A 52,640-nucleotide genomic window follows, 5' to 3' on the forward strand; every position below is an offset into this window, starting at 1 on the left:
GCGCTTGCCGAAGACGATCAGTTCCGGCAGGGCGTTGCCGCCCAGCCGGTTGCCGCCGTGGACGGAGACGCAGGCGCACTCGCCGGCGGCGTAGAGGCCGTTGACGCAGCTCTCTCCGTTCTCGTCGACCTCGATGCCGCCCATCGCGTAGTGTTGGCCGGGCTTGACCGGCATCGGCTCGACGAGCCCGTCGACGCCCTCGAAGTCCTCCGCCAGGTGCAGAATGTTCTCGAGGCGGTCCATGATGCGCTCCTCGCCGAGGTGACGCATATCGAGGTGGACGTACTCGTCGTCGACGCCGCGGCCCTCGTTGACCTCTGTCAGTTCGGCGCGGGCGACGACGTCCCGCGAGGCGAGCTCGCCGGAGTTATTCGCGTAGCCGTGCTCGAACATGAACCGCTCACCCTCGTTGTTGTAGAGAATGCCGCCTTCACCGCGGACACCCTCGCTTATGAGCACACCCGTGGAGGGCAGTGAGGTCGGGTGGAACTGAATGAACTCCATGTCCTCGAGCGGTGCGCCGGCGCGATACGCCATCGCGTGGCCGTCACCGGTACAGGAGACGGCGTTGGTGGTGTGATCGAACGCCTGCCCGGGACCGCCGGTCGCGAGGACGACCCCGCCGTTGGCCTTGAAGCCCTCGATCGTGCCGGACTGGACGTCGTAGGCGACGACGCCGTGACACTCGCGGTCGTTCGGATCCGGTTCGTCCGTCGTCGCAAGATCCATCACGTACCACTCGTCGTAGACCTGGATGCCGCGTTTGACGACCTGCTCGTACATCGTGTGCAGCAGGTGATGTCCCGTCTCGGCACCGGCGTAGGTGGTCCGCGGATACGAGAGTCCGCCGAACGGTCGCTGAGAGACCCGACCGTCGTCCTCGCGGGAGAACGGCATCCCCCAGTGCTCGAGGTTGATGGTCTCCTCGGGAGAGTTCTGAGCGAGGGCCTCGACTGCCGGGGCGTCGGCCAGGTAGTCCGAGCCCTTCATCGTGTCGTAGGCGTGGAGTTCCCAGTCGTCGCCCTCCTGAAGCGCGGCGTTGATTCCGCCCTCCGCAGCACCGGTGTGGCTACGGACGGGGTGGAGCTTCGAGACCATCGCCACGTCGGCTCCCGCTTCGTGCGCTGCGATCGCGGCTCGGAGGCCGGCGCCGCCTGCGCCGACCACGATAACGTCGTGTTCGTACATGGATTACCAGAACTTCAGGTTCTTCTTGACTGCCTCCCGCTTGAGCTCCTGAATGTGCTCGGTGAGCGGAATGTCTTTCGGACACACCTCGGTACAGGAGAACTGGGTCTGGCACCGCCAGACGCCGTGTTCCTGCTCGAGAATGCGGAGTCGGTGCTCTTTGATCTGCTCGTCCTCGCGGTCGTCCATCGCGAACTTGTAGGCCTTGTTGATCGCCGCGGGGCCCAGGTACTCGTTGTCGCCGGCCGCGATGTTACACGAAGACATGCACGCGCCACACCAGATACACCGCGAGGACATTTTGATCTTCTCGCGGTTTTCGGGGCTCTGGCGCTGCTCTTCGAGCGCGCTCGTCTCGGGCGTATCCTCGTCCTGAAAGTACGGCTCGACCGTGTGCATCTGGTCGTAGAAGTGATCCATGTCGACGACCAGGTCCTTGACGACCTCCTGGTGGGGGAGCGGTTCGATGCGAACCGGCTGCTCGAGGTCGGAGATCTGGGTCTTACAGCCCAGTCGCTGCCTCCCGTTGACGAAGAAGGCGTCGGAGCCGCAGACGGCCTGCCGACAGGAGTGTCGGAACGTCAGCGACGAATCGTACTCGTCGCGGGCGTACATGACCGCGTCGAGGACGGTCATCCCCTTCTCGAAGGGGATGTGGAAGTCGTCGAATCGGGGTTCCTGTTTCCCCTCGACTTCGGGGTCGTAGCGGAACACCTTGATGAGGACCGTCGCTCCCTCGAGTTCGGCCTCCTTTTCGGCGTGTTCGTCGACCATCCCGTCGTCTTTGTCGTCGAGTCGCCGCTCCTGGGGCGACTCCGCGCCTTTCATCTCCGGGTCTTCCGGTGCTTCCTGGCTCTCGGGTTCGGCCTGTTGCGTGCTCATATTAGATCATCCCTCTCATTGCGAGTGCGACGTAAACTCCCTGCGCGACGAGCGCGACGCCGGCGATGACCAGCACCGCCAGCACGACCTTCTTCTGGGTCCCCTCGAGGCCCTGATTGACCAGCGCGTTGTAGACGCCGTTGACGCCGTGGAACGCGGCGGTGATCAGGAACAGCACCATCGTGAGGAAGTAGCCGACGTTTTGCATTCGGGCCTCGGTGCCCAAGAACGTTACTTCGTACGCGTGGTTGACGAAGTGCAGGAGGAAGAAGTGGAAGGCGAGAACGACGACGAGAAACGCCGCCGTGATCCGCTGGAGGAACCAGGCGGTGCCGCCGGGCGTAAAGGAGGAGTACCGTTCCGCCATTAGATTGCCACCTCCGTGAGGAACGTGGGAACGCTGGCGACGGTGATCGCACCCGTCAACACCAGCGAGGCGTAGAAACTCTTGTCCTGGGAGTCGAGTCCGATGCCGAGATCGACCATCAGCAGGCGGAGGCCGTTCAGAATGTGGAAGACGGCCACCGCGAGCAGGCCGATCTCGAGCAGACGGACGAGAAACAGGCCCTCGAGCCCCTGCAGCGTCGCGGTGTACACGTTAACCGCCTCTCCGTCGACCATCGTCGTTTCGCCCTGTGCGCCACCGATAGAGGTACTCAGCACGGCGATGTGGGTGAACAGGTAGCCAATTAGCACCCATCCGGTGAACTTGTGGAAGATCCACGCCCACATGCCGGCCGAGAACTCCTTCCAGCGACCGAAGTCCTCGATGAGACCGCGATTGTAAGACTGACTCATACGCTCATGTGGTGCGTTAGACCGCGGGGGTATAGAAGTTACTTCTTGGATCCCGAGCCTGCCACAGAAACCGGCAAACCAGTGTCTAAGAAGTAGTCACTCCGATATTTTCTGGCCGACGCATCAATCTGGCGGTCAGATAGGGGGTGTTGTGACGTGAGTACCGGGAGTGACTACTTCGACCAGCTCCCGACCTGCCCGAAGTGCGGTCGGATCCTTGGCGAGCCGACGCGACTCGAACACGACCCGACCCGTCGTGAGTGTCCACACTGTCGCCTGATCTTCGACGCTCACGAGGTGTTTCGCTGTGTCTGAAGCGGTCTGGAAAGAGCGTCTCGACGAGGCGGTGGTGCGTCTCGGGCCCGAAGTAACCGCGGACATCTGTACCGAGCGATACGACGTCGACGATCGCGATGACCTCGAGGAACTGACCAACGCCGCACTGCGAGAAGCGTTCGACGCCGGCTTCGGCTCGATCTCGATCGAGGACCTCGATGCAGCGGCGGAGCAGCTGGAGGTAACTACGTAATCATGAGTGACAACAACGACTACAGCGACGAGCGCAGCATTGACGACGATCTCGAGTTTGAGCGAGCCCAGGAACTCGCACTCAAGCGCCTGGTGACCGGGCTTGTCCCCGAAGAGGACACGCTCAACATGGGCCCGGTTGAATCCGTCGCCCGGATCGTCGACCGAATCGACAAGATCGCAGAGGAGAACGAACGGCTACGCGAACGGGTCGGGAAGCTCGAGGCCGAACTCAACCCGAACCCCGATTCGAAGCCCTACAAGGAACTCAGCCGGGACGAGAAGGTCCAGAAACTCCGTGAGTACCTCGTGACCATGGCATCGTCCCGCCATAGCGGGAAGTTCGCGATGGAGTACAACAACGTCGTCGCGCTGTTCGACGGCCAGCCGTCACCAGGACACGCCTACGACTTGATGGAGATCGCCGGGAACGCTGACGGCTTCGCGTTCAAGGAGTTCGATGACCGGACAAACCAACTTCGTGTGAATCTGGACGATGTGAACGACGAGACGCTCTTTCACGCCGCGAACAACGGAGTCAGCGAGGTGGAGGGCTAAGATGTGTTTCTTCCAGCCCCCAGTCCCACCGCCGTTTCATTCTTTCCTACTTTAGTTGTCTATCTATCTGTATATATCGGTTCGGTAGCTGCGGGTATACCGTCTCAACGCCGTCTCAACCGGCGTTGAAAGCGGCGAACGGACACCGGTCCCGTTGTTCGCGGCGTGAAAGGACCGGTCAAACACCAACGATCACGAAAACGGACAATGCACTCACTCACACAGACATGCGATGCACGGAACGCTCTCCTTTCGCGACTTGAGGAGAGTAACAACAAACGAACGGAACTGATCGACGCGGTCACGGAAGCGATGGACGTCGACCGAGAGGTCGTTGAGGACATCGCCGACCAGCTCGAGGCCCATGGCGAGATCTACGTCGTTAACGGAGTAGTCAAGAAAACATGAGCGTCTCGAAACAGGCGGCGCTCTCGGACCGGCCGCGGTATCCGAACATCGCTACGGATATGGGCGAGGATCCTGCCCGGTTCCTCTCCTCATCTGAGCACTACCTCCCGGTGGCTCGGATTCGTGGGATCCAGGACCAGGGCCTACTCTCGGCGTACCGGGCCGTGGAGATCCGCGAGTTCGGTGGCCGGAACATCGTCCTGGAGGCGATCGATGAACGCGAATGCGAACTGGGGACGGAGGGATCGCAATGAGTAACCAGACGGACGCCTCGTCGAAGGAGATCTACGACTCGGTCCTTGGCTACGTCGAGCACAACACCGGGGGTCCTCAACCGCCGCTGATCCACGAGGCACCGGTCGTCGCGAGCGTCTTGTGGAGCTACCCGGACGAGCATCCGTCCCGGGTCCGGTCGGCGATCGCGGCAGCTACGTCCCGGGGCGACCTCGTCCGAGTCACCGACGACTCAGGTGACCACGAGCGGACCTACCTCGGAATCGACGACCCGGACGACCTCGAGCGCAAGATACGGGAGTATCACAACCGATCTGAACGGACGACACGCAACGGAGCGCTCTGTCTTAACATCGCGAATCGGCGCGTCGACGACCTTCGGGGTGAGGACGATGAGTGACGATAGCGCACACTACTCAGGCGGTACTGAACGGTACAAAAAAGAGGCGAGCCGAATTTTGGTTTTAGTTCACAGTGAGAGCGACCACTCGTGTCCACAGTTCCCACATTGGAAGTCCGCTGTCGTCACCCCATCGACAACATACTTTGTGAGCAGTTCTCCCAATCCATTCTCGCATTCTGGGCAACAAGCATTCATCCCCATCTCTGTTAGTGACGGGCTGATATTATGCTCAGTTCCCAATCACATAGGCATCCAAAATAATGGACGATCTAATTGGACTGGGTGGTCACTACAGCCGGCTACTGATCACGTCACCTCACAGTCTGGGAACTCTACGCGAAGTGAAGGGGGTGACGACTCGTGACGACCGGCTACGTAGTCAACCTCGACAACGGCCATAACGGCTACTGCGTCGAGAGTCTCATCGGCTTCACGTACTGCGGACGAACGTTTGACCCTGAGGACTTAGATCGTGAACTCTACGCGGTCAACCGAGGACACGACCATCCGCACAACACGCTCTGTTTCGACTGCTCGAAGTCTGATTCGCGAACAGTCCGCGGCGCTGTGCGAGGTGAGAAAGCGTGAGCGTCTTCGAAGACAACCACGAGCTCTGGCGAAACGCCCTCGAGCACGACGGCGTCAATACGATCACCGGACCGATGTCGGTCGAGACGCTCCCTGAGGCACGCGACCGCTTCGAGCAGCTGGGCAACGAGCGCAGCGACGGCGTCCTCGTTATCTCAACCGGCATGGCCCGCGAGCTCCCGCGGGGCTGGGTCGAGATCACGGGCCCGGCGGTTCCGTCGAGTCACAAAGAGTTCCGGCCGTTCGACGACATGATCACGATCACCGAGCGGGTCGACGGCCGCGAGACGTTGATCTGCCGGTCGGACGCGGTCCGCCTGGACATGAAGATCCTCGAGCCGGACGGCGTCGTCGCGATCGACTTCAAAGATACCGAACACCATGCCTGAACAACTCCCCTCGGAAGTCGCCGACGAACCGCCCGCTGCTCGACTCGTCTACCTCGCTCTCGAGGGAAGCGTCCTCGACCAGCACGACCTTGCCGACCGGACTGGGCTTACAACCCGCCGGATCCGCGAGGTTGCGAGCACGCTCGATGAGAAGGACATGATCGCGTCGTATCGTCACCCGTCGGATGCCCGCCGAAACATCTACTTCGACCCCGAGGCGTTCGACGCGATCGCGGCGCATCAGCAGTACACAGCCAAACAATCGGAAAAGTAACGTTCGTTGTCCACTCTTTAAGCGCGACAATCTCCATACCGAATAGTAACCCGTTTCTCCTGGGGTCGTTGGTAGCGGCCCGGGAGTCCCAGAGCTATGTCTGTCCACACATCCACCCCACCCCAGAGCGTCGAGTGCGGACAGTGCGGCGATCAGTTCCAGCTCCCCGCCACTTCGGGCTCGTTCTGTTCGCCGGAATGCCACAACGATCACCGCCGTCAGAAGCGCGCAGATGACTTCTTCGAGACGCTCGAGCACGATCATCGCTTCTGCTCGACGTGTGGCCGACAGGTCAAGACCATCGAAAAGCCCCCGGAGCTCAACTCCGCAGGGAAGTCGATCACCGACGCGGCGATCGGGTGGCAGCATCGAACCGAGCACGGCAGCCTCGGGCAGCTGTCCACCAACGTCCAGGACGACGACGATGACGATGAGCCCGATGTCCCCGATCTCGACTTCGAGGGCGGCCATGATCCGGTCTACGTCTTCGAACACGGCGGCGATACCTACAACGTAGGCACCTACCGCGACTTCCGGAACCCGCTCGAGCCGTCGATCCGGGCGGACGACCCCGTCAAGATGGGCACAGTCTGTTGCTGCGGCCAGACCGATCACAAGCACGAGAACGAGACGCTCCGAACTCGCTTCCCGTTCACGGTGGCCCACTACCTGGCCGTCGCGACGGTCACACTCCGAGCTGAGGACAAGACCGACGTCCGCGTCGATCGGGAGCAACTGTTCGAGGCTGTACTCGAGGGTACGGCGACTCGGGAGGCGCTGACGCAAGCGGTGGTCATCTCATGACGGTCCAGCCGATCTCCGAAGGGCAGCCTGTCGAGATCTGCTTCGCCGGCCGCGACGTCCAGGGCGTCGTCAACGAGGTCCGATGGACGCCGACCTGGGCGAACCAGCGCTCGGAGATCGTCGTCGACGCCGACGGCACCACGATCTCGACCGGCCGAGCGAACGTCCGACCTCGATAACGTCCCCGATGTGGCACGCGGCGCTGAAGGGGAATGCATCGAGCCCGGACGGGGCCGCGCGATCGAACCACTGTACGACTGATCGTCGTCAGGTAGCAGGTACGAGATTCCACACAATCCCACTGCCGTCCGGTACCGCGTCGAATGTGGCCGGACCGCTCCCGGGACCCCGAGGACAACTCGGGAACGGGAGAGCCACGGTCGGCCTCGCAGCGAACCCATGCTGTGACCGGCGCTTTTCCATACAGTCAAACCAATGGCAACTTTCGATACCGATTCCACGATAGCCAGTGCACTGCTCTGGGCTCTCGCCGGCGCGTGCTGGGGGGCCTTCAACTACATCAAGAACCGCCACAAGAAAGGCGAGCCGTTCGACGCCGTTCACTTCGGGACGACCGTCGCAGAGTTCACTGCGGCGGGACTGGTCCTGCCGTTCGTCGGCGCAGAGCTCTCGATAGAGAACCTTGAGCAGTATGCGCTCGTCGTTGGTCCGTATCTCGACACCGCAGTAAACACTGCCGTCGACACGCGACGTCGGCCCCAAGACGCACAGTGACAGTGACAATGCAGACATCACCACACCGCGAATCGAGTGAATGGAAGAGCCCACAGAGAGGAGACAGGGACTCCTCCCTGCGAGCGATTGGCAATCCACTTGTCACGATAAAAGCGTGGCGGTGCAACGTCCACACCCTCCCATGAATGTCGGCAGGAACAAAGGGACTGATCCGACTCGCGACGGGTTGTCTCCTCGCACTGGGGTATCCCGGCCTCATCATTGTGATGGCTGGTCAGGACGCACCTCTGACGGCAGCGGCGATCCTGGGCTACCTCGGGATCACTGCGCTCGTCCTCAAGGAGCTCGACCCGAACGACGCCATCGAGGCGTGGCGGGGTAAGTAATCATGTTCGAGTTCCTCGCTGAGTTCTGGGCCTATCTCCAGCTCGATAACAATCTCGCGTGGTTCGTCGTCGGGTGTGGCTATTTCGTCGTCGCACTGGTCGCCGCGCTCTCACGTCTCGAGTATCCCTGGTGGTTTGTCGTCCTCTACCTGGGCGTCGCCGGCACGATCGGCCTCAAGATCACCCAGCCGTTCCTCCTGTCGGACGCGTCATCCCCGTACGCCGATATGCTCCTCATCATCATGGCCGTGTTACTTGGCTTGACCCTCTTCGTGATCATCACCCACTACGCACGATATCGCGAGGAGTACGACGACCTCCGGGCGTCCTTCCAGGACGAGCCGGGAAACGGCAACGGCAACAACAGCAACGACCCGAGACAGCCATAGCGGTCTCGATGGACGACCCCGAGCGCGGAGAAGACGCCAAGTCCCTCACCGAGGACGGCTGTTACATCCTCTGGGACGGCACACCCGAGGGCTGGCTCCGCTGTCGGGACGCGCCGATACTCGAGGACTGGCGGTAGCGACTTTTCAACACAACATCGACCATGAACGATACTGAACAGTGCGGGGAAACGAAAGGTAACGGCAAGCCCTGCGAATACGGGGCGAAGTTCGCTGACGGGAAATGCGGAATTCACTCGTCGATCAACGGCGACACGCAAGGCCGTCCGACGAAGTTCACGGACGAACGGGCCCGGTTGGCGATCGAAGCTGCTCGCGAGGGGAAGAGCAAAGCCGGCTGCGAACGGGCGGCCGGTATCGGTCAAGGGACGGTAAACGACTGGCTCGAGCAGAGTTACACATTCGAGACAGAGGACGGCCAACTCGCCAGTTTTTCCCAAGCTTTCGCGCAGGCGCGCGCAGAGGGTGAGAGCATGTATATCGATGACGGCCGGTCGGAAGACGGTGACACATCGTTCGCGAAGTTCATGCTCTCGAGTTCGTACGGTTATCAAGAGTCCAAGAAACAAGAGACAGAGCTCACCGGAGAGGGTGGTGGCCCGATCGAGATCTCGTTCACCGAGGAGGTCGTCGAAACGCCTTGGAGTGAAGACGACGACGAATGAGCACCACCACCGCACGCGAGACCGTCTCCTACCAGTGGACGGACTACCAGGCGCACGTCCGCGATCTCCTCGAGGAAAGCGATAACGACGTTGTCGTCCTCCGAATCGGCTACGGTGGCGGTAAGTCTCGGTGTGGTGCCCAGTGGGTCCACCGCGGGGGGATGAAGGACACTGAGGGCATCGGCGAGAGCCTGGTGATGGCTCAGGACTACGAGAAGGGCAAGTCCACCACCTACAGCGTCTTTTTCAAAACACTACCCGGAGAGGACACGAACCCGTTCAAGGACGGCGATCCGGAGAACTCGCCGATCGTCGACGACTACAACGCCAACGACAAGCGCGTCGTCTACGTGACCGGTCACACCGTCTGGCTCGGTGGTGCCGACAAGTGGTCGCGGTTCGCCGGTGGAGAGTTCGCCCGGATCTGGTGTGACGAGGTCGCCCACTACCCACCGAAGACAGACCTCTACGACCTCCACCGGATGCTCACCACGCGCCAGCGAACCGATGTCGGACCGAACACGACTCTCTGGACGTCGACGGGCAACGGATTCAACCAGTACTACGACATCACCGAGCGCCAGATCCAGCCAGACGGGGACGGTGGCGAGGAGCTGCTCCCGTGGCGCGATCGCCTCGAGGTCGTCGTCGCCAGCACGGAGCACAACACGCTGCTCCCGAAGGACGGCCTCGAGAAGATCAAACGCCAGTTCAAGGGGACCGCGAGAGAAGAGCAGGGGCTCCACGGAGGCTTTGCGGCCGCCGAGGGCCTCGTCTACGACCAGTTTTCGCGGAACCTCCACGTTCGTCCCCGAGACGATATCGAGATCCGCGACGACTGGCGGATGTACGGATACGACTATGGCTGGAAAGACCCGCGCGTCTTGATCGAGTACGGCAAAACCCACGCCGATCAGTACGTTGCGTGGGACGCCTATCACGTCTCGGGCAAGCCCGTCGATCACGCGATCGAGTGGCTGAGAGACAACGATAAGCCCGTTGGGCCGATCTACTGCGATCATGACCCCGAGCATATAGACAAGTTCCGGCAGGCGGGCTACCCGGCCGAGGCGGCGACGAAGGATATAGACGAAGGGATCGACGAGGTCCAGGCCGTCCTCGAGATGGATGACGAGGGCCGACCGGGCCTTCTCATCGTCGACGGGCTCACCGAACTCATTCAGGAGTTCCAGAGCTACAAGGAGGACGATGTCGGCACGTCGCGGGCCGAGGATCACTGCCTCGACGTTACCCGCTACAGCGTGATGGGCGATCGATACGTCGAGGACGATTCCTACGACCTCACGGGGACGTGGTGATTTCAAATATGAGCAGTAACACTGACGCGAACCGGACAGCCAATGCGGCGGACGACATGTCCCTCCGATGGGGGCTGTTGAACGAGCTTGGCGAGGATCGGGGCGACCAGGACACGTACGACGTCTTCAACTGGGATCGGAATCCAGATATCGACGATTACTACGCGTCGTTCTTACGCTCCCGGTATGGAGGTCCGGTAGTCAGGGCACCGGTCGAAACGTCTTGGCGCGACCCCCCGACGGTCACGGACGAACAGGATACCGACACGGATACCGAAACCGAGTTCGAGTCGGGCGTCGAGTCACTCGAGAACACGCATCGGATTTGGAACTACGGCAAGCGAGTTGACGTCTTAGCCGGTATCGGGGAGTACGGCGTCCTGATCCTCGAGCTCGACGACATCGACGGGCCGGATGGATTCAAGCAGCCAGCGACGGAGGCCAACGAACTGACCGGGTTGCGACCGTTCTCGCAGAAATCGATCATCGACATCAAGAAAGGCGGGCCGGGGAGTGGTCGCTGGGGCGAGCCGATCGGATATAAAATCGACCTGACCGACGAGGACGACGAGGAGGACGACGTCGCCACTACGATTTTCCAGAGTGAAGACTCGGAAGACACAACGGACCCTGATGAAATGTGGGTCCATCACTCGAGGGTAATTCACGTCCCGAGTGACGGTCTCCTCGACGACGAGATCCGGGGTCAGCCCCGCCAAGAGGGGGTCTGGAACACGCTCACGGACATTGAGAAGACGATGGGGAGTGCGGCCGAACTCGCCTATCGAGCGTCGGCGTGGGGTCTCGCCATCAACATGGCGAAGGACGTCAACCTCCCGGATGGCGGCGATCAGCAGCGCGAACACGTCAACCGCTGGTATCACGGCCTCGAGCCGATCCTCCGAACCCAGGGGGCCGAGAATATCAAGAACCTCGGCGGCGTGGACATCGACCCGTCGACGATCGTCGAGCCGAATATCGAGGCCCTAGCAGCCCGGACGGGAATCCCGCAGAAAATCCTCAAGGGTAACGAAAGCGGGGAGACGGCGGGATCACAGGACCTCCGGGAGTTCTATGGCAAGATCCAGGAGCGTCGCGAGCAGTTCGTGACCCCGCAGATCGTCCGCGCGGTCCTCCAGCGCTTGATCGACCTCGGCGTCCTTTCTGCTCCGGCGGGTGGTGATTTCGAGATCGAATGGCCGCCGGTCGCCGAACAGGACGAAGAGGAACAGTCGACGATACATCTCAACCGCGCAAAAGTCGCGAACAATCTCCAGACAGCCGTTCCCGGCTACGGTGGCGAGGAGTGGACCGAGTACGTTGAAGAGGGGACGTTCCCCGATCTCGACCCGCAGGATATCGCCCCGATGGACCCCGCTGAGAACGCCGGAGCTCCGCCGGCAGCGAACCAACCGCCGGCCCAACCTCCGCTCCCAGATGGCGGCGAAGACGAAGAGGACGACGATGAATGAGCTCCCGACAGGAGCCCACATCTACGAAGGGTCTTAGAGAAGATTTCCGAACGGACCTCACAGTCCGATTCCGGGCGTTGAAATCTGCTATTCGCACAACAGTCGGATATGAGAACGATGCGCTCCAACTCAAACAGTCAGACGACTCGAGTGGGAGTGAGTTGTTCGCAGCTGCGGACGATATCTCACCTTCAGATGGGTTTCAGTTCACGACGCAAGCAGAGGCCCAAGACGAGTTCATGGGCTGGCTCGACGAGCAGACCGATCGCGGTATTCTCGAGACGATCGAGCGCGAGCGTATCCGCGGAGGAGAGCACTACACGGCCCGGTATGTTCGATCGGCCTATTCCCGCGGGATCGATCATGCCGATGCCCAGCTCAACGCCGAGGGCGTCACGGTCACGGATGAAACGCTTCAGCAGACGTTCAACCGTGGGATTCACGCCGAACAGTTGCAGGACCTCTACACTCGTTCGTTCGACAATCTCGAGACCGTCACGACGGACATGCAAACGGCGGTCCGGCGCAAGCTCGGGACCGGACTCTCGCAGGGCTGGAATCCGCAGAAAACGGCACGGGAGCTTAACGACCGTGTCGACTCGATCGGAATCACAGACGCAGAACGACTAGCGAGAACTGAGACACTCCACTCGCATAATCAGTCTGCCCTCAATAGATATACCGAACACGGGGTTCAAGAGGTCGATATTCTGGGACATAACCCGTGTGACATCTGCAAACCGATTGTCAATGGCGGGCCATACCCGATCGATGAGATCCCACGGGGCGGCCCTCCCTTCCACCCGAACTGCATGGGTTCTGTCTATCCGGTAGTGGAGTGACTGAGGGTGCAGACGGTTACAGGCCCGATGACCGCGCGAGCGCGAGGTCCTGCCGGTCACTTACACATCCATGACCCAAGCACTATGAGAAACATCACCGTACCGGCACTCACACACGAGCTGAGTGCCGACGCAGACGAGCCGTTCGACCCCGACGGGGGGCCGTGGACAAGTTCGGGGATCGCCGTCTCTCCAGGGGACGTCCTCCACATGGACGACGGTACGCCCGTCCTCATGACCGAGGAGGAACTCCACAAGGCCGCGGCGTCGCAGGCCGACGAGCCCCTCTCGGTCGACCACCCAACCGACGAGAACGGGGAGTACATATACCCGCCACCGTCGGACAACTCGCCAGGAAAAGTCACCGCGGCGGGATACGTCGACGGCGGTCCGAACAAACGCGGCGTGGGCTACGAAACGTCGGTCCACGACCCCGAGATCGCCCGAGGACTCCATGCCGAGAACTACGAGGTCTCGGTCCATCCTCGCTTTGATTTGGGCGAGGCCGATCCCGATACAGGGGCTTACATCGCCAAGAACATCGAGTTTCGCGATCTCTCAATCGTCACGAAAGGCGACTCGCCAAGTAACACGGCGAACTGGGGGGCCTCGGCGGAACTGGCGGCCTGGGCCAACCAGACGGACATCGGAGCGGAGATCGCCGCATCCGAATCGGCTGACGGGGCTGGTGACCGCGAGAGTCTCGTCAGCAGCGCAGTCAATGGCACGCTCCGGGCACTCGGCCTGGTGCCGGAGGATGTGGACACAGCAGACCTCGCGGCGGACGGAGAACAGGGACTGGGATCTGACGAGTCGGCGGATACCGACACGGACACGACCAATTCTGGCGACGACAACCAGGACACAACCATGAGCAACAGAGATCAACAGATCAAGACGCTCGTCGATAATCACGGCTTCGAGGCAGACGCTCTCGAGGCGATGGGCGACGACCAGATCGCGACGATGCACAACGGCCTCATCGGCGGGGACGACCCGGACGGCGAGGACGAAACCGAACAGACTGACACGGAGACCGACGACCGCGAAAACGTCGTCGAGCTCGATATCGGCGACCACGACTCGGTCGACGACTACATCGCCAAGCAGGCGGAGGCGGCCGTCGCCTCGGCCCAGGAAGAGACCGAACGCGAGGAACTCATCGCGACGATCTCCTCGAAGACGGACAAAGACACGGAGGCACTCTCGGAGTGGCCGATCGATGCACTCGAGGACAAGGCTTCGGACCTCTCCTCGGCGGCTCAGCTTCCGGGCAGCACGGGACGGCACACGAGCACGGTCGTTGCCTCGCATTCGGGCGGGGACGAAGACGCCAGCGCCTACGGAACCGGTGTGGAGGGTAACTAACGATGGCTAACAGTATTTTCGCGAAGCTTCTGGGTCAGGGAGACTATCTCGAATACCCGGCAGCTACGGGCGCGGCGATCGAACCGGGAATGGGCCTCGAGCGCATCACTGAAAGCGGCGAGACGGTCGTCCAGCCAGTCTCGACGGCGGATGCCAATTCGACGCTCATCGCTCGCGAGCAGCGCAACCCGCCTCGGATGGGCGACGGTAATCCCGTCGACCAAGCCTACAGCGGCGGCGACAACGTCGAATCGCGGTCCTTCCAGGAAGCGGAGGAAGCACGACTTCGACTCGCTGCGGGTACTGATCTCGCGACGGCCGCGAACGCGAACGTCTCGGCGCACGATGAGCTCGGATGGAACAGTGACGGCACGCTCGTCAAGGGCGGGTCGAACCCGAAGTACGAGGCACTCGAAGCAGTCGACAACTCGGCCGCTGCCTCGGGAGAGCATGCACTGATTCTCGTCAAGCAGCTGGAGTAATCTACTAATGAGTACTAACACCGCAAACGCAACCGTTAGCGACCCGAACAGTTTCCAGTCGGAAGCGTCGATGCTCCACGAGCAGGCGCTTTTCAACCCTCGTCCTGACCAGCGAAAGGCCGCACTGACAGAGATCCGAAAACAGTCGCCGTTCAGCCCTGAGCAGTGGGCTCAGTTCGACCTCGCGGCCGGCATCCGCTCGGAAGAGCAGGTCAAAAACGACCTCGAGCTGACTGCCGATTCGACGATGCCGGTCAACTCGTGGATCAACTACGAGGACGACGTCCTCACTGAGCACGACTCGAGTCCGAACACGCTCCAGTATCTCATCGGTGCTGGCTTCAGCACTCCGTCGACGCTGGCGCGGTACGCTCACGTCCAGCCGATGAGCCACGGTGGCGAGCAGGAAGCGGACATCAGCATGAACGCGCGCTCGCGATCCCGTCAGGACCTCCCAAGCTACGGTCTGGATGGGGTCGGCCTGCCGATCATCCACAGCGACTGGGAGATTGACAGCCGAGAGTTCCAGGCCTCGCAGGAGTTCGGCGAGGATATCGACGTCCGCGTTGCGGGAGACGCTCGCGACGCGATCGAGGACACCGAGGATGAACTCCTCTTCGGCGGCTGGGGTGGGTCGGTTCAGACCCGCGACGGCCCCTTCGGCGTCCGCGGCCTCAACGTCGATAACGACTACGTCCTCAGCGGATCCGCCGCTGGCGACTTCGGCACTGCCCAGAACGTGATCGACACGTTCGTCGGAATCCACCAAGAGTTCGAGGGGCAGGACGAGACAGACGCTCCCTCACCCCGGCAGACGGGGGCGATCGCCCTGATCCCTTCCCCGCAGTACACCGAGCTCACGCTCCAGGACTACGAAACGAGCGCTACGGACGAGCCTCTCATGGAACGGCTGCAGCGCAAATTCCCGTACATGACGTTCATCGAAGCGCCGCGTCTCACGCCGGGTAACATCGTCGTGATGCTCAACGATACGCGATACTTCGAGGTTGTCGTCGCGCAGGGCATCACTTCGACGTCGTGGGACGTTGACGGTGGCTTTGGCCGCCGGAGCAAGATGCTCGCCTCGCGTATCCCGTGGGTCAAGGAACAGCCCGACGGCATCTACGGCATCGCACGCCGGACGGGGGCATGATGACTGACTCCATCACGGTCCGCGTGGTCCGGAACCAGTTCTGGCACGACGGCGAGGCCCGGACGCCGGACAGCGATCCATTCGAGGTCGAGGAATCGGTCGCCGCGGACCATCCTCGGACACTCGAGCGCGTGGATGACGGTGGCGACGTCGACGGCGGTAGCGATGAAGCCGATGGGACCTCGGCCGACCCCGGAGAGCATACGATCGACGAACTCGAGGCCAAGCTCGAGGATGTCGACGACCCCGAGGTACTTCGCGAACTCGTAAATCTCGAGAGAAGTCAAAAGAACCGCGACGGCGCACTTGATGCGATCGAGGCCCGTCTCGACGAGCTCGAAGGCAGCGAGGAGTAACCCATGCCCCGAACGGACGTCTCAAACGTTCGGATGGAACTCGAGGCCGACGGCTACGAGCTCGAGGCTATCACGAATATCCAGATCGAGACCGTTGGGATCTCGCCGGCAGAGCTCGAGGTCGACGAGAATCTCGCAGATACCGGGATGTCCGAGCGACGTCTCGAACACATCGAGTGCTACCTCGCAGGACACTTCATCCTCTCGAGTGGTATCAACGAGCTCCGGCAAATCGACAGCGAGACTCTCTCGGATGGCTCCTCGGCGAGTTACTCGGGCGACCGCGATCACACGGACTACCGCTCGACGAGTCTCGGCCAAAAGGCGATCCTGATGGATGAGAGTGGCACGCTGCGTGACGCGGACAAGCTAGACGGCTCGATCCGGGCGTCCAACGTCCGAGGGGCCTAATCATATGACCCGCATCCGCCCGACCCATCATCTGAGCTCGACGGGCGAGACTCCCGTCTCGTGTTCGGGCGATGGCGACTGCCCAGGCAACACGACGTGCGATCCCGAGACTGGGCAGTGTGTCGACGCCTATGAGACGCCGATCACGGAGCCGACCGACATTATCGGCGGCAAGGCCGGCGACTCGATCCCCGTCCGTTTCCATCCGCAGGGCGCGAATATCGACCTCGGGATAGCGCGGACGGCGACCGGCGAAGACGTCCAGCGGAGCCCGGTCATCGAGGCCCAAGGAGATCTCTCCGGCGTCTTGTCGGAAGGGAACACAATCGCACTCGAGGCGATCGTCGACGGACACGACGATTACGACGATCTCGAAGCCCGCGCCGTCCTCGAGATTTACGGCGCGCAACGCTCCCGGCCACAGAAAACACTCATCGAAACAGAGGAGCACTGACATGCCTGGTCGAGAGTACCGATGGACGCATCCGACGCCGCGCATCCGCTCGGACGGTACGCGCATCGAGCGGGGGGACGTGTTTGTCCCGACAGCACACGAGTCGCGGTGCTGGTCTCATCGGATGGATCCACAGGCGACATGCAGTGCGTCGAAGTCGAATGGCCGTCCCTGCTCGCGAGTCGTCGACGAGGAGGGAGGACTTTGCTGGCAGCACTCGCCGGGCGACGATGACGAAGAGGTGTAATAGATGCCAACAGCAACACTTAGCCGAGGGACCACCGCCCACACGGTCGCCACGCTGTCGAACGGCGCACCGTCGGGAGAAATCTCCCGTCTCGAAACGGGGCATGTGGTCGCTCGCATCACGACCGAGGAGGTAGGCGTATAGCATGTCGCTCGATCCAGCATTCGTCGGTGAGGACGTGCCGATCATCGCCGAGTTCGACGGCGGGACGACCGACCCAGACGATACCGGCACCGACGGAACGGGCGACGCCATGATCACGATCACCGATAACAGCGACGGCACCGAACTTCAGTCGTCGGTGGCGATGACCCACCAATCGACGGGCACCTTCGAGTACGTCTGGGACACCAGCACCGCGAACGGTGCAGGGTCCTACGGCATCGAGGTCTCAGCGGAGTTCGGCGGCGAAACGAAGATCGTCCAGAGCCACATCCGGCTGCGCTAACTCCGGGGGTAGCTCACTATGACTAAACAAAACGACTTCTCGATAGACTGGGAACGCGGCCGCTCGCCCGCCGCCCTAATGGCGAAACTCGAGGGGTTCGAAGCGGTATTCTTCGAGAAAGAGCTCCCACGGGCGGCCGAGGATATCGCACTCCGCCTCGAGCGCGTCGCCAAGGAGTTAGCCCCCGTCGGCGAAACAGGAAACCTCAGAGCGGGCATCGAAGGGCTATCGGAGAAGATCGCGGCCCACACCGTCAAGGCGATCGTAAAAGACGACGTCGAGTATGCTCCCTTCCAGGAGTTCGGGACGGCCATAATGGACGCCCAGCCGTTCATCCGACCAGCGATAGAAAAAAACCGCAAGTGGATCAAAGAGCGTGTGAAAGAGGCGTTCAACACCGCCGCCGACATCGTGTCATAATCCCATGAGTAGCAACCAGTCGGAACGCGCCACGGGTCGTGTCGGGGATCTTCGCGAGTCGGTGATCGATCGGCTGCGCTCGCACACCGAACTCGTGACGCTCCTCGAGCAGACCGACGACGTCGACGACGCGACTGACGTCATCAACCCGTCGTTCCGGCTCCGAATCCAGAACCAGTCGGACGATCTGGAGACGCCGGGGGTCGCTATAGGAGTCGGCGTCATCACGGGCTCGTCGGAGCGCGAAAACCACCACGAGCGCAAGCGTCTGGTCGTCCAGACGACGATCCAACTCCGCGAGCAGACGTTCAAGCGGCAGGGGGATGCATGGCTCGACGATGTCCGTGACGAGGTGTCGGCCGTGCTGACTACCCACGCGTCGCCGTGGATCGCCCGCGGCGAGAGTGGTGGAACGTTCGAGCCGCTCTGGGACGAGAATATCAATCGATACGCCTCGGTCCAGCAGTTCGACATCCAGAATTTCGGATAGGATAACGCGGCGCATCGGCAGGCAACGAACCGGCGGATACCGGCCGCAGTTTGCGGATAAACACAAACGAGAGATACAACACAATGGCAGAACTCATCAGTAGCGCTGAGGTTGAGGGCCCAGTCCTTGCGATCGTCCACGTCGACGAGAGTGGGACCACACCTGTCCGCACAGTACTGGCACACGCCACGAAAGAGGACGCTACTCTGACAATCGAAGAAGAGAATGAAGACTTCAACCCGGGAGCGTACCGGCGGACTAATCGGATCGCCACGAACAACTCTGTCGACTTTGAGTTGGCGACGGCGATGGCGACCGACACGAGTGCGCTCGAACTCCTCGGTATCCAGGATAGCAACGGCCGAATGTCTTTCGATACGTCCGACCGTGCGCTCGGTCCGGACGCCTATATCGAGGTGCACTACTTCAGCGACGAACCCGATTACACAACGGTGACGCTCCCCGCAGACGCGGAGCTCACCCACCGACTGGGAGACGTGGAGGTCCGTAATCCCGAGGTTGACATGTCGGCGACGCCACCGACGGTCTCGCTCGTTATGTGGGTTGAGGGCGGCGTCTGGCCGAATTACTCCGAGGCCTAATCATGGCGATCAAAAACGCTGAGTCGGCGAATGACTCACTGGAGGAGATGCAACGACAGCGCGAGCAAGAGGCCGAGCAGCGCCAGGAGGCCATGTCGCTCGCGGACGAGATTCTCGAAGCCCGTGAACGCAAAACCGTCTCCCTCGAGCTCGACGACATCGACGTCGAGTTCCGGATCATGCTCGGCGAGACGCGCGACGAGGTAGAAGACATCCGAACGGAGGTGATCGAGCTCGCCGACGAGGTCGAAGAGGTCGAAGACGAGGATGAGCTCGACATAACCGAAGATGAGGCGCTCGAAATGGTCGAGGGTTACCGCGATCGCTTCATCGAGCTGCTCTCCGAGCACGCGACCGACGACAGCCTCACACAGGAGTTCTGGATCCAGGCTTACGGGCGCGAGAGCGCGGGTCGGATCGCTATGCGGCTCAAGGAGGCCTCCGAAAGAGCCGACATGACGGAGGAGGAGTTACAGACCTTTCGTCAGCAGCGAAATCGGTAGCTTCTACTACTGGTTACTCTCCGAGAAATTCCACTGCCTGCCGTGGCAGTGGGCACAACTCCATCCGGTTCAACGCCACTGGCTCGAGGGGATGGCGTGGGCCGAGTGGGAGGAACGGAAGGACAAGGCCGACAATTAGGCTAACCCTGTGCCGGAGTTGCGGGCGTTTCCTTCTCCGCCCGGCTACTGTGCCGTAACCCAGAGACCACGAGCGGTATCCCGACGACCCCACCGACGATAGTCAGACAGAGCAGCGCCCCGACGCCGAGCCGCCATTTCGCCTGGCTCTTCATTTCGCTACCGGGATCGTAGCCGCAGTGCGGGCAGGTGCTCGCCTGTTCGTTGACCGACTCGCGACACTCCTCACAAATGAACGTTTCGTCCATGCCCAGTGATACGACCGCCCGAGTGATAACTATGACTTTTAGATAAAATATGGCAGGCGCATTTGAAGAGCTACGAGCTGAGCTCACGCTGGATAGCAGCGGCGTTGAAAGCGGCGTATCCAAAGCGGAACGCTCACTCGGCGGCCTCAAGTCAGCGATGGGAGCAACGGGTGTCGCGGCGGGGGCGATGGCAGCCGGCGGACTCGCGGCGAGCGTCCAGGCCGCGAGCGACTTCCAGGGCGCGATGACAAACCTCGAGAAAGTCACGAATCCCGAGACAGCCCGGCAAATGGGATCGGCCATCAAGGACATGGCCGGCACCATGCCCCTCGCTCAGACTGAGCTGGCGGGGATCGCCGAGCAGGCCGGTCGGCTCGGTGTCTCCGGTACCGATAACATCCGTCAATTTACGGAGACGACGGCCAAGATGGCGACGGCGACGGATCTCACCGCAGAGGAGGCCGCCGACTCGTTCGCCCGTATGACGACCCTGATGGGAGAACCGATCTCTGCAGTCGGGAAGATCGGCGACTCGATCAACGCCCTGTCGAACAACATGGCGACGTCCTCGAGCGAGATCACGGACGCCGCTACGCGATCGGCCGGCTCGTTGTCGAATATGGGGGCCTCAAGTCAGGACATTCTCGCGTTGAACGCGACGATGAACACGGTCTCGTCATCGGCCCGAATCGCCGGCACGCGCCTCCGGCGGCTCGGCCAGGAAATGATGAACCCGAAGAAAGTCAATGATCTGGCTGGCGCGCTCGGGATGACCGCGACCGAGTTCAAGGAGATGCGGTCGAACGACCCGACCGCGCTCATGAAACAGATGGCGCGAGAAATGGGAGAGGGAGGGGCGGCCGCTGACGGACTTCGGAAAGCCCTCTCGACGACGAGTCGGGGGGCACTCTCGTCCTTAAGTCAAAATCTCGACGGGCTGAATACCGGGCTGGATGAGACAAATAAACAATTCAAGGAAGGCGGATCGCTCACGTCAGAGTTCGATACAGCGAGCAAGACGTTTTCCAACAGACTCCAACTACTGAAAAACAGGCTCACGAACGTCGGGATCTCGATCGGGAACGTTCTCCTCCCGCCGCTGACCCGACTCGTCAATTGGCTCTCGAGCGTCGTGTCTGAGTTCCAGGCCTTCAACAAATCGACAAGCGGCGTGGCTGGCGCGGTCGCCCTTATCACGACCGCGATCGGCGGCCTCGTCGGCGGTGGCGCGTTGCTACTCTCGCAGTTAGGCTATCTATCCGCCGCCACGACGGGACTCGGCACAGCGTTCGCTGCTCTCACTGGACCGATTGGCCTTGTCGTTCTCGCGATCGCTGGCCTGGCAGCTGCCTTCGCGACGAACTTCGGGGGGATGCGCGACCAGACGATGCGCGTCGTCTCGGCCTTCCGCACTGCCCTTCAACCCGCTATCGAGTGGCTTCGGTCTGATGGAGTCTCGATTTTCAATCAGATAAAATCCGCAGTCGGCGCGTTCGTGACGTTCGTCGAGCCGTATTTCGCGAAACTCATCTCGCTGATCGCCGACGGACTGATCGGCTACATCCGGACAGCGGCAACCGTCTGGAGCATCGTCTTCGATCGCATCGGAACAATCGTCACGACAGTCTGGAACAGCGTTCTCCGGCCGTTTTTCTCCTGGATCGCCGGAGCATGGCAGGAACACAAGAGTACGATTATGGCGGTCGTCCGGCCGCTGTGGAACTCGATAAAGACGATTTTCCAGAACACGATCAGCATTATTCAAGAGATCGTCTCGGTCGGCCTCGCAGTCCTCGAGGGCGACTGGCAGTCGGTCAAGAAATCGCTCATAAGTATCGTCGGCCTGCTCTGGGATAACATCAAAACGGCGTTCTCGGGGGCGTTCACCGCGCTCAAGAAGATCGTCTCGATAGGATGGAACGCAATCACTGAGTGGATATCTGGCATCGGGACTGACGACGTAAAGGCGGCGTTCAAGGCGATCGGCCGCGGAATTCGGACGATCCTCCTCGGAATTTTCGGTGCTGGAAAGTGGATCTGGAAAACGGTCACTGGACTCCTCGGAAGCCTAGCCGGCTGGCTCAAAAACGACGCGAAAGGCGACATCAAAGCCGCGTTCGGTGCGATCATGACCGCGACCAAGAATGAGTTTATCTCGTTGATGGGAGCGAGCGGTGAGTTGTGGGGTATTATCAAGACTTTCATCGGCGACGTCGCCGCCTATATCGGCAGCGGACAGGCATGGAGCGATATTAAAACCGCCTTCGGAAAGCTCATCGACGTCATTTGGGCGGCGTTTGAGGGTCTCTACGAGGGGTTAATCGGGAACAGTCTGATCCCCGATATGATCGGAGATATTGTCGACTATATCACTGGCGGTGCACTCACGGATGTCAAGGGCGCGTTTGGCGACCTCATCAACGGAGCTCTCGACAAAGTCGACGGCTTCGCGAACAAATTTACAAACGCTGGAGAGGGTCTCATTGATGCTATGGTTGACGGTATCACGGATGCGCCGGATGCTATCAAGGACGCCGTGGCAGACACGGTCGGGAAGGCGCGGAAGTACCTGCCCTTCTCACCGGCGAAAGAGGGACCATTGAGTGACCTAGACAAAGCCGGCGCTGCGCTCCCGAAGACACTTGCAAAGCACGCCCTCAAGAAAGGGAGTGATCTTCGACGAGCAGTCTCCTCGCTTATGGACACGGCAGCCGACCCGATGCCTGCGGGGAGCTCGCTGACAACGCCGCCCGGATCGACATCGCAACCGCTATCGTCCCATCCGAAAGCGTCGTCAGCACGTTCGAGGAATCCCTCGGATAGCGATACCACTGTCACGATCGACCTCGGATCGCTCCCCGAAGATGCGTGGGTCCAAGCCGAGACACTCGCCGATATGGCGATCGCGAAGTTCGACGAGCGTGACGAGCGAGAGATGCGCCGATACTAAAACAGAGACAACCACAGATATCGATGCCAATAGACTACCCACGCCGAGCACCGACCGGAACCTGGTACATCCATCTCGAGGATGTCATTACGTTCGCCGACGTCGACGGCGGCGTCGAGAATACCGACCTCGGCTCGAGCGCGTCAGTCGACCTGCTTTTCCATCCGGCACCCGCCGACGAGGGGCTCCCTTATCGATATCGGGATCGCTACCAACGCCTCCGTGAACACTGCGAGTTCGCCGGTCGGACACTAATCAAACAACCCCCGTTCGGCCCTGAAAAGTTCGTCGAGCAGACTCCGCCTGGCGCTCCCAGCTTGCTCGTCGGCCTCGAGCCGAGCTACGAGCATCCAGAAACGGCCGGTATCTGGGGCGTCATCGACGGCTACAGCAGTTCCAACCAACATCAGCAGGCCTACCTCATGCTCTCACTCGAGATCACAGTCATCGCCACGATGGAGGAGTACATCGACCGCGAGAGTGTCCGAACTGACCTCGAACTCGCGGGGAGGGCACTCTAAATGTTCAACGCGCAGGTCGGCGACGCGTGGGACGCTCTCTACAGAAACCAGCTCGCCCGTGCGACCGCCGGCTACGGCGTCATCGACTTGCCCGCCAACGCCGGCCCGCAGGAGGGGCCGTGTGCCGTCTCCCCCGCGTCGGGCGGCGACGGCGTCGAGTGTGCTCCAGGCGAGGTCCGGATCGACGGGACGCGCGTCACGATTTCCTCGGACGTCGCGACGATCGACCCTGTCGCAGATTCGGCTCACCGCCGTCGGGACGTCGTCTACGCGACGAGCGCCGGCGATATCGACGTTCTCAAAGGCGATCCCGGAGAGCCCTACGAGGACCAGAACGGAAACCCGCTCGAGCGCGAACAGGCCCCAGTCCCACAACCCCACGCCACGCACACGCTTACGGCGGGCGTCGTCCTCGCGGTCGTCTGGCGCATCCCCGGCGCTTCGATCTCTGTCGACGATATCGAGGATCGACGTCTGCCGGAGATCAACCCTGCAGGGCTATCAGTCGACGAGCGGACCGAGACGCTCCCCCTATCCAGTCTTGCAGATGGCGACGTGCGCTCGCTCCCGATCATAGTCGGGGCGGGCGCGACGATCGACGTCCTCGAGTGGGGCATGACGCACGTCGACGACGCTCGATCTGGGGGGACCGGAGGCTCGGCCCCACCTGCCAATGTCTCGGTCGAACTCGTTGGCCCCGATGGCGCGGTGATCCAGGCGGCCAATCAGCTCCGACAGACGGGCAACCCAGTTTTGAGCACGACCGCTGGCGGCACGGGCAACGCGGTCTACCAGCTCCGAATCAGCAATCAGAGCGGGACCGATATCCTGGCCCCCGAAGGCGTCGGAGCATACTGCAAATTCGAGGTGCTATAGTGAGTCGACCACTTCCATCGGATCTCACGCAACCCCTCCCGCGGACGGCGGGCGATCCGCTCCCGATGACGGCGGGCGGGCCGTTCCCCGGCGTCGCCGGCTTCGGCGATCGCGACCGACCGAGCAGCGACGACGATCTCCTTCGGGTTCCCGGCCGGTTCGCGCTGACGATCGTCCGTGGCGAACATCGAACGCAACTCGGACCCGAGGCACTCGAGATCGAGGATCTTGTCGACGTTTCGCCAGTCCGCGAACACTCAGCGATTTCAGACTTCTCGATTGAAGTCTCGGGCAACCGCGATCTCGAGGACTGGGGACGGGCGATCGCGTGGCTCACGTTTGACGAGCGCGTCGAGTTCGTCGGCCGGCTCGAAGTGATCGAGACCGACGATAGGGGCTGGTCGACCACGCTCAAGGGCCGCGACTCCGGGGCCTTCCTCGACGAGAACAGCTACGATTTCGGCGTCGAAAGCACGGAAGGATGGCGGGCGATCGAGCAGTGCTGGAACGCGGTCGCCCCACAGTGGGACGTCGACGTCGTGCCATCCGCGAATCCACAGCCGGTCGGCGAGTTTAACTCCGATGGATCGCCGAAGGAAATACTCCAGGAGATCCACGACGAGTTCAACTTCAAGTTCGTTATCGACCGCCGTCGCTTGAGACGAGCGACTGCCTTCCCGGCACGACGACTCGTCCGCCCGGGTGCGTGGGAGACGATCAACCTCAAAACCAAACGCGACGTGACGGGATACTATAACGCGGCGCGCGTGATCGGGGCGGCGCGACCGGACGGGACGAGATACGGAGACGTGTTCATCGACGAGGACGAGGTCGACCGGATCATGGCCGACGAAGGCATCCCCCGAGAGGATGCGATCGCCCTCACAGATGAACGCGATATCTCGCTTGATAGCAACGAGCAGTGCCTTCGGCGCGCGGAGTCGATCGTCGAAGAGGCGATCCAGAACGACGAGCGGAGCGCCACGATTGACACGACTGCGACGATGCTCGACCCCGGATATGCCTATACGATCGACGAGCTCGACGACCTGCGGGCGGTCGGCCCCTATTCGGCACAGTTCGACGGTAACGACGCGCATATCGAGATCGGGAACGACGTTTTCAGTCGCCGCACTCGCTCGGGAGCGCTCACAATGTGGGCCCGGGCCCAATGGTCTACTCTCGCCGATGCCGATGTGCGGATGATCGGCAGCGCTCCGATCCGGACCACGAACTCGGAGTACGCCCAGTTACGTTTCGAGACCAACGCTGGAGGGGCGGCCGTTCGATCGTTCGACGCCGGACCAGAGGACGGCGTCTGGCATCTCCATCACTGGGATTGGGACTACGATCCAGCGAGTAACACGACATCCGTCCGTGGCGGTCACGACGGAGAGATCGTCGACACGCTTACGTTCGACGGTGAAATCAACGCATCCGGGTCACAACCGGTCTATCTTGGCCGTTGGGGGACCGATTACTACCCGGGCTATCTCGAGGACGTCCGGCTGTTCGACCGCCCACTCGAGGCCGGAGGCTACGAGCTGCTCGCCGACGGCCAGGACTCGCCGGGCCGACCGCTTCAGCACCGCTGGCGTCTCCACGAAGGTCCCAACCGAGCGGACCAGACAGTGCACGATGTTGTCGGCGGCGCACACGGCGAGCGGATCGGCGTCGAGTCCGCCGGCAGTCCACAAACGCTCGAACGAACGGACTTCGGGATCTCGCGGGGAAGCCACGACGGGACGCTCAACTTCGACGAGCCCCATAGCGTCCGCCGGTCGATCAAAGCCCTCGAGCGTGATCAGCGCCGGACCAAACGGGGGGCCTGACCGATGCCGGTCTACGGCGGCACGTCGGGCGTCTACGCGGGCGGCTCAGGCGTCTATTCTGATGCATCTGCTGGCCGCCAGGTGATCGAAACCTACGAGCGTGGAAATCTCACGCCCTATACGTTCTGGACCCAGGAGACCGGACAGGTCACCGAAGATGCGGCGTTCCCGAGCGGCGCACAACAGGCGTGGCGACAGCAGTCCGGACGGACACTCGAAGGGTGGGCGTCTCCGCAGTCGAGCAAACCCGCCCTCGAGACGTGGCCCCAGCCGGGAGACACCTTCAGTTTCCGGCAGCGCTTCAACCTCACGGGCGACGGCCCGTGGCAGACTTGGGTCCTGTTCGGCGGCGGCGATGACCGCTATCCCCGATACCAATTTGAGATCGGGAACGACGTCCAGCCCCGCATCCAGGTCCGCCCGGATCGTTACGACGTCGCGACCGCCCTTGAATCAGGATATGGGACGCTCGATATCGTGTCGGGCGACATGCTCGACGTCGTCGTCCAGTGGCGATCGCAGGCGGCCCACGGCAACAACGGGATCCGCGTTCTCGTTTTCAACGGCGGCGATCTCCCCGCGGATCTGACGATCGAATCGTGGGACGCGGGAGAGCATAGCGTCACCGAACTCGTGGATATGGACTCGGTTGACCATCCCAATGACGACGGTAGCGGCGTCGTACCGCAAGAGCCCGGACGGTTGGGCTTTCGGGGCTCGAACGAAGTGCAAGCCGACTTCGGTGATGTGTGGCTCCACGACCGGCCCGACGTGTAGACCAGCAGACCACCAGTCGAGACAACACCCCACTCACACACATGTATACCCATTACGCCAGAGGCGACGACCGACCAGTTATCCACGACCAACTCACCCGCGGGCGGACGCCCATCTCCCTCGGAGCGGACGACACCGTCCACCTCTACGTCGAAGACCCTGAAGGTGAGATCTTCATCGCCGACCAGGCGACGGTTGTCGACCGTCCTGAGAGCCGTGTCGAATACGAAATGAACGGTGGTTGGCCTCTCGCCGGCACCTACAAAGCTGAGTGGGTGATCGAGTACGTCGATGGTGGGACGCGGACCGTTCCCTCCGGGTCACCAAAGGAGATCCCGGTTCGGGAGATCCTTGATCGGCAGGCTGACGTTCGAGAGTACGACGACCCGGATCTCACACTCGAGAATCTGTGGGTCAATCGTCTCGGCGCGAATACGGCCTCGGCCGTGGCCGTCGAATCGCCTCTGGATCTCGAGAGGAACGACGTTACAGGGATCGGTCATGGTGAGGCCGAATCGTTCAGTACAGCGGCGCAAAGTGTCGGTGCGATCGGCGACGTTGAGGGGGCGATTAACACGAATCAGACCGAAATCGCTACGAACAAATCGGATATCGACGGTGCCGAAACCGCGATCTCGCAGAACCAGTCGGACGTCGAGTCACTCCAAGATCGGACCAGCGGCCTCTCGAGTGACGGCACCGAGGCTGATCTCGAATCGGTCAGAACAATGTCCTTAGATCTCGGCGATAGAGGACCGATAACGGGCGTCATTGGGGATACTGGCGAATGGATCCCGATGATGACGATCGCGCGAACTGGATCACATAGTACTACGTCAACGAATTTCACCAATGTACTGGCTGGAAGTGGCCGAATCCGAATGGATTTCACACAACTGAACTCGATCAGTGGGATAGAGTCGATCGGCGCGAGTTATACGGCATCGTACAACGTCCCGACAACAGAAACGATTGAGGTAGAACTGTTCAGTTTCTCAGGAGTCGCAATCTCATCGCCGGTGGCTATCAGTGTTTCCGATGCCAATTGGTCTGAAAAGACACCCGATATTGGTGTGATCGATCCGGAAAGCGGGTCGATCAATTTCGAGTATCGGATCCGTTCGGTCGGTGGCGAAGAAGTGGCGTTTCGGGCGCCGACGCTTACGATCTACGGGAGGATCGCATGACCTGGACGTGGACCCTCGCTGGACTGCGAGCAGACGAGCAGACGCTTACAGTCTCTAATCCGGACGGTGAGGTAATCGCATCTGAAACCCGAGAATCATGGAACTACCATCAGCTAATCGCTGTGTTTTGTAAATAAGAACTTATATCAAATCGCTAAGGACCCATTCAATGGTATCAAGAATATCTGTCAAATGCGGCCGTACTAACCGGATAATATCGGAATTATCGAGAATTTTCTGCCGCAACTGAAGTAGGAGGAGACGTTGGATATCTAGATCTTGTGTCCCAAGGAGTTGATATGCGATTGGTTGGAGTTCTCTATCGATGGAATTGAAAGACCCCTCAGTGAGGTTGAAGAGTCGGTAAGCGACTGTGTTGATGATCTTAACCCTTGAGTCTTCAGTATACGCAATATCAGCAACTAAGTTATTCCTGATATTCCCGTCAGTGATTCTCCCGTATCTGGCGTTCTCCGTAACCTCAAGACCAACATCGCAATTTGTTATAAATGGATTTGAAATCTCAAAATGATCTACCTTATCGATTATTAACCCAGGTGGCATCAATCTTCTATTAGTTACAGATGTCTAATAACTCTTCGGGCTACTTTTGAAGAAGTAGTGTGCGTCACGTTCGGTAGTATAGAATCCGAAAGAAACCCCGTCTAATTCTCGAGAGATCGCCGACGCGACCGCCAAGATACAACCATGTCAACCCACACCCGACCCGATTACGTCCGCAACCGCGGGGATAGCTACCTCCCGCTCGAGGCAACGTTCCGAACCGAACCCGACCGGCCCACGGGCGACGGCGACCCGCTCGATCTGAGCGACGCCCTCTCGGTGCGGTTCTACCTCGAGCATCCCGATCGAGACGAAGTGATAGTCAACGACAGCGCCGAGGTCGACGACCCCGCGACAGGCGCGGTGAGCTACCAGCTCGACAAACACCAGCTCTCCCGGACGGGGACTCACGCCGGCCTCTTTATCGCCCGCTTCGAGGGCGAGCAACAGTGGTCGGCCCCACGCGGCGGGCGCGTCATCCGCATCGAAGTCGAAGACATCCCCGACGCCGACGGCGAGCCGATTGACCTCGAGAAGGTCGACGTTTCGATCGGCGTGCTCGAGGCAGATGAGGTCATCAGTGACTCAGGGACCTTTGGTGCGCTCTCCCTGACCGGCTCGAGCGGCTCGAGCGACTGGGGGTTTAACTACGATTCCGGCTCCGTTAACGTCACAAAAAACAACTCGACGTACATGAGTTTCACCGACAGCGGAGTCGAGGTGCCTAACGCCCCTGCAGCCGAGGATCATATCGCTCGACAGGCAGACCTCGGCAGTGGCTGGTCCCCTGCGGAATGGAACGAAATCGACGTCTCCGAACACGGGTTCCCCGGCGATGAGTCCGGGGGTGACGTGGTCCAGTTCATGCTCGACAATCCGAATAATAAGTTCATCTTCCCCGAAGGTCGATACAGTTGCAGTCAGCAGTTTAATCCCGATTCAACATGGAGCCAGTTCGCGATCGAAGGTAAGGGGGATGGTGCGACGTTCGTCTGCGATACGACGGACATGACTAACAATAAGGCGTTCTTCGTGGTTGGTCAGTACGATACGTCAAACATCGACCGTGCCGAAATCAAGAACGTCAACTGCGAGATCGATGCCACGAACGGCTACAACTTCGGCTTCGGGATATTCGCAGTCAATGACTTCCTCGAAATTACTAACTGCCGATTGAACGGCGAGCGCCGCTATTACGAATACGGAGGTTCGAAGTATGGGATTCGGGTTAACATGCTCAACGACCACTCCGTCGCGTTCATCAACGGTCTCTATCTCGGCGACGGCGACGCAGGGAACGTTTCAACTAATTTCGACGGTTGCATCGGCGCAAGTGTTGAACCACCGAACAAGGGAACTATCTTCTGGAATGGTTGTCAGGTGAGTGGATGGCCTGATAATGGGATGTATCTCAAAGATGGTACTGGGAGATCCCTCGCGATGGGCTGCATGACGGCGAATAACGGCAACCAGAACATCCGACTCGGCAAAGGAGACATGGCGATCGGCGGGTGGACGGCATGGACTGTGGACCCATCGACAGTCGACTACGCCGGCGGAGTATGTCTCGAGATCGAGCATGGCCAAGGGTCCGCCGTGATCGGCTACCGGGTTGAAGCAGATTACGCCGCCACGGATGTCATGCGAACCCGTGGGGAGAACGAGCACGTCAAGTTCCAAGACGTTTATATTCGCAACAACTCGGCACAGTTATCGATCGACTGCAGCTCCAGTTCTGGAGAGACGACGGAGTCTGAGCCCGGCGGAGAGGGATACGCGACCCTCGATAACGTCCGTATCGTCAACGATCACAGTGGGACTTCCGCGATCCGGTCGGCCACGGTTCGGACAACTCGCGTGAATACTGTCTTCCGTGGCTGTTCGATCAAGACACGGAATCCAAACATCGGAGTGGCTCCCGTCAGAGTGAACGCGGGAGACGCCTCGTTCCAGGATTGTCGATTCCATCAGCACGCCGATAGTCAGGCCAGCTATACTGCGATCATCGGTCCAGGTGATTCGACAGCAACAGATATCGGAAACATCCAATTCACGCGGTGCAAGTTCGTCGGCACCGATGGCCCCTACCTCTACGGAGGCGACCAGATACCGTTCCTCGAGTTCGTCGGCTGCGATTTCAGCCAGATTAGTGGGTCGTTGTGGCCCGCTGTCTCTCCGCAGGCAGAGTACGAAGCAGGCAACATCACTGAGTTCTCGTTTTTCCGCAATCGGCCCTACACGGAGGGGACAAATTACGGGTCGATCTCCCAAAAGGAAGTCAGGGCCGACACGGCGTACGCCAACGAAGGCGGTGGCAAAGGATTCCAGATAGTGACGGCCGGTGGAGCCTCTCGGTTCACGAGACGGAACAACCGGACGACCATCGACAATACGTACGGAGACGGATTCATGTTGCGCTACGTCGACGATACCGGGACATCGTCGCCGCTGATCATGGACCCTGATGGCACGACGACGATCAGCGGCCGGTTGACCCTCGGTGGCGGCCTGAATATCGAGGACCGGCTAAACATGTTGGGTAACAGTGCCATCAATGCAGCTGATATGCAGTTTGATCCGGTCGCCGAGCCGAGTGCCCCAACCGAGGGTTGGAAGTTGTTCGTCGATTCAGCGGACGGAGGTCTGAAAGCAAAAGACGATACCGGGGCTGTCACGACGATCGCGACCAAGTAGAGGCGAGGATTGTTTTAGACGACGACGGCGGAACCCGGCTTCGATACGTCCGCGACTCACGAATGAATCCGATCAAAGGGGAACTCCACGTTCTAGACAGTCCTCTGTGGGAAAGAGGCCTTAGCCGACGATCGTCAGTGTCGCTGTTCCGGCGAGCCCATGCTGACCCTCTTCAGTGCGTTCCCACACGAGACGTGCCGTTGAGTCCTCGCTATCAAAGCCAGTCTCGTCGGTCCGGAAGAACATGAGGAGGTCGGCCTGGTCGTCTCCATTCAGGTCGACATAGTAGCCGTCGTCGACCGGTCGAGCGCCATCGCCATTACTGACGGTGTCCGGTGCGCCAAACCGGTACCGAACCGGTTCGTTTGCCGGATCGAACTCGTCGGTCTGGAAGACCGCGACTGGAATCAGGTCACGATTCTCCAGATCGATCCGATTAATATCACAGTCGGGCCGGACATCGATCTCGAGATCTTCCGGAAAGTGAGCAGCTGCCTGTCCACCGAGAGCCGCAACACCGAATGCTGTTGCCGCTACTCCAGTCCCGGCACGGAGCGCATGGCGGCGAGAGTACGCAGATTCGTTCGTCGTCGATTCAACTTGCTGTGACATCTTGTCTCGTTCCTCTGCCATGATTCGCGTTGAAGTTCGACGCTGGCAGGGATGGTTATTCTGGTGCGAATGTTGAAATCAGATACCATCGCTGTGATCGCCAGCGATGCATCTGTGTCCATCTGTCCTCGAGACTAGGGCTTCCTCTTCCTGTGAGTTCTCTCGAGACATCTCCGACGCATAGTGACACCACCGAACCGGCGGAATCCGGCTACGATACCTCTTCGAACCACGAATGAATCCGATTATCGCACTCCTCCGAGCACTGCTCGGCATCGATCGCGACGGCCGTGATAATGATCAAGACCAATCCGGACCGGAGAGTCCGGAGCCCGATGAACCCGAGCCGGAACCGGTGCCATCGGGACCACTCGAATTAGGCCAAGACACCAAACGACAGTCGTGGCACGGCGATCAGGCTGGAATCCGAATCGTGATTACAGAACCACTCGAGAGTATCTCGGTGCGACTCTCGGCGATGACGAGGTCGGCCCGATGGGTATCCCTCAAACGGGACGGCGAGCGGATCACTCGAGAGTTTATCGCCGGTACAATGCCTGGCGAGTGGGTCGCCCTCGACGCCGAGCTTGAGGCCGGCGAAACTGTCGAGATCGTCGCCGACGCCAGATTCAATACTGGCGACCAGATCGAAGAACGACGGTTCGCTCGAGGCCGGACATCGATTGAGTATCCCATCGAGAACGGCGAGATAACCGTCACGGGCGGCGTCTACGGCGACTCCGAAATCACATCGAACTACCGCTACTGTTTCGACCGAGTCCAGAGAGGGGATCACTCCAACCGTGAACGCGAGTTCGATCCGCTCTCAGATATCCCGGCGGACGTGACGGTTGTTGATGTCGTCGACGAGAGCGAGATCGACCATGAGGGAGACCTCTCCAAGGAGATCGAGCGGTATCTCGCTGCCCGGCCGGTCCACCATGCGTTCGTCGTTCCCGATGGTGCCCGCTGGAGTTCAACACTCGAGCTCCCCTCGGGGGACTTCGTGGCTCTGATCGGGGAAGATCCGGGGATGGTGCTCGATGTCGATCGGTCACTCGATCTTGCGTTCGACCTCGGCCATCGGAGGGGAACTCTCGACGAGGCGATTCTCCGGAATATCACGCTTGATATCCGCGGCGAGGATGAGCGCGGAGAGATCGACACCGGGTTCGTGATGGCGCACATTCGGAGGTTCGCGGCGTTCGACAACCTCGAGTTAGTCGGCCAGCGAGCGCGGTATCAAGATTTCGGCGGCGGGCTCGAGCGCGTGGGTAATCGCTTTACCTTCTTGGTCCAGATGGTCGGTGACGGCAGCGGGGTTGCGAGTGTCGATAACCTCCGGATGCTCGACGGGGATACGGAGACTCGAAAGCATCAGGTTGGTCACGCGATCGCCACGAGCGCGGACCCGGCGCACCTTGGACGGACAGTCTGGAGTAACTGCGATCTCCGCAACTGGGTCGACAACGGCTACTACGTCAAAAACTCGCCCGGCCCGAACGAGTTGGTCAACGCTTCAGGAGAAAATAACGCGGGCAGTACGATCCGGCTTGGGGCTCGTGATAGTGTGGAGGGCGCGACGGTCAGATTCGATGAGATGACCGACCGGAAACCCGCGTGCGGGCTCTGGATGCAGTCCGGGATGCCGATAGCAACCGACGTCCAGATCGATGCACCCTGTGGGAATCACGAACTCATCCGTATCTCGACGGGCTGTGAGAAAGCAATCCTCAAGAATTTCGAAGTCTTCGCAGGGGAGCGAAACGCGCATCACACACTGCGAGTCTCTGGGTCTGGTGATCCGGGTGATATCGAGATTGAAGATTTCGAGATTACCGATCAGTCGCCCAACGGGACGCTATCGGACTTCGACTCGAGTGTGCTGTGCTCGCGACCGATGACGCTTCGGGATGGAACAATCGACGTGTCGGGTTGTGAGCGCTCGGCGATCGGCGGGAAGAGTGAGCCCACGCTCGAGGACGTTGAGATTGTAGAGTAACTCGTTTTCGCGCCTTTCGAAGTGCATTCGCGCGCCGCGGGTTCAGGCGTGCGGACTCAAAATCCAGTGTCGGGCGGCAACGTCGAGTGGCAACGCCGTCACTCGTCCAAAGAATCAGTGGCCAGCTAAAATTACGTCAGGCGTGCGTCAGAAAGGGGAGTCAGTCGCGATCGGCTTCAGCTTCGAGCTCGTGTTCCTCGAGCATGTAGACGACGTCCTCCGTATGGAAATGGACGCGTCGGAACACGGTCCGGTCGCCGTCAGTATAGAGCCGTCCCTGCTTGAGCGTTTTCTCCTCGCGATCGTCGTCGGCGACGCCGCGCGAACGGAACACGTAGGCCTGTGCCGTCCCGTCAGCGAAGTGCGTTGCTCGGATCGACCACTCGTCACCCCAGCGCTTGCGAACCGCGGCGAAGCTGATCGTCGATACGACGTCGACGCCGCGCTGGAAGGCTGACGTCGACGATCCGACGGACATCCGCGACACGTTCTAGGTCGGTGACGCGAACATCCGCGTCCGCGTGACAACGGCAGCATCGAGCGGCGAAACAGCGACGGTCACGATCCAGGAGGCACACTAATGGTATACTCAGAAAGTTGAGACAGTGGCGTGAGAAGCCGGACGGGACGCTCAAGGGGCCAGCGTTAGAAGCAGGTGACTCCGTGATCGAATTTGCCAATCGAGTGGTCTAATTTCTTAACGCAATTCTTTTCTAGCCTCCTATAATGGGTTTAGATAGTCAATCACCTAACAGAGGCGCTGTTAGGGTCAAACCACTCAGCTCGGAGGTTATACCATGGGTTTCGAATCAGAGGCAAAAATGAAAACCGTCGCTAAGGAGGTATTGGACAGCAGCTTTACCGGTGGCCCAACAAAGGTTGTAGACGAATTCTCCTATGGTGCGGGCCGCACGGACCTCGTTCTCACCAAAGAGTCAGAAACATACCGCGATCACCGGCTCAACGTCCTCGGCATCAACAACCCGATTGAGCGTGACTCACACTTACGAGCCTTCCTGCTCCTCCACAGCCGCGACGAGATCTCTAAGGATTACTTCTACCGACTTGGAGCCATGGACGAACGGAAGAAGAAACCCGCGTTAAAATGGCTCATCTCAAAGGGGTTTGTTGAAGAGCTACCTGAGGAGAAGATCCGCACTGCCCCGCACCTGCGACGTCACATTACCCGTTCGTACTCCATTGAGTTGAAACTCAAAAACTGGAAGAAGGCCGTAAAACAAGCCTTCCGCTCGAAATCCTTCTCGGACTACCAGTACGTCGCCCTCGACGACGAATACATCATCCGGGCAATCGACAATATCGACGTATTCGAGGAATACGACGTCGGCCTCGTTTCCATTGACCAGGAGGAAGAGCAGTACTTTGTACACTACGACCCGGACCGGCAAACCCCCTATTCGCCATTGAACAAGTGGCGCCTGAATGAAACAACTATGTGGGACGACCTCCCTGTCTACGCTAGCTCAGATTAGTATGTCCGGCGAACTCACCATCGACCAAATCACCACCCACTTCGAGGACGTCGAAATCCTGCGTGAAATCGAGGGCGGTGCGAATAAACAAGTGTACGAGGCAAAGTACCAAGGACAGACAATAGCATTCAAAATCCTACCCATCGACAACAGACGGGCCGAAGGATACGCAAAGCGGGAGATCGAAACCATGCAAAAGATCGACTCTCCCATCCTGGTAGACCTCCTCGGTCACACTGCCACTGAAATCGATGGGACCTACGTGTTCGCCCTTCTCGAAGAATTCGTTCCCGGAAACACACTAAAAGGCGTTCTCGAAGAGAACGGCGGAGACCCTGATCTTGGCCTCGATGTCACTCGATCACTTCTCTCTGTCCTGCCGGCCTTTGACGAGGACGAAATCATCCACCGAGACATCAAGCCAGGGAACATCATGGTCCGCCCGGATGGTGAGATCACGCTACTCGATGTCGGCATCGCACGAATGCAGAACCGAACGAGCCTCACACCCACATTCGCCCCGCATGGGCCCGGGACCTACGCGTACTCCGCCCCAGAACAACTGAACAACGAAAAAGAGATTCAGGGTTGCCGAACAGATCTATTCGCAACGGGCATTGTGATGTTCGAATCCATTACCGGGGAACACCCCTTCGCGCCTGATGACATCGACATCACCATTCCCGACGCGATCCTGCAAGAAGAGCGAAAAGAACTGAACGGCTACCTCGAGGACCCGGACTTCGAAGCAGAACTCAACGAATTCTTCAAGAAAATGACCTCATTTGAGCCCTACGAACGATTCCGAAAAGCAGAGTTCGCACGCCAAGAATTCAACGACATCACAGGTGATGCCCATGTTTGAAGAACCCAACTTTCTCGTCCAGATCGGCCACAACGGCCACCTAATGGTCGAAGATCTACTCCAGAAAGGCTACGCAGATGGTGCAATCCTCAGCCCTGCCGACTACAGCAAAGGCGACAACGAAGGGATTTCGAACACCATCCACAACTACGACGGCACCGTACTATTCGACCCGCAGTTCTACATCCCACGATCGGACCGTCCAAAATTCACTCACTACGACTACCATCAAGAATTCGGGGGCGACGCCTTCGATACCGTAGCCGTCGGCTCAGAAAACGAAACACTCTGTCGTGAACTTGTCGACCTGCAAGACGATCTGGAGGTAGATGCCTACATAGCACCTGCACGGATACTGGATACGTTCTCCGACCAGAAAATCGAAGAATGGGTGGAGCTCACGGGAATATTCCTTCACATCGCTGAAGAAGAGGGGCGGAACATCCCGGTGTTCGCATCGCTCCCGGTCGATCAACAACCTCTAAATGACAAGAGCCAGCGAAGCAAACTTCTGAACAATGCCACACGACTGGACCCAGACGGGTTCTATGTGTCTACCGAATTCGAGACAGACAACAGATACCCGCTGACGGGTCCATCGAACGTGTATTCAGTTCTGGATCTGCTAAATAGCCTGAAGCAAAACCACTACGAGGTCGTCGTCGGCCACACCCATCAAGTCGCTCACCTTTACCTTGGAATCGGAGTAGATGCCTTCGCCTCCGGACACTACGTGAATCTCCGCGCGTTCGATACACGACGCTGGGACCCCGACAACGAGCAGGGCGGTGGCCGACAGGTCATCAAGTACTATTCAGACAAACTGCTGAACGAACTCCGAGTGGACCAAGACCTCGATCTGATGTATCAGAAGGACGGATTCGACCTCGAGACAGTCCGAACACCATCGGACTACGATGATCCGCTCTTCGAAGGTTCTGACCCACCATCTACTGTCGGCTGGGCGCTGCGCGACGCCTCGTGGGACCACTACATCTGGTCTTGCTACGATATCTCGCGGAAGTACCGCGAGAAATCGATCGACGAACGCTTGGCAACCGCAGAGCAAACAGTGGAAGACGCCGAGGAATTGTACGAGGAGATCGAAGATGAGTTCGGGATGCTCACCGAGCCGACAAAGCAAATCTATGGTGACTGGAAAGCCTCCCTGTCTACCATCAAGTCTGAGGTCCTGTAGCGAGTTGACATAGGAAATGAAAATAGGAGTTATCTCCGACATTCACGCCAACGCACCAGCTCTACGCGTCGTGTTAGATGGGTTAGTTGAAAGCGGAGTTGACCAAATACTCTGTGCTGGGGACGCGGTTGGTTACTACCCGTTTCCGAACGAGGTCGTCTCACTGCTCCAGAAGCACGATGTCCGGTCGATAATCGGAAATCACGATGCTGCCGTCCTTGATGAAACGCCTTCAGAATTTAGTATCAACGCCAAGCGCGCAGCTGATTGGACAAGACGACAACTGACACCCGAGAGCAAAGCATACCTCAAATCACTCCATCTGGCCTTCGAGGAAACTATCGACGATAGAGAGATTTACATGGTTCATGGCTCTCCTGACGACCCGCTGAACGAGTACATCTGGGAAGAGGAAGTTAACGAGCGAGCCCTCGATTTCTGGTTCGACGACCGTCCCGAATTGGTGATTCTTGGCCACACCCATCGACCGTTCGTGAAAGAGATCAGCTCGACAACGGTCCTAAACCCAGGAAGTGTGGGACAGCCTCGTGATAGGAATCCTCGATCCGCATTCGCTGTTGTCGATTTAGAGACGCTCGCAGTGAACCGGTACCGGGTCGATTATGACATCGATGCTGTAGCAGATAAGACTGGAGAATACCTTCCTCGGAAGCTTGCTGATCGATTGTACGAAGGTCGGTGAGCAGGAGGAGGGATAAGTAGTGAGGCCTTGGTAGTGGGTAGTTCTCCTGCTCGAATCCGGTGGCGCTGCGATCGCCTCCTCGTCCGCTGGGGGCAACCGTGCGGTCTCGACTGTATCGGCGGCAGTCTGGACGCCGCAGCGCTCGGCGATCGGCGGGAAGAGTGAGCCCACGTTCGAGGATGTCGAGATCGTGGAGTGGGGCCACAGTTCGATATAATGTTGCCTAGCTCAGTTCTCGGTGATGCAAACCGAATCGATGTACTCCGTGATCTTCCAGAGATCATCCTCGAGTTCCTCGTCGGTCCAGCCGTAGTGGCTCCCGAGTTCACCCACCAGTTCATCGACGATCTCGTCGTTGTGTTCCATCGCTCTGCTGAACGTCTTGAACTCCTCATCGTACTGTAGGCACGGGGTGCTCATTCCGACTCCTCCAGACTCTCTACCCGGCGTTCAAAGCCAACAGACCACGGCATCCCGTCACACTCAGACGGGACTGAACCGTTCTGGATAGCCTGCAACGCCTTTGCTATCTCATCATGCGCTTGCATATGGACCGTTTCGGCCGCTTCCTCTTCGCCCTCAACGGTGATACTAACCTCAACGTCAACTCCGTCTGCCGTGATTCCCTCCGTCTTGAGCTTCATTCCGACCCCTCCCGTTCAGTATCCGTGTGTAGGGAACGCTCGCGCTCGAGAGTTTGCTGCCACTCGTCTTTCGAGTGGACGGTGACGAGGTAGTCCCGATCGTTGTTCCCGATCTTCAACTCGACTTGGAGGTCAGCCGCTTTCTCGGCCATGTGCTCCGTGGGGTACTCGAACGTCTCGCGCGGACCGTCGTTGTAATCTCGGACGAGGACGTGCGGTTCCGTGCCGGCGCTATCGAGGACATCCAGTGCGTGGCCGAGGTTGTTCCGCGCGATCGATTGCAACGTACTAATATGGAACGACAGCGGTTCCGATTCACCATCCTGGTTGACCATCTCGTAGGTAACACTCCAGTAGCGGTCGTGGGTGCACTCGCGCGGCTGGAGCCATGTCGTGATGACGAACCGGTGGTCGCCGCGAACGACCTCGGCCTCGCCGCGATTGTCAACACCGTCGGTGTCCGGATCGTCATCCCACTCGAGGACTTTGAACCCCCAGTCATTCGGGAGTTCATTGATCTGGTTGAAGTCAAACCAGTGCGGAGCGCGTGGGTCGCGGCCACCTCTCGTCCGGTCAGTTCCGCTCGGGGACTCACCGTTCATCACGATCACGCTTCGAAATTGTTTCTTGGGCGCGCTCGAGTGCGCTGCGTGCCGCGTCGGGATCGCCGCGTTCGAACGCTGCTTCGATCTCGTCGAGTTCTTTGGCGACGGTTTCAAGATCGCCACCGGCCCGATCACAGACGTCGTCGACAAGCATCTCGTAGACCTCGGAGAAGCTCTCCTCGAGGACCTCGACATCGTCTCCGAACTGTTTTCGAACCCGATTCCGGACCAGCGACTGGACTTTGTAACGGTAGTTTGACGTGACATCAGCATCTCCAGCGATGATCTCGCGTTCGCGTTCGGTCATGAGCGCGCGTCCTTCTTCGGCCATTGGTTGGGGTGTTTGCGTTGCTGCCATAAATACCACATGTCGTAAGATAACAGCCACTGACTAAAATATTACTGCTAACCGTATACTCGAATAACAGTATATGCGGTTTAGGGTGTATACGATATACAGTAAGCATTAAGTGCCTGGCCGATAGACTATGAAGTAGAGGCCGAGAGACGCCAGGAAAACTCTGGCCGGTGCTTGAGACACCGACCTCGGTCTACGCTGAGACCAATGTCGATTACCACACCCCAAACCGAAAACGTTGCGGATGCGACTGACACTCTGTCGGCGAAGATCGGCTTCGTCGTCGGTGTCGACCAGGAGAACAGCGCACACGTTCATCACCCCGTGTCGGGCACGGTCGCGGTCCACGACGTCGGCCCGGACTACGAGGTCGGCGACTACATCAACTCCGAGCCCGAGCACGTCGAAGCGCTCGAGGGACGGCCGCTCGAGGGGTGGATGTCCTACGTCGCTACCGAGCGAGGATGGCTCGAGACGACCCACCGCGCACCGAATAGGGGCGAGATTTAGATGCCGATGGTCTGCGACTACGACCACGTCGCGCAGCGTGCAGAGCAACTCGAGCGCGAGGGTGCTCGCGAGATGCGAAAGCTGGCCGAAGCGAAGGCCACCGCTGGGCCAGAACACGTCACGCCTGTGGAGGGTGAGATTCTGGTCGCCGACGGCGGCCAGCAGGATCAGGGACCGATCAATGTTGGCGATCACGTCCAGGACGAGCAGGATCCCGACGCGACGATGGTTGTCGTCAACCTCGATACGCTCCAGGCCGACGCCTACGAGATCGAGGTGGGTGGTCCGACGATAGCCGACCTCAATCCAGAGTACCCGCCGAAGGACGACGTCGTCGAAGTCGTCTACCCGCAGCGGACCGATCTCAACCTCGAGGACAAGAAGACGTACGCGTTCCCGAAAGGGCGACTCGAGGTCGTCAGTAGCGTGCACGATCGAGACGGCGACGAGGAGGGTGAAGAGTGATGGCGGTCGCTCGAAGCGCGGAATCGGTCGACGTAATCGACGGGCCGGCTACAAAGGCTCTCACGGAATGTATGACCGTTATGGACTCTGTCGGCATTGTTCGTGACGTGAGCGGCATGTTCGAGGTGACGAGTGAGAGCGGGCGAGAGTATATCGTTGACCTCGAGGCTCCGACCGGCGCACGCTGTCTCTGTGACGACCACAAATATAGGCAGAGGGTCTGTAAGCATATCTATCGAGTTCAATTCGAAACGGGAGCTCGGAAGATTCCGGCGTGGGTCGACCCCGCCGACGTCGACGACGGGCTCGGCGAGTTCGTCGACGGCGAACCAAGGTGGTCGCGATGACCGACGCCCAGATCGCACTCCAGTACACGCCCGACTCGGGCGATCCGCGACGAGTCCGCCTCGAGCCTCGAGACAACTGCGGCTGCAAGTGGGACCGTCTCGTCGAGGAACGCCGCGACGGAGTCTGGGCAATCGTCGGTCACGAGATCGTCGCCGACGTCGGACTGGAGGCCCCCGCGGCCGTCGTCTCAGACCACGGCGTGACATCGTTCCGCGGGCCCTAGCGCAGAGGCCTCTTTCAGACTGGTAACACATGTCGCTGTCGGTGAAAATCGGCGAAATAATATATTGACCGTACGACAACCGATCGCGGTTCGGTCCACTTTGGACGCGTATCCCGTTTCATCACGGGCGAACCGAGTCCCACCATCGGTGGGGTTGCATTATGGAAGATCGAATCACACGACGTAAGGCGATCGCAGGTATCGGCGGACTGACTACCACGGCAGTACTCGCGGGCTGTACCTCGAGCGATGATGACGGCGACAGTGCGGGTAGCGACGACGGAAACGGCAACGGCAACGGCAACGGCAATGGCAACGGGAACGGCGACGGCAATGGGAACGGGAATGGAGACGATGGTGGGTCTGTCGAAATTCTCGAGCACGAAACCCAGGCCGCAGAGTTCGGAGATTCAATCAACATCGTCGGCGAAATCCAGAACAACACAGGAGAAGAACAGAGTTACATCGAGCTGACGGCCGTCTTGTACGACTCTGAAGGGACGCGCGTCGACGACTCGATGACTAACTTTAGCGACGTTCCAGACGGCGAAACGGTCGCCTTCGAACTCATGACGACTCTCAAAGAAGGCGAGTTCGACAACTACGAGCTCGAAACGTCGACCTCGCTGTGAACTAAGTCCCAACGGAGAGTTCGGAGCATCGGAAATCATCTCAGTTTCCGAAAACTCGTTTTTCGTGCCCGTTGGCGTCGCGATCGACGAAGATAAATCGCTGTTTTTCGGTGTCGAAGCTCGCGCCCACTCGGCCAGCACGCCGAGTGGGTGAGCGCAGGATGCTAATAACGGCCGATGAGCCCATGGATGTCGATGGGTCCACGGATATCAACTCAGTACGTTGGTATCCGTGACGGCCGCATAGTTGGATCCTATACCATGGCGCTTGAAGATATGGGTAACGTTCACAGTTACCGCAATCGACAACGTCGTGATCAGCGAATAGTCACCCTAGGCGCTGTTTCACGAACTCGTTTAATCGCTCTTCGAGTCGGCCGGCAACGATCTCACAAAAACGGAGTGGCGAGCAGCGTTGGCGCTAGCAGTTGTCGTCCGCTACCGTGTCCTCTTCTGTAGACTCCTCTGTACTTTCATCGCTGCCGTCAGCATCTTCAGTGTTATCAGCTGTGGAGTCGTCATCGTCTTCCTCGTCGGCCTCGTCGGAGTCCTCCTCGTCGGAGTTGTCCTCGTCAGCCTCGTCTTCGGGGTCCTCAGTGTCGTTGCCGGTTTCGTTACCGTCGTCGGTATCATTTCCACCTTCGCCGCCAGTAGCCTCATCGTCGCTCGTCGCGACGAGTTCCTCACTTGCGGTGAGAAGAGCAATCACGTCTGGGTCTTCGTTGTTGATCCGGCCGTTATCATAATCGTAGGTGACGTCGCTTTCGGCATCAGTATAGCCGGATGCGATGGTCAGTTTCCCACCGGCTGGAACAGTCGTCTCCTCAGGAAGGCTATCAGTCTGGTTTTTGTTGTCATTGTGTTCCCAGTCGATCACGTAGCCCGAGAGATCGACATCGGTATCTCCTGTATTTTCGAGAACGACAGTCTCGTTTTCGGCATTGATTTCGGCTATCACGATCGGTACCTCGTGCTCGTCGGCGAGTACCGTACCGAAGCCAACCGTTCCGGCGATTACAAATCCTGCCCCTGTGATGAAATTTCGTCTGTTTGTCGTCATAGACAGAATGTATATTATTCCATCAACATATATAATCATAGGTTTTGAATGATATATTACTGCAAATAGATATGCGTTATAGATGTGGCCGGCAGTAATAGCCATATGAAATACCATCTGTGCGATTGATTTCTGAAGTAGAGAGATCGGAAACGTCTCGCTTTACGAAAAAACTCGCTTTTCGCGTCCGTTGGCGTCGCGATCGGCGAGTAGCGCTTTCGGAAACCGTAATGGAAACGACAAACCATTCTCCTGATGGTTGTACTGGCGGATTTTCCTGATAAATCCTGTATCGGAACTATCGGAAACCGTGTTCCATCACTTATGTCGGAGAGTCGAGATTGTCAGGACATGATTGAATTTCCGTGGGTCTTCGACGATCAGTATCGGACCGATATCCTCCATCGGCATGACGAACTCAACTCGCTCTCGCGGTTGCTCGAGCCCGCAACGGTCGGCCGGCGTGCTGAGGACATCCTGATTCATGGATCCTCTGGCGTGGGCAAGACCGCGACTGCTCGTCGGATGGTGGACGAACTCCGCACCGGAGGCGCGGTTAGTTCGGCGCTGGTCGAGTGCTCGGGCAAAACGGGGAACGAAATCCTCCACGAGGCGATCGAGAAGTTCCCCGCCGGGACAGTCATCCACCGGAATCAGCCCCGTGAAGAGCTGGTCGAAACGCTCGAGCGGATCGTCGACGACCCGTTTATCGTCGTCCTCGACGAGGCCGATGTTATCCCCGACCTGGACGTCCTCGAGGATCTGTTTGCGGTCGATCTCGTCTCGGTCATCGCGATCACCCACCAGGATGTCAAGTGGCTCAACCGCGTCGATCGCAATCTCCGGTCGCGCTTCCGTGGCGATAACCAGATCGAGTTTCGGAAGTACACCGTCGGGGAGCTGGTCGATATCCTCGAGCCCCGCGTCGAACACGGCCTCACCGGTGACCCCACCCAGGATGGGCACCTCGAGTGGATCGCCGACGAGACCAACGGCGTCGCACGGTGGGCGATTAAGTCCGTGCTCTCCGCTGCGGAGTTGGCCCTCGAGCGCGGGCATGACCACTTCCACGATGAGGACATCGACGACTCGTTCGAACACGCGATGCAGAAGATCAGGAAGGCGAACCTGCGGTCGCTGCCGCTGCCCCACCAGCGGCTGTACGAAATCGTGCGCGCGATCGGGCCGATCTCCGGTGGCGAGATGCGCGAAATATACGGCGAGCAAAAAGAGGCGATCTTCGAAGGTCGCGGTCACGATCCAGTGAGCTGGCGGCAGGCGTGGAACTACCTCGACAAAATAGCGGACTACAATTTGATCAAGATGCCCGGTGAGACGAAGGCGACGGTCTACGAGGCTGTGGATCCAGAGTTAGAAGCGCCTGTTGAGTTTGAAGTAAGAGAGACTGCAGAACTGGATTAGTCAGCTGTCGCCGGTGCCGTCGCCGTTTTCCCGTTTCCCTCTACGAATTGCTCGTATCGTTCCAAGTATTCCTCATTCTCCTCAACGTAGTCGCGCATGAGTTCTTGGATGACTGGACTTCGGTTGTCAGATTCCAGCTCGCCCAGCATCTCTTTTACGTCAACAATCCTATCAAAATCCTCCAACAGATCGTCGGGAATACTTATACTTGGGTTTGCCATGCTGCTACATTGCTATTGTGGCATAATAAAACCCTAGCAGCCATTAAAGCATGAGAATATCACGGCAACAGCTACGTTAGCAAGAACTAAGTGTAGCTATTGCTATTATGCTATTGGATGGGCAATCCGAGTATCAGTATCCCTGACCCGCTCCTCGGTGACGTGGACGCAATCGCCCACGCGAGAAGTGGTCCGGGAGAAAAAGTTAGCCGGTCCGAAGTAGTCCGCGATGCCCTCGAGAATTATGTCGCCGAGCACGGGGAGGAGGTGGTCAGGGGAAACGCGGATAGCGAGGACTCGATCGACGGAGCAACGGCTCAGAACTAAACTGAAGTGAGCCGGGTGTCACCAGCACCCGACTCGAGAACGACCTGATATCGCATGATCATAGACGCGGCACGCGGACATAGTAAACCGACGGCTACACCGGCCAGTAATCCCGGTAGTAGCCGACTACTCCGCAACTCGGTTATTTCGAAATGCCGCGTGTCACTTTTAGTGTGTATCGGGTTCAACAGAGAATCAGCCACTCGCGGCCACCGCCGAGGACGCCCCAACCTTCCAAGAAACGGCGTCCTCGGCTGTCCGCGGGTTACAGACGACAACCATTCCGGGGCAGGAATCCCGCCCCGGCACATCCGTAACCATGTACGCAGACTCAAACGACACAGATAAGCGCAACGCCACGTCGAAGAACACCAGAAACTCCCGGAACGGGGACATTCAGTCCATCGCGGCCGACCTGACAAAGTTTCAGGTTCGGATCCTCGCGATCCTCGCAGCTGACGATCGGTACGGTCTGGCAGTCAAAGAAGAGCTTTCAGAATACTACGGTGAGGAAATTAATCATGGCCGCCTCTACCCAAATCTTGATGATTTGGTCGGTCAGGAACTCGTCGACAAGTCCGAACTCGACAAGCGGACCAACAACTACGCCATCTCGCCGAAAGGAAAGGCTGCTCTCGAGTATGAAATGGAGTGGCTCGAGGAGCAGATCACCGAGGGCGATGGTGAATGAACGCCGACGAAGCCCACGCGCTCGGGGACGTCCTCGAGTCGATTGACAATGCTGGCGGCGATGTCCGTGATGTTGACCTCGGCCGACAACTCGAGCCGGCTCAATCGGCGCTGGCTGCCTCGCTTCTGTCGGGTACGCGGGCGACCGAGACCGTGGCCACGCTCAAGGTCGTCCTCGACACCGACTCGGGCGAAGTTACGGACGAGGATGTCGAGCGTAACTTGTCCGACGCCACGGGGATCGAGATCGACGATAGCGTCGAGACGAACGACGGAAGTGACGAGGCGGTCGCCCACGACCTGATCGAGACGATGATGGAGCGGGCGTTCGCCGTCGACGGCGATCCCAGCGAGGATCGTCCCCGATCGTTCGAGCACGCTATCCGGCTGCTCGTCCCGACCGAGTACAGCGGCCACATCACCGAAGCGTACGAGCAGGCGATGGGTGATTCCGAGGCGGAGAACGACGGGGGTGAGCCGGAATGATCGACGGCAAACTCGCGTTCCTAACCGAAACCGTCGACAACCCACTCGAGAACTATCACGACACGCACCGCTCGCTCCACGTCGAGTCAGCGGTCAGCTACCTCAATGACGAGCTCACTGTCCAGCGCGGGCAGGTCGCCGGCCGCGTTCCGAAAGAAGAGGAGATCGTCAACAGAGATGGCCATGAGATCGAGGTCGAGCGCGAAACGCGAACCCGAACGGTCGCCTCCGACTGGATCGCTGACGTCACCGGCGGCGGGTGGATCGTCGCCGAGCGCACGCACTCGGCCCGCGACCAGGACGACCATCTGAAGGTCGACTGGCCGTTCACGGAGTTCGTCAAGCGCACCGGCGTCGAGATCGATCGCGTCGGACTGTCGCCCGCAGAGTTCGTGCGCAATCAGCGCGATGCCGATCGCGACTACACAATCGAGATGGCGTCGCGAGAGTTCAACGGTGACGACATCTCAATCCAGTGGGGCCAGGGTGCAATGCAGAAGGACGCGATCAAGTCCGACGTCGGCGTCGCGCTGACGACGCTCTGGAACGGCGAGTTCGTCCGCCTCGTTGTCTATGGCTCCGGATACTTCTCGATCTGGGAACCCGAGGAGATGGCGATCGAGCAGTTCGCGCGGTTCGTCGACGAAGAGATCGTCCCGGTCGCGTACGTCCTCGAGGACGACCAGGAGGAAGACGAGGCCGAACAGCAGACGCTCGAGTCCGAGCGGGTGGAAGCATGAGCGCCGACGAAAAGACGCTCGACAAGGGCGTCCCGATCGAGCCGACTGGCGAGGACTGCCCGGTCTGTCCCGACGGCAAACTCGTCAAACCCCGCAGTGAGGTGCCCCAGTGTCCGAACTGCCTGTACGTCAACAATCCGCTCTACCTGGACAACGAGCTCGTCGACTTCGAGTTGACCCACCGGCAGGGACGCCGTCTCCTGCGAACGTTCGGGTATGATCACCACGGTACCCCTGGCGATATCGGAACGCGACTTCGACGGTTCTGCCACGAGCAGGACATCAGCAGAGACTACCTCAACGACCTGCTCGCGGACCTTCGTGGAACCAGCGGCTACGAGCGTGGTGATTCGACATGAGCGCCGAAGAGTTTCGCACGACGCTCAACACCGCCCTCTCCTCGGCAATCGCCGGCAACGCTGACTTGGGCGAAGTTGATCAGGCTCTCGAAGACGCACGCGGGCGTATCGACGAAATTCGGACGGCTCGAGGTGAAGCCTGATGTCCTCATGTCCCACCTGCGGCAACCGGGACTATCTGTGTCAGCAGTGCAAGATGGACGAACTTGAGGATCGGCTCGGACTCCCAGAGGATCACTTTGACGCCGACGTGGGGATCGTCTGCTGGGTCCAGGATCTCAACGGTGACTGGCACGCCTCAATGTACTTCGAAGGCACACGCCACGCCGCTGCCTGCGGCGAGTGTTTCGAGACACCGGTCGCCGACGTCCGCGACGACCCGCGGCGACTCGCGGACACCCACATCTGCGACGACTGCAAGGTTGACCTCGAGGCCGATGATGACGAGACCGCCCCCGACGGCGGCGAGTTCGCACCGGCGAGCGAGCTGCGGGCCGACGGTGGTGAGGTCGATGTCTACCAGTGGGTGCTCGAAAACGTTCGCGAGTTCCCCGCAGGGATCGATTCCCGCTGGGGCTCTTGTGGAAACCTTGTCCACCAGGGACGGAAACTTGACAGCGTCGAGAAGGACGACGTCCAGGCAGCAATCGCCCGCGCGGTCGACAATGAGGACCTCCTCTCATGGCACGGGCTGCTGGCTCGAGCCGAGATCGACCGGCTTCGGGAGATCGTCCACGTCGAGCACGAAGAGCACGGTATCACTCGACAGATCCTCGTCGGGAAGTGTAACAAGCTCATCGCGGCGAAGAAGCAGGAGCAGGCCGGCGAAGCCGAATCCGAGCCCGAAGTCGCGACCGACGGGGGCGTTGATCAGTCCTCAGACGGGACTGGTCAGGTTGAATTCCACTCGACCTTCACGAGTTCGGCTACGAAAATGACTAGATTTCCCAGAAAGAGCAGGGCAAGTGCGACGAAGATCAGGGCTTCTCCCTGCCCGACCAGATCAGTCTCTATTAGACCGATTGTCCACCCGATAAGTAAGCCTGCGAGGACAGTAGCTGTGAGACCCAAACCCACAAGACGGCGCTCACTCCCGACCATGTCACTATTTTGTGATTTGCGCGGGATAAGCACCCAGCCTGAGGTCGCCAGCCTGTACTTTGTCCGCCGAAGTGATCTGGTCTCAGAACGGCGGTCACTACAGCTGGGAGGTGATCAGCTGTGACGGGCGGCTCGTGCCGAACCCACTGCGACGACTGCGAGGCCGAGGTCCGTGTGTCGGCGCGGTACTGTCCCGACTGCGGGGCACGCCAGGACTGGTTCACCGACGATGAGGTGCCCGACAGCAACCTTGAGGTCGTCGATCGCGTCGACGATGTCTGCTCCGAGCTCGAGGCGCTCTGCGACGAGGTCGACAATCCGGACGTCCAGGCGGCGCTGCGCTCTGCGATCGGCAACGTCTGGCGGGCATCGGTCCTTCAGCGCGTCGACAAGAACAGCGTCATCCGGATGGTCGCCGGCACGGGACGCGGGAGCACGTCTGTCCGCGGGCCTGTGATAGACGTTTACACACGCGAGCGGGGTGAGTCGCGATGAACTCCGACAAATCCTCGAGCGGAACTGATCACTGGGCCCTTTGGAATTCACTATTCCCACAGGGACAGTTCTGCGTTCCTATCGGACGAATTTGGCCCGATAGGAGGACCTTTGCGGCGTATACTGATCCACAACGGTCACAAACGGCTACAGTCCGTTTGGGGTCTGCCATTGTATTCACCCAGTTTATCAGCACAACGTCCTATCTATTCATATCCGGCCCTCAGCATTTTGGCCGATCACTACACACGGAAGCTGATCGCGACCGCGCTCAGATGGATCCGCGAGTAACCGGCCTGCTCGTAGTCGCCCTCGGACTCGCCTTCATCGGCGTGATCACTGTGGTGGCGATCGTTCCATGAGCGCGACCACGCAGTCTCCGCGGAACTTCGAGTTCGAGATATCAGCTCACGCCCGACGGCGCTGGGAGAAGCGATCGCCTCAGTCACATCTGGACCCACGGGCAGCGTGGAGCGAGGCGACGTCGGTGCACTACCCGAGTCTCAAGCCGCCTGGCGAGCATGCACGCTACCACGAGTCGACGGATCTCGTCCTGTTGGTGGCCCAAGACGGCACGATGACGACCTGCATCCCGCTGTCGGATCGATCTCCAGACGAACAGCAGTACGTCCGCAATCAGGTGAGCGACCAATGAGCCAATCAGATTCAAAAAGTGAGATACGGTTTATAGACACCGACGAAGACGATCCGCTGAGCTTCTGCCGACAGCATCCCGATGCGGTCCGGGAGGCGAAGCAGCAAGCCGAAGAAGAGGGATACAACGCGTTCGCAGCAGCCTGCGATGCTGTGTTGGAAGAGGTTGATCCGGATGAGTAACTCACTCCGACGTGTCAGCGTCAACCTGGACGTCGTTCGTGGCCAGCGCGCTCAAGATCTCACTCACACCGAGTTGGACGTGTTCCCCGTCGGCGTCGACGATGAACTGAGAGCCTTCGGCAGTCGCTTCTTTCGTGGCCTCACGAGCCTCCGGAGTCACGGCATCGCCACACCGCGGGCAGTAGTCATGATACGGCGCGATGGGTTCGAGGCAGTTTCCACAGGGTTGGCGTTCCTGCGACGGCCCATCGTCACTGTCTCCGAGTCCAACCTTCTCGAAGATAGCGTCGTTGTGTTGCTCGCCGGAGATGTGTTCGTACGTACTCCACATGTTGGAGTCAACCGTCCAGTGGACCCGGTGTTCGACCTCTGCACGGTCGTAGCCTTCGCGACGCATTCGCGTGATCGCGCTGTGGCGGAAGTTATGGGGGTTGACCGGCTTCTCGATATCGGCCTTCTCGGCTGCTCGGTGGAGCTGGTTCCTGATGGTCTGCGGGGCGAGCGAGCCATCGTCTCCCTCGAGGTCGTTGCCATGCCCCTCCATCTTGTGGAAGAAGGCGACATCGTCACGATCGGGGCGCGGGTGGACGCGATGGAGGTAGGTTCGCAGCGTTGCCTTGGCGTCGATGATCGGATAGGGGCGGATTCCCGCGCCCTTCAGCCCCGACGCGTTCGGGTTCGGTGTGAACGTCGCCTGGTCGCTTTCGAGATCGACATCGCCGACCCGCAGAGAACCGACGAGCGAGATGCGGGCACCGGTATCAGCGAGGAACTCGACGAGTGCGATATCTCGGAGGTTGTTTGCGCCGTCACACAGCGCTTTGATGTCCTCGTTCGTCAGGATATCGTCCTCGGTGACCGGCGTCGAGTCAGGGGTGACCAGTTCGATATCTTCGGCCCAGGAAAAGTCCGTCTCGACGAGGCTGTCGATCGTCGTGAGGAACTTCTTCAACGCGAACTGGTATGTTTGGACGGTCTTGGCGGCGAATCCGGGCGTGTCGCCTCGGCCATACTCCGGCGAGTGTTGCAGCTCGAAGATGAACTCGTCGAAGCTGTCCTCGTCGAGATCGATGAGCGGTTGGTCAAGGCGCCTCGCGTTGAGTCTGAGATTTCCCAGGTATTCGGCCATGCTGCTGGTCTTCACTCGACCGTCGCACTTCCGGACGAATCGCTTGACGTAGGGCTGGTCCTTGGGGTGAAACTCGTCGATGCGATCGAGTTGCTGCTGAAACCGGCGATCGAAACTCTGGAAATCGTCAATGTCACCCATACCACCACAATGAGAGTCCGCTATTATAATACTGAGTCAGGTAAAGAAGTTACTTTTATCTCTTCCGCCCATATTTAGTGCGCAACAGTGCCGGCGAAAATAAAACTGATTTTTCCACAAAGGCCGAATCAGTTCGGGCGCCCCCTCCCGGATGTCCGACTTCCCGGCGGCAGTCGGCAGTCCCTCAGAGATCCGATCGCGAACTCTTCGTCGTCCGCTCGCGCTCGAGGGCCGTGAGCGTGTCCTGCGAGAGGCCGACCAGGTGACAGAGCGGGTTCCCCGGGTAGACGACCGGGTTCTCGAGGACGCCGACGATGAGGCCGGTGAAGGGGGCCTCGACCGTGACGATGTCTTCCTCCTCTTTGAACGGGTTCGTGATCGTACAGATCACCTCGCCCTCCTCGACGAGCGCGCCGCGACCGCGTTTCATGTCGACGATGCCGCCGGCGTCCGCGCGGAGCCAGGTTTTCTCGTTGTCGTCGTCGATGATCGTCCGCCAGCCGGGCCAGTGGACCGACGACCGTCGGTGGCAGCCGAACTCCGCGAGGACGCTCGCGACGCCGGTGAGCGCGCGGTCGATCAGCCGACGCTGAAATCGGTGGGCCTCGCCCATTTCGACGGTGATCGTGGGGATACCGGCTTCGGTCGCCTCGCGGCGTAGCGTCCCCGACGGCCCCTCGCCGGCGATGATGACGTTCGAACTGAACGCCATGGCGAGTCTGCCGACGTCGGAGCGCTCCATGTTCGCCCGGACGTGGAGCATGTTCGTTCGCCCTCGCGTGGAGGTATGGAAGTCGATCCCGAGGTCACAGGGTTCGATGAAATTGGTGAAGATCCGGTGCGCCATCCGTCTGGCACTCGTCGACCCCTCCCGACCGGGGAACGATCGGTTCAGATCCCGGTCGTAGATCGGCAGATACCGCTCCTGTGCGAGGAAGCCGGGAACGTTCATCACCGGCAGGCACACCAGCGTCCCGTGGAGCACGGAGTGGTCCCAGTCGTGGGCGACCTCGCGAACGACCTCGATCCCGTTGAGTTCGTCGCCGTGGGCCGCCGCCGAGAGAAAGACCGTCGGCCCGGGATGTTCGCCGTTGATCACCGTGACGGGGATCCTGACGGGATCGCCGAGATACGTCTCGCTGATGCCGTATCGAATGTTCGCCGATTCACCAGGATCGACCCGGCCGCCGTTGTAGGTAAAGGCCTCGGCCATCGTTTCGGATCCGCCCGCTCGGTCGGGTGGCTCGCTCGTCCCTGCGTCGTCGCTCATATGACGTGCTCCGGCGGCACCACCGTGAATGTTCTCCCTTCAGTATCGTCGGGCGACTCGCGTTCCACCCGCTCGAGTGGTTCCGTATTTCGTTTTCCGGAGAAAAAACGGTTTCCCGACGACTCGGTCAGGCAAAAGCTGG

General features: G+C 59.8%; 73 protein-coding genes. 57 read left to right on the forward strand and 16 right to left on the reverse strand.

The features are described from left to right. The 4 genes from PGX04_RS13480 to sdhC all read right to left on the reverse strand — a co-directional run. Positions 1–1,188: FAD-binding protein (locus PGX04_RS13480; protein ID WP_273738972.1), on the reverse strand; the 1,188-nt coding region annotated here is incomplete at its 3' end. Positions 1,189–1,191: 3 nt separating this feature from the next. Next, a complete protein-coding gene (locus tag PGX04_RS13485; RefSeq protein WP_273738973.1) occupies positions 1,192–2,070 on the reverse strand; it encodes a succinate dehydrogenase/fumarate reductase iron-sulfur subunit in 879 nt (292 codons plus the stop codon). A gap of 1 nt (position 2,071) precedes the next feature. Next, a complete protein-coding gene (locus tag PGX04_RS13490; RefSeq protein ID WP_273738974.1) occupies positions 2,072–2,437 on the reverse strand; it encodes a succinate dehydrogenase/fumarate reductase transmembrane subunit in 366 nt (121 codons plus the stop codon). Continuing rightward, positions 2,437–2,868: a succinate dehydrogenase, cytochrome b556 subunit gene (gene sdhC, locus PGX04_RS13495; protein WP_273738976.1), complete on the reverse strand. Its 432-nt coding sequence runs from the start codon at positions 2,866–2,868 to the stop codon at positions 2,437–2,439. Before sdhC ends, PGX04_RS13490 begins: the two co-directional genes overlap by 1 nt. A gap of 307 nt (positions 2,869–3,175) precedes the next feature. Here sdhC and PGX04_RS13500 point away from each other — a divergent pair, with 307 nt between their 5' ends. The 30 genes from PGX04_RS13500 (at position 3,176) to PGX04_RS13645 (ending at position 19,775) form a co-directional block, all read left to right on the forward strand. After that, a complete protein-coding gene (locus PGX04_RS13500; RefSeq protein WP_273738977.1) occupies positions 3,176–3,397 on the forward strand; it encodes a hypothetical protein in 222 nt (73 codons plus the stop codon). Between the two features lie 2 nt (positions 3,398–3,399). Further along, a complete protein-coding gene (locus PGX04_RS13505; RefSeq protein WP_273738978.1) occupies positions 3,400–3,954 on the forward strand; it encodes a hypothetical protein in 555 nt (184 codons plus the stop codon). Between the two features lie 207 nt (positions 3,955–4,161). After that, a complete protein-coding gene (locus tag PGX04_RS13510) occupies positions 4,162–4,362 on the forward strand; it encodes a hypothetical protein (RefSeq protein ID WP_273738979.1) in 201 nt (66 codons plus the stop codon). Then, a complete protein-coding gene (locus PGX04_RS13515; protein ID WP_273738980.1) occupies positions 4,359–4,616 on the forward strand; it encodes a DUF8129 domain-containing protein in 258 nt (85 codons plus the stop codon). The genes PGX04_RS13510 and PGX04_RS13515 overlap by 4 nt, the downstream gene beginning before the upstream one ends. Continuing rightward, positions 4,613–4,996, forward strand: a complete 384-nt coding sequence (locus PGX04_RS13520; RefSeq protein ID WP_273738981.1) for a hypothetical protein — start codon at positions 4,613–4,615, stop codon at positions 4,994–4,996. Before PGX04_RS13515 ends, PGX04_RS13520 begins: the two co-directional genes overlap by 4 nt. 363 nt (positions 4,997–5,359) lie before the next feature. Continuing rightward, positions 5,360–5,587, forward strand: coding sequence for a hypothetical protein (locus tag PGX04_RS13525; RefSeq protein ID WP_273738982.1), 228 nt, complete (start codon positions 5,360–5,362; stop codon positions 5,585–5,587). Next, complete coding sequence (locus PGX04_RS13530; protein ID WP_273738983.1) at positions 5,584–5,976, forward strand: hypothetical protein; 393 nt, start codon at positions 5,584–5,586, stop codon at positions 5,974–5,976. The genes PGX04_RS13525 and PGX04_RS13530 overlap by 4 nt, the downstream gene beginning before the upstream one ends. After that, the gene (locus tag PGX04_RS13535; protein WP_273738984.1) at positions 5,969–6,250 is read left to right on the forward strand and encodes a MarR family transcriptional regulator; all 282 of its coding nucleotides are present in this window, start codon (positions 5,969–5,971) and stop codon (positions 6,248–6,250) included. The genes PGX04_RS13530 and PGX04_RS13535 overlap by 8 nt, the downstream gene beginning before the upstream one ends. A 96-nt stretch (positions 6,251–6,346) precedes the next feature. Beyond that, on the forward strand, positions 6,347–7,054 hold the full coding sequence (locus tag PGX04_RS13540; RefSeq protein WP_273738985.1) for a hypothetical protein: 708 nt from the start codon (positions 6,347–6,349) through the stop codon (positions 7,052–7,054). Further along, positions 7,051–7,233, forward strand: coding sequence for a hypothetical protein (locus PGX04_RS13545; RefSeq protein WP_273738986.1), 183 nt, complete (start codon positions 7,051–7,053; stop codon positions 7,231–7,233). The genes PGX04_RS13540 and PGX04_RS13545 overlap by 4 nt, the downstream gene beginning before the upstream one ends. Before the next feature lie 256 nt (positions 7,234–7,489). Next, a complete protein-coding gene (locus tag PGX04_RS13550; RefSeq protein ID WP_273738987.1) occupies positions 7,490–7,789 on the forward strand; it encodes a hypothetical protein in 300 nt (99 codons plus the stop codon). A gap of 146 nt (positions 7,790–7,935) precedes the next feature. Further along, positions 7,936–8,136: a hypothetical protein gene (locus PGX04_RS13555; protein ID WP_273738988.1), complete on the forward strand. Its 201-nt coding sequence runs from the start codon at positions 7,936–7,938 to the stop codon at positions 8,134–8,136. A 2-nt stretch (positions 8,137–8,138) separates the two neighbouring features. Further along, a complete protein-coding gene (locus PGX04_RS13560; protein ID WP_273738989.1) occupies positions 8,139–8,525 on the forward strand; it encodes a hypothetical protein in 387 nt (128 codons plus the stop codon). Between the two features lie 8 nt (positions 8,526–8,533). Continuing rightward, a complete protein-coding gene (locus tag PGX04_RS13565) occupies positions 8,534–8,662 on the forward strand; it encodes a hypothetical protein (RefSeq protein ID WP_273738990.1) in 129 nt (42 codons plus the stop codon). A gap of 24 nt (positions 8,663–8,686) precedes the next feature. Then, complete coding sequence (locus PGX04_RS13570; RefSeq protein WP_273738991.1) at positions 8,687–9,208, forward strand: hypothetical protein; 522 nt, start codon at positions 8,687–8,689, stop codon at positions 9,206–9,208. Continuing rightward, a complete protein-coding gene (locus PGX04_RS13575) occupies positions 9,205–10,527 on the forward strand; it encodes a terminase large subunit domain-containing protein (protein WP_273738992.1) in 1,323 nt (440 codons plus the stop codon). Before PGX04_RS13570 ends, PGX04_RS13575 begins: the two co-directional genes overlap by 4 nt. Positions 10,528–10,535: 8 nt before the next feature. Beyond that, positions 10,536–11,999 (forward strand): anti-CBASS protein Acb1 family protein, encoded by a 1,464-nt coding sequence (locus PGX04_RS13580; protein ID WP_273738994.1) that lies wholly within the window; start codon positions 10,536–10,538, stop codon positions 11,997–11,999. A 161-nt stretch (positions 12,000–12,160) separates the two neighbouring features. Beyond that, complete coding sequence (locus PGX04_RS13585) at positions 12,161–12,841, forward strand: structural protein (protein WP_273738995.1); 681 nt, start codon at positions 12,161–12,163, stop codon at positions 12,839–12,841. An 84-nt stretch (positions 12,842–12,925) separates the two neighbouring features. Continuing rightward, entirely contained in the window at positions 12,926–14,209 is a 1,284-nt protein-coding gene (locus tag PGX04_RS13590) for a hypothetical protein (RefSeq protein ID WP_273738996.1), read from the forward strand. A 2-nt stretch (positions 14,210–14,211) separates the two neighbouring features. After that, positions 14,212–14,691: a hypothetical protein gene (locus PGX04_RS13595; protein ID WP_273738997.1), complete on the forward strand. Its 480-nt coding sequence runs from the start codon at positions 14,212–14,214 to the stop codon at positions 14,689–14,691. A 7-nt stretch (positions 14,692–14,698) separates the two neighbouring features. Further along, entirely contained in the window at positions 14,699–15,844 is a 1,146-nt protein-coding gene (locus PGX04_RS13600) for a bacteriocin (RefSeq protein ID WP_273738998.1), read from the forward strand. After that, positions 15,844–16,200, forward strand: coding sequence for a hypothetical protein (locus tag PGX04_RS13605; RefSeq protein ID WP_273738999.1), 357 nt, complete (start codon positions 15,844–15,846; stop codon positions 16,198–16,200). Before PGX04_RS13600 ends, PGX04_RS13605 begins: the two co-directional genes overlap by 1 nt. A 3-nt stretch (positions 16,201–16,203) precedes the next feature. Further along, complete coding sequence (locus PGX04_RS13610; protein ID WP_273739000.1) at positions 16,204–16,611, forward strand: hypothetical protein; 408 nt, start codon at positions 16,204–16,206, stop codon at positions 16,609–16,611. 4 nt (positions 16,612–16,615) lie between these two features. Continuing rightward, the gene (locus tag PGX04_RS13615; protein WP_273739001.1) at positions 16,616–17,065 is read left to right on the forward strand and encodes a hypothetical protein; all 450 of its coding nucleotides are present in this window, start codon (positions 16,616–16,618) and stop codon (positions 17,063–17,065) included. A 250-nt stretch (positions 17,066–17,315) separates the two neighbouring features. Continuing rightward, entirely contained in the window at positions 17,316–17,456 is a 141-nt protein-coding gene (locus tag PGX04_RS13620; RefSeq protein ID WP_273739002.1) for a hypothetical protein, read from the forward strand. 1 nt (position 17,457) lies between these two features. Further along, entirely contained in the window at positions 17,458–17,760 is a 303-nt protein-coding gene (locus PGX04_RS13625) for a flagellar hook assembly protein FlgD (protein WP_273739003.1), read from the forward strand. Between the two features lie 18 nt (positions 17,761–17,778). Next, positions 17,779–18,180 carry an HK97-gp10 family putative phage morphogenesis protein gene (locus tag PGX04_RS13630; RefSeq protein WP_273739004.1) on the forward strand — a complete coding sequence of 134 codons (402 nt, stop codon included), beginning with the start codon at positions 17,779–17,781 and terminating at the stop codon, positions 18,178–18,180. Positions 18,181–18,184: 4 nt separating this feature from the next. Next, entirely contained in the window at positions 18,185–18,670 is a 486-nt protein-coding gene (locus PGX04_RS13635; RefSeq protein WP_273739005.1) for a hypothetical protein, read from the forward strand. A gap of 83 nt (positions 18,671–18,753) precedes the next feature. Beyond that, positions 18,754–19,272 (forward strand): hypothetical protein, encoded by a 519-nt coding sequence (locus PGX04_RS13640; protein WP_273739006.1) that lies wholly within the window; start codon positions 18,754–18,756, stop codon positions 19,270–19,272. Positions 19,273–19,274: 2 nt separating this feature from the next. Beyond that, complete coding sequence (locus PGX04_RS13645) at positions 19,275–19,775, forward strand: hypothetical protein (RefSeq protein ID WP_273739007.1); 501 nt, start codon at positions 19,275–19,277, stop codon at positions 19,773–19,775. Positions 19,776–19,915: 140 nt separating this feature from the next. On the opposite strand, the gene PGX04_RS13650 is transcribed toward PGX04_RS13645, so the two are convergent. Further along, positions 19,916–20,161 carry a hypothetical protein gene (locus PGX04_RS13650; RefSeq protein ID WP_273739008.1) on the reverse strand — a complete coding sequence of 82 codons (246 nt, stop codon included), beginning with the start codon at positions 20,159–20,161 and terminating at the stop codon, positions 19,916–19,918. Between the two features lie 157 nt (positions 20,162–20,318). Between PGX04_RS13650 and PGX04_RS13655 the strand changes: the two genes are divergently transcribed. The 6 genes from PGX04_RS13655 to PGX04_RS13680 are packed head-to-tail and all read left to right on the forward strand — an operon-like array spanning position 20,319 to position 28,304. Further along, a complete protein-coding gene (locus PGX04_RS13655) occupies positions 20,319–23,111 on the forward strand; it encodes a phage tail tape measure protein (protein ID WP_273739009.1) in 2,793 nt (930 codons plus the stop codon). Between the two features lie 23 nt (positions 23,112–23,134). Continuing rightward, complete coding sequence (locus tag PGX04_RS13660; RefSeq protein ID WP_273739010.1) at positions 23,135–23,632, forward strand: hypothetical protein; 498 nt, start codon at positions 23,135–23,137, stop codon at positions 23,630–23,632. Next, positions 23,633–24,508 (forward strand): hypothetical protein, encoded by an 876-nt coding sequence (locus tag PGX04_RS13665; RefSeq protein ID WP_273739011.1) that lies wholly within the window; start codon positions 23,633–23,635, stop codon positions 24,506–24,508. Next, positions 24,508–26,340 carry a LamG domain-containing protein gene (locus PGX04_RS13670; RefSeq protein WP_273739012.1) on the forward strand — a complete coding sequence of 611 codons (1,833 nt, stop codon included), beginning with the start codon at positions 24,508–24,510 and terminating at the stop codon, positions 26,338–26,340. Before PGX04_RS13665 ends, PGX04_RS13670 begins: the two co-directional genes overlap by 1 nt. A gap of 3 nt (positions 26,341–26,343) precedes the next feature. Beyond that, positions 26,344–27,117 (forward strand): hypothetical protein, encoded by a 774-nt coding sequence (locus tag PGX04_RS13675; RefSeq protein WP_273739013.1) that lies wholly within the window; start codon positions 26,344–26,346, stop codon positions 27,115–27,117. Between the two features lie 41 nt (positions 27,118–27,158). Next, positions 27,159–28,304: a hypothetical protein gene (locus PGX04_RS13680; protein WP_273739014.1), complete on the forward strand. Its 1,146-nt coding sequence runs from the start codon at positions 27,159–27,161 to the stop codon at positions 28,302–28,304. Positions 28,305–28,445: 141 nt separating this feature from the next. Here PGX04_RS13680 and PGX04_RS13685 read toward each other — a convergent pair whose 3' ends face one another. Beyond that, the gene (locus tag PGX04_RS13685) at positions 28,446–28,868 is read right to left on the reverse strand and encodes a hypothetical protein (protein ID WP_273739015.1); all 423 of its coding nucleotides are present in this window, start codon (positions 28,866–28,868) and stop codon (positions 28,446–28,448) included. Positions 28,869–29,012: 144 nt separating this feature from the next. Here PGX04_RS13685 and PGX04_RS13690 point away from each other — a divergent pair, with 144 nt between their 5' ends. Continuing rightward, positions 29,013–31,562, forward strand: coding sequence for a BppU family phage baseplate upper protein (locus PGX04_RS13690; protein WP_273739016.1), 2,550 nt, complete (start codon positions 29,013–29,015; stop codon positions 31,560–31,562). Between the two features lie 120 nt (positions 31,563–31,682). Here the strand turns inward: PGX04_RS13690 and PGX04_RS13695 are convergent, their stop codons facing one another. Beyond that, on the reverse strand, positions 31,683–32,195 hold the full coding sequence (locus tag PGX04_RS13695) for a hypothetical protein (protein ID WP_273739017.1): 513 nt from the start codon (positions 32,193–32,195) through the stop codon (positions 31,683–31,685). Positions 32,196–32,652: 457 nt separating this feature from the next. Between PGX04_RS13695 and PGX04_RS13700 the strand changes: the two genes are divergently transcribed. Continuing rightward, a complete protein-coding gene (locus PGX04_RS13700) occupies positions 32,653–34,176 on the forward strand; it encodes a hypothetical protein (RefSeq protein ID WP_273739018.1) in 1,524 nt (507 codons plus the stop codon). A 160-nt stretch (positions 34,177–34,336) separates the two neighbouring features. Here the strand turns inward: PGX04_RS13700 and PGX04_RS13705 are convergent, their stop codons facing one another. Then, on the reverse strand, positions 34,337–34,654 hold the full coding sequence (locus PGX04_RS13705; protein ID WP_273739019.1) for a hypothetical protein: 318 nt from the start codon (positions 34,652–34,654) through the stop codon (positions 34,337–34,339). Between the two features lie 319 nt (positions 34,655–34,973). Between PGX04_RS13705 and PGX04_RS13710 the strand changes: the two genes are divergently transcribed. Genes PGX04_RS13710 through PGX04_RS13725 form a run of 4 tightly spaced genes read left to right on the forward strand, consistent with a single transcriptional unit; the run spans position 34,974 to position 38,435 of the window. Continuing rightward, positions 34,974–35,669, forward strand: coding sequence for a hypothetical protein (locus PGX04_RS13710; protein WP_273739021.1), 696 nt, complete (start codon positions 34,974–34,976; stop codon positions 35,667–35,669). Position 35,670: 1 nt separating this feature from the next. Beyond that, on the forward strand, positions 35,671–36,534 hold the full coding sequence (locus tag PGX04_RS13715) for a serine/threonine protein kinase (protein ID WP_273739022.1): 864 nt from the start codon (positions 35,671–35,673) through the stop codon (positions 36,532–36,534). Beyond that, positions 36,527–37,732 (forward strand): hypothetical protein, encoded by a 1,206-nt coding sequence (locus PGX04_RS13720; protein ID WP_273739023.1) that lies wholly within the window; start codon positions 36,527–36,529, stop codon positions 37,730–37,732. Before PGX04_RS13715 ends, PGX04_RS13720 begins: the two co-directional genes overlap by 8 nt. A gap of 16 nt (positions 37,733–37,748) precedes the next feature. Further along, positions 37,749–38,435 (forward strand): metallophosphoesterase family protein, encoded by a 687-nt coding sequence (locus PGX04_RS13725; protein WP_273739024.1) that lies wholly within the window; start codon positions 37,749–37,751, stop codon positions 38,433–38,435. 228 nt (positions 38,436–38,663) lie between these two features. Here PGX04_RS13725 and PGX04_RS13730 read toward each other — a convergent pair whose 3' ends face one another. Genes PGX04_RS13730 through PGX04_RS13745 form a run of 4 tightly spaced genes read right to left on the reverse strand, consistent with a single transcriptional unit; the run spans position 38,664 to position 40,015 of the window. Then, entirely contained in the window at positions 38,664–38,855 is a 192-nt protein-coding gene (locus PGX04_RS13730) for a hypothetical protein (protein ID WP_273739026.1), read from the reverse strand. Further along, positions 38,852–39,079, reverse strand: a complete 228-nt coding sequence (locus tag PGX04_RS13735) for a hypothetical protein (protein ID WP_273739027.1) — start codon at positions 39,077–39,079, stop codon at positions 38,852–38,854. Before PGX04_RS13735 ends, PGX04_RS13730 begins: the two co-directional genes overlap by 4 nt. After that, positions 39,076–39,681, reverse strand: a complete 606-nt coding sequence (locus PGX04_RS13740) for a hypothetical protein (RefSeq protein WP_273739028.1) — start codon at positions 39,679–39,681, stop codon at positions 39,076–39,078. The genes PGX04_RS13735 and PGX04_RS13740 overlap by 4 nt, the downstream gene beginning before the upstream one ends. Continuing rightward, the gene (locus tag PGX04_RS13745) at positions 39,671–40,015 is read right to left on the reverse strand and encodes a hypothetical protein (RefSeq protein WP_273739029.1); all 345 of its coding nucleotides are present in this window, start codon (positions 40,013–40,015) and stop codon (positions 39,671–39,673) included. Before PGX04_RS13745 ends, PGX04_RS13740 begins: the two co-directional genes overlap by 11 nt. A 234-nt stretch (positions 40,016–40,249) precedes the next feature. On the opposite strand from PGX04_RS13745, the gene PGX04_RS13750 reads away from it, so the two are divergent. The 5 genes from PGX04_RS13750 to PGX04_RS13770 all read left to right on the forward strand — a co-directional run bounded on the left by PGX04_RS13750 (position 40,250) and on the right by PGX04_RS13770 (position 42,220). Then, positions 40,250–40,552 (forward strand): hypothetical protein, encoded by a 303-nt coding sequence (locus tag PGX04_RS13750; protein WP_273739030.1) that lies wholly within the window; start codon positions 40,250–40,252, stop codon positions 40,550–40,552. Next, entirely contained in the window at positions 40,553–41,017 is a 465-nt protein-coding gene (locus PGX04_RS13755) for a hypothetical protein (RefSeq protein ID WP_273739031.1), read from the forward strand. Beyond that, positions 41,017–41,364, forward strand: coding sequence for a hypothetical protein (locus PGX04_RS13760; RefSeq protein ID WP_273739033.1), 348 nt, complete (start codon positions 41,017–41,019; stop codon positions 41,362–41,364). The genes PGX04_RS13755 and PGX04_RS13760 overlap by 1 nt, the downstream gene beginning before the upstream one ends. After that, positions 41,361–41,588 (forward strand): hypothetical protein, encoded by a 228-nt coding sequence (locus PGX04_RS13765; RefSeq protein WP_273739034.1) that lies wholly within the window; start codon positions 41,361–41,363, stop codon positions 41,586–41,588. The genes PGX04_RS13760 and PGX04_RS13765 overlap by 4 nt, the downstream gene beginning before the upstream one ends. A gap of 161 nt (positions 41,589–41,749) precedes the next feature. Next, positions 41,750–42,220 carry an FxLYD domain-containing protein gene (locus tag PGX04_RS13770; RefSeq protein ID WP_273739035.1) on the forward strand — a complete coding sequence of 157 codons (471 nt, stop codon included), beginning with the start codon at positions 41,750–41,752 and terminating at the stop codon, positions 42,218–42,220. A 421-nt stretch (positions 42,221–42,641) separates the two neighbouring features. Here the strand turns inward: PGX04_RS13770 and PGX04_RS13775 are convergent, their stop codons facing one another. Further along, positions 42,642–43,385 (reverse strand): lamin tail domain-containing protein, encoded by a 744-nt coding sequence (locus PGX04_RS13775; protein ID WP_273739036.1) that lies wholly within the window; start codon positions 43,383–43,385, stop codon positions 42,642–42,644. Between the two features lie 246 nt (positions 43,386–43,631). On the opposite strand from PGX04_RS13775, the gene PGX04_RS13780 reads away from it, so the two are divergent. Further along, positions 43,632–44,702, forward strand: a complete 1,071-nt coding sequence (locus PGX04_RS13780; protein ID WP_273739037.1) for a Cdc6/Cdc18 family protein — start codon at positions 43,632–43,634, stop codon at positions 44,700–44,702. Here the strand turns inward: PGX04_RS13780 and PGX04_RS13785 are convergent. After that, a complete protein-coding gene (locus tag PGX04_RS13785) occupies positions 44,699–44,923 on the reverse strand; it encodes a CopG family ribbon-helix-helix protein (protein ID WP_273739038.1) in 225 nt (74 codons plus the stop codon). The two genes, PGX04_RS13780 and PGX04_RS13785, sit on opposite strands and share 4 nt — an antisense overlap. A 646-nt stretch (positions 44,924–45,569) precedes the next feature. On the opposite strand from PGX04_RS13785, the gene PGX04_RS13790 reads away from it, so the two are divergent. The 9 genes from PGX04_RS13790 to PGX04_RS13830 all read left to right on the forward strand — a co-directional run bounded on the left by PGX04_RS13790 (position 45,570) and on the right by PGX04_RS13830 (position 49,958). After that, entirely contained in the window at positions 45,570–45,941 is a 372-nt protein-coding gene (locus PGX04_RS13790; RefSeq protein WP_273739039.1) for a PadR family transcriptional regulator, read from the forward strand. After that, entirely contained in the window at positions 45,938–46,426 is a 489-nt protein-coding gene (locus PGX04_RS13795) for a hypothetical protein (protein ID WP_273739040.1), read from the forward strand. Before PGX04_RS13790 ends, PGX04_RS13795 begins: the two co-directional genes overlap by 4 nt. Then, positions 46,423–47,166 carry a hypothetical protein gene (locus PGX04_RS13800; RefSeq protein ID WP_273739041.1) on the forward strand — a complete coding sequence of 248 codons (744 nt, stop codon included), beginning with the start codon at positions 46,423–46,425 and terminating at the stop codon, positions 47,164–47,166. Before PGX04_RS13795 ends, PGX04_RS13800 begins: the two co-directional genes overlap by 4 nt. Continuing rightward, positions 47,163–47,525: a hypothetical protein gene (locus PGX04_RS13805; protein ID WP_273739042.1), complete on the forward strand. Its 363-nt coding sequence runs from the start codon at positions 47,163–47,165 to the stop codon at positions 47,523–47,525. Before PGX04_RS13800 ends, PGX04_RS13805 begins: the two co-directional genes overlap by 4 nt. Continuing rightward, on the forward strand, positions 47,522–47,668 hold the full coding sequence (locus tag PGX04_RS13810) for a hypothetical protein (protein WP_273739043.1): 147 nt from the start codon (positions 47,522–47,524) through the stop codon (positions 47,666–47,668). Before PGX04_RS13805 ends, PGX04_RS13810 begins: the two co-directional genes overlap by 4 nt. A 53-nt stretch (positions 47,669–47,721) precedes the next feature. Further along, entirely contained in the window at positions 47,722–48,750 is a 1,029-nt protein-coding gene (locus PGX04_RS13815) for a hypothetical protein (protein WP_273739044.1), read from the forward strand. Then, complete coding sequence (locus PGX04_RS13820; protein WP_273739045.1) at positions 48,747–49,121, forward strand: hypothetical protein; 375 nt, start codon at positions 48,747–48,749, stop codon at positions 49,119–49,121. The genes PGX04_RS13815 and PGX04_RS13820 overlap by 4 nt, the downstream gene beginning before the upstream one ends. A gap of 358 nt (positions 49,122–49,479) precedes the next feature. Then, the gene (locus tag PGX04_RS13825; protein WP_273739046.1) at positions 49,480–49,776 is read left to right on the forward strand and encodes a hypothetical protein; all 297 of its coding nucleotides are present in this window, start codon (positions 49,480–49,482) and stop codon (positions 49,774–49,776) included. Beyond that, complete coding sequence (locus tag PGX04_RS13830; RefSeq protein ID WP_273739047.1) at positions 49,773–49,958, forward strand: hypothetical protein; 186 nt, start codon at positions 49,773–49,775, stop codon at positions 49,956–49,958. Before PGX04_RS13825 ends, PGX04_RS13830 begins: the two co-directional genes overlap by 4 nt. Before the next feature lies 1 nt (position 49,959). On the opposite strand, the gene PGX04_RS13835 is transcribed toward PGX04_RS13830, so the two are convergent. Beyond that, entirely contained in the window at positions 49,960–51,228 is a 1,269-nt protein-coding gene (locus PGX04_RS13835) for a tyrosine-type recombinase/integrase (protein ID WP_273739048.1), read from the reverse strand. Positions 51,229–51,412: 184 nt separating this feature from the next. Continuing rightward, complete coding sequence (locus PGX04_RS13840; RefSeq protein WP_273739049.1) at positions 51,413–52,498, reverse strand: succinylglutamate desuccinylase/aspartoacylase family protein; 1,086 nt, start codon at positions 52,496–52,498, stop codon at positions 51,413–51,415. Between the last annotated feature and the right edge of the window lie 142 nt (positions 52,499–52,640).

The organism is Natrinema soli, from assembly GCF_028618695.1.

Excerpts from the sequence above, each read along its gene's own strand:
- PGX04_RS13725 (WP_273739024.1), top strand. The coding sequence starts at position 37,749 with ATGAAAATAGGAGTTATCTCCGACATTCACGCCAACGCACCAGCTCTA.
- PGX04_RS13665 (WP_273739011.1), top strand. The coding sequence starts at position 23,633 with ATGTTCAACGCGCAGGTCGGCGACGCGTGGGACGCTCTCTACAGAAAC.
- PGX04_RS13565 (WP_273738990.1), top strand. The coding sequence starts at position 8,534 with ATGGACGACCCCGAGCGCGGAGAAGACGCCAAGTCCCTCACCGAGGAC.
- PGX04_RS13805 (WP_273739042.1), top strand. The coding sequence starts at position 47,163 with ATGAGCGCCGACGAAAAGACGCTCGACAAGGGCGTCCCGATCGAGCCG.
- PGX04_RS13580 (WP_273738994.1), top strand. The coding sequence starts at position 10,536 with ATGAGCAGTAACACTGACGCGAACCGGACAGCCAATGCGGCGGACGAC.
- PGX04_RS13810 (WP_273739043.1), top strand. The coding sequence starts at position 47,522 with ATGAGCGCCGAAGAGTTTCGCACGACGCTCAACACCGCCCTCTCCTCG.
- PGX04_RS13765 (WP_273739034.1), top strand. The coding sequence starts at position 41,361 with ATGACCGACGCCCAGATCGCACTCCAGTACACGCCCGACTCGGGCGAT.
- PGX04_RS13695 (WP_273739017.1), bottom strand. The coding sequence starts at position 32,195 with ATGGCAGAGGAACGAGACAAGATGTCACAGCAAGTTGAATCGACGACG.
- PGX04_RS13555 (WP_273738988.1), top strand. The coding sequence starts at position 7,936 with ATGTCGGCAGGAACAAAGGGACTGATCCGACTCGCGACGGGTTGTCTC.
- PGX04_RS13750 (WP_273739030.1), top strand. The coding sequence starts at position 40,250 with ATGTCGATTACCACACCCCAAACCGAAAACGTTGCGGATGCGACTGAC.
- PGX04_RS13605 (WP_273738999.1), top strand. The coding sequence starts at position 15,844 with ATGACTGACTCCATCACGGTCCGCGTGGTCCGGAACCAGTTCTGGCAC.
- sdhC (WP_273738976.1), bottom strand. The coding sequence starts at position 2,868 with ATGAGTCAGTCTTACAATCGCGGTCTCATCGAGGACTTCGGTCGCTGG.
- PGX04_RS13730 (WP_273739026.1), bottom strand. The coding sequence starts at position 38,855 with ATGAGCACCCCGTGCCTACAGTACGATGAGGAGTTCAAGACGTTCAGC.
- PGX04_RS13630 (WP_273739004.1), top strand. The coding sequence starts at position 17,779 with ATGACTAAACAAAACGACTTCTCGATAGACTGGGAACGCGGCCGCTCG.
- PGX04_RS13840 (WP_273739049.1), bottom strand. The coding sequence starts at position 52,498 with ATGAGCGACGACGCAGGGACGAGCGAGCCACCCGACCGAGCGGGCGGA.
- PGX04_RS13485 (WP_273738973.1), bottom strand. The coding sequence starts at position 2,070 with ATGAGCACGCAACAGGCCGAACCCGAGAGCCAGGAAGCACCGGAAGAC.
- PGX04_RS13520 (WP_273738981.1), top strand. The coding sequence starts at position 4,613 with ATGAGTAACCAGACGGACGCCTCGTCGAAGGAGATCTACGACTCGGTC.
- PGX04_RS13760 (WP_273739033.1), top strand. The coding sequence starts at position 41,017 with ATGGCGGTCGCTCGAAGCGCGGAATCGGTCGACGTAATCGACGGGCCG.
- PGX04_RS13575 (WP_273738992.1), top strand. The coding sequence starts at position 9,205 with ATGAGCACCACCACCGCACGCGAGACCGTCTCCTACCAGTGGACGGAC.
- PGX04_RS13560 (WP_273738989.1), top strand. The coding sequence starts at position 8,139 with ATGTTCGAGTTCCTCGCTGAGTTCTGGGCCTATCTCCAGCTCGATAAC.
- PGX04_RS13785 (WP_273739038.1), bottom strand. The coding sequence starts at position 44,923 with ATGGCAAACCCAAGTATAAGTATTCCCGACGATCTGTTGGAGGATTTT.
- PGX04_RS13635 (WP_273739005.1), top strand. The coding sequence starts at position 18,185 with ATGAGTAGCAACCAGTCGGAACGCGCCACGGGTCGTGTCGGGGATCTT.
- PGX04_RS13545 (WP_273738986.1), top strand. The coding sequence starts at position 7,051 with ATGACGGTCCAGCCGATCTCCGAAGGGCAGCCTGTCGAGATCTGCTTC.
- PGX04_RS13830 (WP_273739047.1), top strand. The coding sequence starts at position 49,773 with ATGAGCCAATCAGATTCAAAAAGTGAGATACGGTTTATAGACACCGAC.
- PGX04_RS13715 (WP_273739022.1), top strand. The coding sequence starts at position 35,671 with ATGTCCGGCGAACTCACCATCGACCAAATCACCACCCACTTCGAGGAC.
- PGX04_RS13650 (WP_273739008.1), bottom strand. The coding sequence starts at position 20,161 with ATGGACGAAACGTTCATTTGTGAGGAGTGTCGCGAGTCGGTCAACGAA.
- PGX04_RS13690 (WP_273739016.1), top strand. The coding sequence starts at position 29,013 with ATGTCAACCCACACCCGACCCGATTACGTCCGCAACCGCGGGGATAGC.
- PGX04_RS13745 (WP_273739029.1), bottom strand. The coding sequence starts at position 40,015 with ATGGCCGAAGAAGGACGCGCGCTCATGACCGAACGCGAACGCGAGATC.
- PGX04_RS13595 (WP_273738997.1), top strand. The coding sequence starts at position 14,212 with ATGGCTAACAGTATTTTCGCGAAGCTTCTGGGTCAGGGAGACTATCTC.
- PGX04_RS13615 (WP_273739001.1), top strand. The coding sequence starts at position 16,616 with ATGACCCGCATCCGCCCGACCCATCATCTGAGCTCGACGGGCGAGACT.
- PGX04_RS13770 (WP_273739035.1), top strand. The coding sequence starts at position 41,750 with ATGGAAGATCGAATCACACGACGTAAGGCGATCGCAGGTATCGGCGGA.
- PGX04_RS13645 (WP_273739007.1), top strand. The coding sequence starts at position 19,275 with ATGGCGATCAAAAACGCTGAGTCGGCGAATGACTCACTGGAGGAGATG.
- PGX04_RS13655 (WP_273739009.1), top strand. The coding sequence starts at position 20,319 with ATGGGAGCAACGGGTGTCGCGGCGGGGGCGATGGCAGCCGGCGGACTC.
- PGX04_RS13740 (WP_273739028.1), bottom strand. The coding sequence starts at position 39,681 with ATGAACGGTGAGTCCCCGAGCGGAACTGACCGGACGAGAGGTGGCCGC.
- PGX04_RS13540 (WP_273738985.1), top strand. The coding sequence starts at position 6,347 with ATGTCTGTCCACACATCCACCCCACCCCAGAGCGTCGAGTGCGGACAG.
- PGX04_RS13610 (WP_273739000.1), top strand. The coding sequence starts at position 16,204 with ATGCCCCGAACGGACGTCTCAAACGTTCGGATGGAACTCGAGGCCGAC.
- PGX04_RS13640 (WP_273739006.1), top strand. The coding sequence starts at position 18,754 with ATGGCAGAACTCATCAGTAGCGCTGAGGTTGAGGGCCCAGTCCTTGCG.
- PGX04_RS13780 (WP_273739037.1), top strand. The coding sequence starts at position 43,632 with ATGATTGAATTTCCGTGGGTCTTCGACGATCAGTATCGGACCGATATC.
- PGX04_RS13825 (WP_273739046.1), top strand. The coding sequence starts at position 49,480 with ATGAGCGCGACCACGCAGTCTCCGCGGAACTTCGAGTTCGAGATATCA.
- PGX04_RS13775 (WP_273739036.1), bottom strand. The coding sequence starts at position 43,385 with ATGGCTATTACTGCCGGCCACATCTATAACGCATATCTATTTGCAGTA.
- PGX04_RS13720 (WP_273739023.1), top strand. The coding sequence starts at position 36,527 with ATGTTTGAAGAACCCAACTTTCTCGTCCAGATCGGCCACAACGGCCAC.
- PGX04_RS13835 (WP_273739048.1), bottom strand. The coding sequence starts at position 51,228 with ATGGGTGACATTGACGATTTCCAGAGTTTCGATCGCCGGTTTCAGCAG.
- PGX04_RS13490 (WP_273738974.1), bottom strand. The coding sequence starts at position 2,437 with ATGGCGGAACGGTACTCCTCCTTTACGCCCGGCGGCACCGCCTGGTTC.
- PGX04_RS13815 (WP_273739044.1), top strand. The coding sequence starts at position 47,722 with ATGGACGAACTTGAGGATCGGCTCGGACTCCCAGAGGATCACTTTGAC.
- PGX04_RS13590 (WP_273738996.1), top strand. The coding sequence starts at position 12,926 with ATGAGAAACATCACCGTACCGGCACTCACACACGAGCTGAGTGCCGAC.
- PGX04_RS13790 (WP_273739039.1), top strand. The coding sequence starts at position 45,570 with ATGTACGCAGACTCAAACGACACAGATAAGCGCAACGCCACGTCGAAG.
- PGX04_RS13710 (WP_273739021.1), top strand. The coding sequence starts at position 34,974 with ATGGGTTTCGAATCAGAGGCAAAAATGAAAACCGTCGCTAAGGAGGTA.
- PGX04_RS13735 (WP_273739027.1), bottom strand. The coding sequence starts at position 39,079 with ATGAAGCTCAAGACGGAGGGAATCACGGCAGACGGAGTTGACGTTGAG.
- PGX04_RS13705 (WP_273739019.1), bottom strand. The coding sequence starts at position 34,654 with ATGTCCGTCGGATCGTCGACGTCAGCCTTCCAGCGCGGCGTCGACGTC.
- PGX04_RS13625 (WP_273739003.1), top strand. The coding sequence starts at position 17,458 with ATGTCGCTCGATCCAGCATTCGTCGGTGAGGACGTGCCGATCATCGCC.
- PGX04_RS13680 (WP_273739014.1), top strand. The coding sequence starts at position 27,159 with ATGTATACCCATTACGCCAGAGGCGACGACCGACCAGTTATCCACGAC.
- PGX04_RS13800 (WP_273739041.1), top strand. The coding sequence starts at position 46,423 with ATGATCGACGGCAAACTCGCGTTCCTAACCGAAACCGTCGACAACCCA.
- PGX04_RS13700 (WP_273739018.1), top strand. The coding sequence starts at position 32,653 with ATGACGAGGTCGGCCCGATGGGTATCCCTCAAACGGGACGGCGAGCGG.
- PGX04_RS13660 (WP_273739010.1), top strand. The coding sequence starts at position 23,135 with ATGCCAATAGACTACCCACGCCGAGCACCGACCGGAACCTGGTACATC.
- PGX04_RS13505 (WP_273738978.1), top strand. The coding sequence starts at position 3,400 with ATGAGTGACAACAACGACTACAGCGACGAGCGCAGCATTGACGACGAT.
- PGX04_RS13535 (WP_273738984.1), top strand. The coding sequence starts at position 5,969 with ATGCCTGAACAACTCCCCTCGGAAGTCGCCGACGAACCGCCCGCTGCT.
- PGX04_RS13795 (WP_273739040.1), top strand. The coding sequence starts at position 45,938 with ATGAACGCCGACGAAGCCCACGCGCTCGGGGACGTCCTCGAGTCGATT.
- PGX04_RS13755 (WP_273739031.1), top strand. The coding sequence starts at position 40,553 with ATGCCGATGGTCTGCGACTACGACCACGTCGCGCAGCGTGCAGAGCAA.
- PGX04_RS13600 (WP_273738998.1), top strand. The coding sequence starts at position 14,699 with ATGAGTACTAACACCGCAAACGCAACCGTTAGCGACCCGAACAGTTTC.
- PGX04_RS13510 (WP_273738979.1), top strand. The coding sequence starts at position 4,162 with ATGCACTCACTCACACAGACATGCGATGCACGGAACGCTCTCCTTTCG.
- PGX04_RS13675 (WP_273739013.1), top strand. The coding sequence starts at position 26,344 with ATGCCGGTCTACGGCGGCACGTCGGGCGTCTACGCGGGCGGCTCAGGC.
- PGX04_RS13620 (WP_273739002.1), top strand. The coding sequence starts at position 17,316 with ATGCCAACAGCAACACTTAGCCGAGGGACCACCGCCCACACGGTCGCC.
- PGX04_RS13685 (WP_273739015.1), bottom strand. The coding sequence starts at position 28,868 with ATGCCACCTGGGTTAATAATCGATAAGGTAGATCATTTTGAGATTTCA.
- PGX04_RS13515 (WP_273738980.1), top strand. The coding sequence starts at position 4,359 with ATGAGCGTCTCGAAACAGGCGGCGCTCTCGGACCGGCCGCGGTATCCG.
- PGX04_RS13550 (WP_273738987.1), top strand. The coding sequence starts at position 7,490 with ATGGCAACTTTCGATACCGATTCCACGATAGCCAGTGCACTGCTCTGG.
- PGX04_RS13570 (WP_273738991.1), top strand. The coding sequence starts at position 8,687 with ATGAACGATACTGAACAGTGCGGGGAAACGAAAGGTAACGGCAAGCCC.